The organism is Pedobacter jeongneungensis, from assembly GCF_000633455.1.
Taxonomy (GTDB): Bacteria; Bacteroidota; Bacteroidia; order Sphingobacteriales; family Sphingobacteriaceae; genus Pedobacter; species Pedobacter jeongneungensis_A.
The window spans coordinates 1-57,671 of sequence record NZ_AYMG01000028.1 but is presented as its reverse complement, the minus strand read 5'-3'; the positions used below and the strand labels follow the sequence as shown (position 1 = coordinate 57,671).

The following is a 57,671-nucleotide window of genomic DNA, read 5'->3' as shown; positions in this document are numbered from 1 at the left end:
AGGACCAGCCAAGCCCTGTCCGTTGTAAATACCGAAATCTAATACGATGTTTTTAAGTTTAGCGTTTTTCCAGCGTGGATTTAGGGTAAAGGTAAGCCCCAGGTCGCGTTCTGTTTTCATTAAAATCTGCGACATCCGGCCACGCTCTGGCGCTTCTCTTACCGAAGATGACAATTGAAGTTCATTCCCGAAAGGACGGCCTGAAAGGCCCATTGTAACGGCTAATATCTTCCATTTGTTTTCGTAATAACGTCCCCAGAAATCTCTTACCGCAACGCCCTGTTCAGTACCGTCAAACTGGAGCACAAAATAGGTTGATGGATCGCCGTCATCTGTTAACAGCATATAATCGGCCCTTAAACGGCCTCTTCTTAATCTAAACCGGTTGTTGGTAAACTCGCCAAAGTTTCCGCCCTGGTATTCTGCCTGTGCGCCGTTTGTCTGGGCCATTTGAAACTGAGGTTGCAGGTATCCGCTAAACGATAATGAACCATATTTTTTGGAGATAATAAGTAAATGGTTAACTGTTGTAGAGTCCATTACATCATTAATTGTTCTTTGCGCGTACCCTATTGAAGAAAGCGAGAAAAAAACAATGATCAGAAAATATACCCTTTTAAATCTGGTAGAATGGCGGTTCATGTTATCGATTTTTTGCAAAGGTAGTTTTATTAACAATTATTTAACACAAAAAAAGCCCCAACTTGCGTTGAGGCTTTAAATATTGTCAATAAACGGGTTGTTTATTTCGCTTGTATAGATTTTAGGTTCATTATCCTAAATCCATAAATAATTAAGTGTAAAACAGCGAAAGCTAAAGAGAAGTAATATAATCCAAAATCAGCTGTTGTTTTAGGATCTAACTCTGCAGCCTGTAATGATAAATGGTGATGTATTAGTGCAACTACAACTAAAAGTGCTGCTAAAATTAAACCAACATAAGATACCACTTTATTGCTTTTTATCAGGGTAATTACTTTATTATCCGAAAGCGCACTGTTTTTTATTCCGTAGAATAAGTAAACGTTTATACCAATGATCATCCAAACTAGTAAACGAACCCAGGTATCTAAAGGTAAAAATAACATCATACCTAAACATACTGCAACGCCCAGAAATGGAATTAAAGGAACCAAAGGCACTTTAAATGCTCTAGGTAAATCTGGCATGCGTTTTCTTAAGATTACGATACCGATACATACCAATATGAAAGCGAATAATGTTCCGATACTGGTCATCTCTCCAACAACGCGTGCAGGTACAAATGCAGCAAATAAACTCACGAAAACCATGAACAATAAATTGCTTTTTGATGGTGTACCGAATTTAGAGTGAACGCTAGAGAATACTTTTGGTAATAAACCATCTTTACTCATAGAGAAGAATACCCTCGATTGTCCCATTAACATTACCATAATTACAGAAGCATAACCACCTAAAATGGCTAAGATAATAGCTTTGTTTAACCAAGGATAAGCAGGAGTTACTATACCAGCGGCATTTCTTGCGCCCATGTTATCAATTGCAACGGCTACAGGAGCAATACCATCCTGACCACTGAAAAGATCATAATTGGCTACACCTGTCATTACGTGTGCAAATAAGATATATAATATGGTACAGATTACCAAAGAAACAAGAATACCAATTGGCATGTCTTTTTTGGGATTTTTAGCTTCCTGAGCTGCTGTAGAAACGGCGTCGAAACCGATATAAGCGAAGAATACAATTGCTGCTGCCCTGATTACTCCTCCCCATCCATTGGTGAAGAAATCTAAGTGACCTGGTTTATCAGCAGGAATAAAATAAGGTGTATAGTTAGCGGTGTTGATGTATTTCCAGCCTAAAATGATAAAGATAAATACGATTACAACTTTAACACCAACAATAATTCCATTGATAAAAGCAGATTCTTTAGTTCCTTTAATGAGGATTAACGACATTAAAACCACGATAAATACTGCTGGAAGATTAAACATACCTGAAACACTGGTACCATCTGCTAAAATTGCCGTATCGAATGGCGACATTACCATCTGCGCGGGGAGATGTATATCGAAATATCCGAGGAACTTGACCAGATACCTACTCCAGCTAATCGATACGGTTGCCGCACCTACTGCATATTCCAGTACTAAATCCCAGCCTATGATCCATGCCACAAACTCACCCATGGTAGCATAAGAATAAGTGTATGCACTACCCGCTACAGGTATCATCGATGCAAATTCTGCATAACATAAGCCCGCAAAAGCACATCCGATAGCTGCAATGATAAAGGAAATTGTGATTGCTGGACCTGCATTATTTGCAGCGGCCGAACCGGTGATAGAGAATAATCCGGCTCCAATGATGGCTCCAATCCCTAATGCAACCAAACTGGTAGGCCCTAAGGTTCGCTTAAGCGTCCCTTCTCCACTTTGTTGTGCTTCTTGTGTAAGTAAGTCAATAGACTTTCTAAAATTCATAAATAAAAGTTTAGTTAAAGTGTTTTATAGTTTTATGGTAATAATAAATTCAGCTCCAAACGTAATTAAAAATTACGGAAAATTAAAAGGGATTTTGGTTAAAAATCCCTTTAGTTGTTATTTTATCAATGTTTTTACAACTAACGACTTAAAGTATCAGTCGTATTTATTAAAGTATCTGTTTTTATATTGCCTGAAGCATCGGTTTTTTGTTCAATTCTGATTTCTTTCCTAACTTCTTGTTTGTGTTCGCCCGCAATTGCCTTAACTGCGATGTAAGGAGCAATAACCAGTGAAACAATAGACATTAATTTGATCAAAATGTTCATCGAAGGGCCCGATGTATCTTTAAAAGGATCGCCAACGGTATCTCCGGTAACAGAAGCCTTGTGTGGTTCTGATTTTTTGTAGTGCATTTCTCCGTTGATCATTACACCTTGTTCGAAAGATTTTTTGGCATTGTCCCATGCGCCACCGGCATTACTTTGGAAAATCCCCATCAAAACACCAGTAACGGTTACTCCTGCCAATAAACCACCCAAAACTTCTGGTCCAAAGGTAAAGCCTACAATAATAGGCGTAATTAAGGCGATTGCTCCCGGCATCATCATTTCGCGGATAGATGCTTTGGTAGAAATGGCCACACATTTTTCGTATTCCGGTTTGGCCTTATATTCCATTATACCCGGAATTTCTCTAAACTGGCGGCGAACTTCCTGCACCATGTCCATTGCAGCTTTACCAACAGCCTGAATACAAAGCGCTGAAAAGATAAAAGGGATCATTCCACCTACAAACAAGCCTGCCAAAACAGGTGCTTTATATATATCAATGGCGGTGATACCTGCTATTCCTACAAAAGCCGCAAATAAAGCCAGGGAAGTTAATGCCGCAGATGCAATGGCAAATCCCTTACCTGTAGCTGCAGTTGTATTACCAACCGCATCTAAATTATCAGTACGTTCGCGAACTTCAGGAGGTAGTTGACTCATTTCGGCAATACCTCCCGCATTATCGGCAATTGGTCCAAAAGCATCGATCGCCAATTGCATCGCTGTAGTTGCCATCATACCTGCTGCGGCTATAGCCACACCGTATAAACCTGCAAAGTGATAAGAAGCCATAATTCCTCCTGCCAAAACCAAAATTGGGATAACCGTCGATTTCATACCGACTGCCAAGCCTGCAATAATATTGGTGGCATGTCCGGTTGAGGATTGTTGAATAATAGAATTTACCGGTCCTTTGCCCATCGCAGTAAAATATTCGGTAACAATACTCATAATGGTACCCACCACTAAACCCACAATAATGGCGTAAAATACGTTGATGCTGGAGAACTCGTAACCGCGAAGATTAAGTGTTTCTGGTAACATCCATTTCACAATAAAAAATGAGGCTATAGCCGTAATCAAGATCGATGACCAGTTGCCCAGGTTCAACGCGTTCTGAACGTTCGATTTTTCATCTTTAATGGTAACGAACCAGGTTCCGATAATCGAAAATATAATGCCCAATCCGCAGATCACCATTGGAAGAAGGATAGGAGACATGCCTCCGAATTTATCCGTTACGGTAATTTCTTGTCCTAAAACCATTGTAGCCAATATAGTTGCCACATAAGAACCGAATAAATCGGCGCCCATACCGGCAACATCACCCACGTTATCGCCTACGTTATCGGCAATGGTTGCAGGATTACGTACATCATCTTCCGGAATTCCGGCTTCTACTTTACCCACTAAATCGGCACCAACATCGGCCGCCTTGGTGTATATACCCCCGCCAACACGTGCAAACAGCGCAATTGATTCTGCCCCTAAAGAGAATCCGGTTAAAACCTCAATTGCGGTTCTCATTTCTACGCTATTGGCATTGGTTACATGGAAAATCTGTAAAAACACGATAAATAAACCACCCAAACCTAAAACGGCTAGTCCGGCAACACCCAGTCCCATTACCGTACCACCAGTAAATGAAACTTTTAAAGCTTGTTTTAAACTTGTTCTGGCAGCTTGTGTGGTTCTTACGTTGGCTTTAGTAGCCGATTTCATGCCGATATAACCTGCTGTAGCAGAAAATACAGCTCCAATAATAAAGGATATGGAAATAATCCAGCTCGAATGCATCGGAACACCTTTAATTTCAGTAATTGTTCCAGAGTATGCCAATAATGCTGCTGTAAAAACTGCAAAAATGCTCAATACCCTCCATTCGGCTTTTAAAAAGGCCATAGCACCATCTGCTATATAGCCGGCAAGTTCCTGCATGTTTTTATCACCTGCATCCTGCTTATTTACCCAGGCGCTTTTAATCAACATGACTATAATCCCAACAAGGCCCAAAGCCGGGATACAGTAAATTAAATTGTTTTGTAAAAAATCCATAGTTAATAATTGGTCTTATATTTGGTTAGTTGTTTATTTAGTTCAATGGTTCATTAGTCATTAGTTCAATGGTTATTGCTGATTGGTTATTGATAATTGGTTATTTTGTCATTGGGTAAACTGGTTAATTGTTTAAATTGGTTAATGGACTTCAAAAGCCCGGCGCTAAATTCCATAACGCTAACCGCCAAACGCCGTGCACTATGCTCACCGCTCCAAACTCTTCGCCAGCAACGCTCTAGCAAGATAACAAAATATTCTTGTGGTTAAAATTTTACAACAGGTGTGAATAAAATTTTGTCATCATAAAATAATATCCTACAATTTCTTTTTTTTAAATAAATTAGCCCCAAACTAAACAGAACTAAAATGAAAATTCAAAAAGAAGGAGAACCTTCTAAAAGAAAATTAAGCCTTTTTGATGCTACAATGCTGGTAATGGGCTCAATGATCGGTAGCGGTATCTTTATCGTTAGTGCCGATATCATGCGGAATTTAGGCTCTGGTTACTGGTTGATTGTGGTTTGGGTAATTACCGGAGTAATGACCGTTGCGGCTGCAATTTCTTATGGAGAACTTTCTTCTATGTTTCCTAAAGCGGGTGGGCAATATACTTACCTCAAAGAGATCTTTGGTAAAATGATGGGATTTCTTTACGGTTGGGGGCTGTTTACAGTAATTCAAACGGGAACTATTGCTGCTGTTGCTGTTGCTTTTGGTAAATTTACAGCCTATTTAATACCCGCCTTAAATGATGCCGCGCCAATTTTTCAGAGTGGCGGTTATAAAATTACCTGGATACAGATTTTGGCAATCGGCGTTATCCTGCTCCTTACCTATATTAATACAAAAGGTGTTGAAAGTGGTAAAATTTTGCAAAATATTTTCACAGGATCTAAAATTATCGCTTTAATTGGCTTAATTATTTTAGGCTTTCTTTTGGTGAAAAACAATTTTTGGAACGATAATATGGGGCTTGGCTGGAAAGCTTTCAATAATCTCAAAACAGATTTTAGCGGGAATTTCCTGAAATCCGGGTGGGAATCCATTTCCGGAATAGCCGTAATGGGGGGTATTGCAGCTGCAATGGTAGGTTCGGTATTTTCGAGTGTAGCCTGGGAAAACGTAACTTTTGTTTCAGGAGAAATCGAAAATCCCAGGAAAAATGTAGTGCGTTCGATGGTTTTAGGCACCACAGCAGTAATGATCCTTTATTTATTGGTCAATTTTGTATATCTAAATACCTTAAATAGGGATAGTATTGCTTTTGCATTAAATGATAGGGTAGCTGTTGTAGCTTCAGAGCAGATTTTTGGAAGTGGAATAGGTAATATTATAATTGCCGTGTTGGTGATGATTTCTACTTTTGGTTGTGTTAATGGAATCGTATTGGCTGGTGCCAGGGTTTTTCAAAGCATGGCAGAAGATGGGATGTTTTTTAAAGCAGCGCTTAAAAACAATAAAAACGGAGTGCCAGAAAAATCACTGTGGATGCAGGGCATTTGGGCTTCTGCTTTATGTTTAAGTGGGCAGTATGGTAACCTTTTAGATATGATCTCTTTCGTTATTGTGCTTTTTTATATGATTACTGTTTTTGGCGTTATTTACTTAAGGATCAAACAGCCTGGTTTAGAAAGGCCTTACAAAACATGGTTATATCCAGTTACACCAATTATTTACTTGTTAATAGGGGCAGCCTTTTGCATTTTGCTGCTCATTTATAAACAACAGTATACCTGGCCTGGCCTTGTAATTGTTTTACTGGGGCTTCCTGTTTATTTTTTCATTAATAGAAAAGAACAGAAAGTTTAAGTTGACGTTAAAGTTAATCCTATACCTCGCAGGTTTTTAAAACCTGCGAGGTTTTTTTATGAACATAGATCTCAAATCTCATATCTAACCTCTCAAATCTTGTCTTTCAATTTTGGAAATCAGGGTTCTGCGTCAATCGGTTCCGGAAGCCCCGCTGTGCGCTTTATCCCGATGAAAAATCGGGACCGCTGCCATCGGGTTTAGTTTATTCAGGGTTGTGCAGGGAAAGGATAATCTAAACCCGACATGGCGGATACCAGCACCGTGGTTAAGGCCCGCAGGCGTATGAGCACGTGGCGGGACTAACGTTGCAATAAAACACAGGCTTTGCTTTTCTAAAAAGAAAATGGTGTTTTAAAACTTAATGTTCTGGATTATTTTTCCTAAACATCTCAAATCTCATATCTAACCTCTCAAATCTTGTATTTCAATTTTGGAAAGCCAGGTTCTGTTTCAATCGGTTCCGAAAGTCCCGCTGTGCGCTTTATCCCGATGAAAAATCGGGACCGCTGCCATTGGGTTTAGTTTACTCAGGGTTGTGCAGGGAAAGGATAATCTAAACCCGACATGGCGGATACCGGCACTGTGGTTAAGGCCTGCAGGCGTATGAGCACGTGGCGGGGCTAACATTGCAATAAAACACAGGCTTTGCTTTTCTAAAAGAAAATGGTGTTTTAAAACTTAATGTTCTGGATTATTTTTCCTAAACATCTCAAATCTCATGTCTAACCTTCTCAAATCTAATTTTTACATTTTAGAAAGCCAGGTTCTGTTTCAATCTGTTCCGAAAGTCCCGTCATCCGCTTTACTCTCCCGATAGAAAAAATCGGGATCGTGCCCGCTACTACCGGGTTTAGTTTGGTTGATTTTGTGCAGGGAACGGATTGATCTAAACCCTCAGATTTTTCAAAAGCAGGTTATATGTTATACTTATAGTGAACACATTGGATAAAAAACGTATCATTTTTTAGTCATAACTTAACAAAGTTGTATCTATTTATTTTTATAGTATAAAAATTTTATTAACAATTTATTAAACCTATGAAATTAGTTTTAATATGGCCTGAGCTAATTATAAGCTGATTTTTTTTCTTTTTAACTCAACGTTACTGCTTGTTAATGAATGGTATATAGCAGGATTGGCCTGATATTTGGTTTGGCAGCATGAGTAGTCAGACTACGATAATCAGATTTTTTTAACCTTTAAATTTTAAAACTATGGCTTTCAAAGCTAGATTAAATTTTTCGGGCAAGGAGTACGATGTACTTCATTGTGCCTATGCATTAAACCGCGATGTAGATGCTAAAGGAAGACCTTCTTCCGGAGTTTACGGCGGTACCATCGACATTGAGATCGAATCAACCGAAGACACCTCAATTATCGAGGCGATGGTAAACAACCAGTACAAACCCATTACAGGAACCCTGCTGATCAAAAAATCGGAGGAAGATGCCAAAATGAAAGAAGTTAACTTCGAAGACGGCTACATTGTTAAATATTCCGAAGGGATAAACATTGTGGGCGATCACCCGATGACGCTCAAGTTCCAGATTTCAGCCCGCAAGCTTAAATTAGGCAGCGCCGAGCACGTTAACGATTGGCCAAAAGCCTAAAGAGAGGTTTTAAGGCGTAAGGTTTAGGGTTTATGGCAATATAACCGCCATGCTCTTCGCTCCACGCCAACCGCTCAGCGCAATTCATTCTTTTCAAAAACATTAAACTTTACTACAATGGCATTCAAAACCCGTTTAAACTTAGGATCAAAAGAATTTGATGTACTACAGTGCAGCTTTTCATTAAATAGAGATGTTGACGCTAAAGGCCGTCCGTCATCAGGTGTTTATGGTGGTACCATCCACATCGAAATCGAATCAACTGAAGATACTTCCGTAATCGAATCAATGGTTAACAACCAGTACAAGCCACTTTCTGGAACATTGGTTTTCAAAAAAGGCGAAGAGGATTCAAAAATGAAAGAACTGTCTTTCGAAGATGGTTATATCATCCAATATAACGAGGGTATTGCCGTAAACGACAATACACCTATGACTTTAAGTTTTGTAGTATCTGCCCGTAAGCTAAAGCTGGGCAATGCAGAACACGAAAACGATTGGCCAAAAGCTTAGTTGTTATTTAAAGACGAACGTTAGATGATTTCTACACGTTCGTCTATTAAATCTTAAATCTCCCATAAAGTGTAATTTAATGTTCCTTTTTATTGAAGGAGGCAATTGGTGTGGGGTAGTACATGAAATAGGTAAGGGAGGTATTTTTTATATTAATTTTTATTGTAAATGAAAAAGATGTCTTTATCTTCTCGTTTTAAGTTGCCTGTTATTATTTGCGTCTTAATATTTATCTGTTGTTTAAGCTGTACTGAAGATCGTACAAAAAATAAAAAAGATAATGTTAGTATAATCGATAAAAAGAGTGCAGGTGTTTCTCAGTTATTTCTTGATTATACTGACTCGGTTACAAAGCTTCCTTCGGCCAAGCTGAATGAAGCTGGCATAACATCTTTAAACAGAGCATTTTCAGGTAAACTTCCGTTAGCCATTTATAATGGTAAACAATATAATAATGATAAAAATATTGTTGTACAATCTTATAAAAATAACGATACAAAAAGCATTATAAAATCAGGTGTAATATTACTGGTGCCAAAATTCATTACAGATTCTCTGCGCATTAGAGACTTTACGCGCCATTTTGGAAATATTAAGGAAGAAAAACAAATGATTGGCACCACAGAGCAGCCATTACCTGTACAGATAAATGTTGATGCCAATACCGCTATGAAATTAACTTTTAATCCTGGTGAAAAATTAGAACTCGCCCATGTGATTATGGTTGAGGTTTTAAAGTATAAATAATGATCAATGAATACGCTCGTAAAAATTAAGGAATATGATGCACATGGTGGACCTTCGAATGAGAAAATGGGAGGAGATGGTCATTCTCAGACCTCCACAACCACTGGTAGGTTTGTAATAAAAAGCATCGAAAAGCATGTAAGTTACGGCCGTTATGCCATATGGTCGGGCATTGCCTGGGGAACAGAAGTAAAAATAAGCGGAAATATTGTGATGATTAAACAGCTTGGAAGCTGGAAAAAATTAACCGATGTAAATGCGCAGTGGGGGCAGCATAAAAACGATCAGAAAAAAGTTACCGATGCCGTGCTTAACTATCAACGTAACCTTTATCCCAATTCCCCTATACCAACACAATGGCTGTTTAACGATTTTGGACATGTTTCGGTTAAGTATTTCAAAGACCTTAACAACGATCGGAAAATGAATGGAAAGGAATATGTAATGGGTGATTTTATCCATACCACACCTCCCGATGAAGCCGCAACAGCTAGTGGAAGGATCTTCCAGCTGGCAGAGTCGCATGGTTGCATCCATGTACGGCCCGGTGATATCGATACCATGATCGGCAACGGCTATTTAAAAAAAGGCAATACCATTGAGGTGCATTCCTACAATAAAAAAGCGATAGATGCTTCGCACAAAAGAAATGCAGCAGGTATGCAATTTGAGGTGCATTTCTATCCAGGACTTTATAAAATTGCCGTTTATAAAACAATGTAGCTTTACCATGCTACTGCTACAATTAATGAATACATTATGGAAAATAAACTTCTCGTAGAAATTAGTATAGAAGATACAGCAATTACACATTTTGCTTCCTTCAACCTTTTACAGTCTTTTAATCAGCACCATTATTTCGAGTTGCACTTTAATCACGATCAACTGGGGAATCCTGGTTTAATCAATCTAGATGACAGTCGCGATTTCGTCGGCAAAACCCTAACCGCTTCTTTTGGTCATTCGCCAGAAAATTTGCAGCATTTTGCAGGTCTGGTTACAAAAGTAGAACTCTCACAAAGCCATGGCTACCATGGAGTAGTTATTGTGAGTGGATATAGTCCTACGATATTAATCGATCGTGGACCCGATTTAGGATCATATTTAGATAAAGATCTGGATACCATTGTTAAGCTGGCTACAAAAGATACCCCGGTTAACGATTTGACTATTGTAACCAATGCTTCCAGAAAAGCGGCAATCGATTATCTTATTCAGTACCGTGAGAGTGATTTCGCATTCCTTAACCGCTTATCGGGCGAATACCACGAATGGTTTTATTATGATGGTAAACAGCTTAATTTCGGCAAGCCTGATAAGCAAAAAGAAATAGCCCTTTTTTATGGTCGTGATGTACATAATCTGCAGTATGCCATGGAAGTTTCGCCCATAAAATATAAACGTTTTGCCTACAACCCCAAGCAGGATGAGATGTTGCACAGCGAAAGTACGGGCAAAGCAGATGGAAATCCTGATCTGGCACATGCCATTAAGGCTTCAAATACCATGTACAGCAAAACCTTTAACCAACCTTCATTAATCAGGGTAGATAATGGCAGTGACATTAAAAGCCATGTAGAAAACGAGGAGAAAGCACATATCAGCGAACTCTTAAAAATAAACGCAGGTGGCGATAATGCCGCACTGAGCATTGGCAGCATTGCCGAAATCACCATGAGTGTAAGAAAGGAACTTGCTTTTGCAACCGAAAGCCTTGGTAAATTTTTGATTACCAATATCAATCATCAGATAGATGGAACGGGCAAGTACAGCAACACTTTCGAGGGTTTAGTGGCTACAACCGAGCGTATTATGGTTAGGAATTATGAAAAGCCACATTCGGATATGCAGCTGGCCGATGTGATTGATAATGATGATCCACAGGGGCAAGGTAGGATTAAGGTTAAATTTAAATGGGAATGCCAAACCAACGACCCCACTGAGTGGTTAAGGGTTGTTAGCCCCAATGCAGGTAGCGGCGATACCGGAAAAAACAGGGGTTTCCATGTCATCCCCGAAAAGGGCGATCAGGTGGTGATTGCTTTCGAAGAAGGTAATGTGGCCAGGCCGGTAGTAATGGGCAGTGTGTATCATGGCAAAAGTGGAGATAGCAGTGGATTTAAAAACAGTAATACCAAAGGGCTGACATCGAGGAAAGGAAGTTGTTTAAGTTTTGATGACCTGAACCATGCACTGAACCTGGGTACCAACGCGGCAAATTTTGTGAAGATTGAAAATGGACCTGGATTTATTACAGAACAGGCCGCTACCAAAATTACATTAAGTACGGGCGGCAAGGATGGAAGTAGCATTACCTTGAATAGTGATGGAACGATTGATATTATAGGTAAGGTGATCAATATTCAGGGAACCGAGGTGATTAATGCGAATGCGGGTAAAATGCCAGGTACAGCGGTTAATATTGGTCAGGTTGGGACAACTGGCGTAAACGTTGGTAGTAAAACTTATAATTTGGAATCGCAAGGAACAATTGTAGTGTGCTCGGATGCCACTATTTCTCAAACTTCAGGAGGTGTACAAACAATAACAGGTAGTCAAGTAGATATTAATTAATATGAGCAGATTTAAATTTTTTGATGAGGATATTGAAGAAAAGGAAACCCCGTACAATAAGTTGGAATATAAGGGAAGCCCTAATAATTTAAATTACACAATTGTACAAAAACAAAAAACAGTTGCAAACGCACAGGTGATTTCTGATACTGAAACTAAAATGCTTTGGCAGCTTGCAAATATGACAAGCAACAAAGATGGATATCAACTTTATCTCAATCAGGTTGAACATGATGTGTTAAAAACAAATAGCCAATTACAGGAATTGGTTGGCTTTGCTAAACTATTTAACTCCCCAACATCAAGGCTGAACTTAAGATTTAACAACATAGGCGAAATAACTGCTATACTAAACCAACTTGAAATATTAAGCATTTGGCAAAATATGAAGGAGAATGAATTGTTATCACTTGTTAATGCGAACAGTACTGAAAGTAGCCTTATCATCAAAGCCGGAGATAAAGATTTTTCTGATAGTCTGCCATTCATTAAGAATGGGATATTATATCAATTGTTGTTTCCCTCTTTTTATGGTATGTCAAACCAAAACAATCTGACTAAGCAACAGAGGTATTTTGGATCCAATATTTTTAATGAAAAAAGGATTAATCTTTCAGGAGAAAGAATAGTTAACGGAAACAATGCAGATGAATTAATTATTAATGAAAAATTTATAAACGAAAAGAGCGGCGATTATATTAAAGAAATATTAAAAATTTATAATACACAGTATAAGCCAATATTTACTGATGATCTGGCCTATAGCTATCAGGTAAAAATTGACTATAAATTATTTAAAAATTCTGGTGTAATAAAAAATATAAAGTGTGAGGTAGAAGAGCGACTAAATGATAATTTTTATTTTACATCACATTACCTCTTTTCATTAAAAACAGAATAATATGGCTAAGATATATGTACCCGATCAAACTTATTTAGTGTGTTCCGATGGCATGTCTAAGCAGCAGTTAAAAGTAGGAAGTCAATCTACTATAAAAATTGCAGGTGGGCGCCTAGCAGGAACAATAGATGATCGCATGGGAGGGAATTTTAATTGTGCTAAGATGGTTGTTGCGGGGGCAATAATCGGTGCAATAGTAGCAGGGCTTATTGCGGCTGCAACAGTGGCAACCGGCGGCGTAGCAGGGGCACTTATTATAGGGGCTATAGCTGCTGGAGGGGCAGCAGGTGGGGCTGCCTTAGGGTTGGGTGCAGGTTTCATGCCCTGTATTTGTGCGTTGTTAACTTCGGGCAGTGATTGGGCACCTGTTCACCCAAAAGTTTTAATCGAAAAGAAAAAAGCATTAATAGAAAGCTCTAAAGTTGGCTGTTTTTTTGGCGGTCAAGTAATGATATTTTATTCGGAAAAAGCCGCAGATGAAGCAATTGATCTGAAAAGAAAAAAAACGCTAACAGATGTTGGGCTTGTAATGGCTTCTGCTTTTGTTGCAGGGGGAGCCTTTCAGGGAATAGTAGGCGCTTTTAGTACAGGATCTACTATTTTAGCCACTTTTGGTAAGGTTGCACTAGCCGAATATGTTGGTTTAACTATACTTGGGGGCTCAGGAGCGTATGGTGCAGATTTTGTTTTAAGTAAGGGTAAAGATTATGCATATGAATATGCTGGTGTAAAAGAGCAGGTTGACGGCTATGAAACTGATATTACTGTCATAAATGAAAAAATTGCTAATCATGAGACATACAAAAGTGAAAAAGCCTTAGATCAGGGGACAAAAGTTGTTGATGCCGCTGGTAAAGGTCACGAGGTGAGCAAGCAAAACGTATCTGGATCTAATACTTATGTTGCTCAGGATTATGTCAGGCTAAATGATATAGAAGAATATGGAGAGACACGAACTTATTCCAGTGTTGATCCCAATGCCATTCAGGGAAATAATCCACAATCGGAGAGAAGTTATAATCAAAACACACATTTTTCTGATGAGACAGGAAGTTATTCCGATGGACAAATACAACATGTAACTACTAATAATCAATGGTCTAGGCTTTCAAGAAGTGAAGCTATGAAAGGTGTAGGACAGGGTGCTTCAAATACTTTTAAAGATTGGAAAGGATTTTTACTAGGCCTTATACCAGATTTGTATAAATATATTACCAATCCATTTGTAAAAGATGAAATTCAAGACTATATTAAAGCAATGATTAACGATGAAGCCAAAGCCAAAGCCGGAATAAATGTAATCGAAACAGATATATGAGTTGGTATAAATTTTACAGATTTCCTTTACTGGTAATAATAAGCTGGGTAATTTTTTTTTTATTTCTTTTCCTAAATCTTAAAAACGCAACTGTTATTTCTTTCGCTAAAAAAGATATTCACATTCAAAAAAAAAGCAGCGGGACTTATGGCAAATTTAGTTTTACATTAAATATATCGGACGTTAAAAAAAATAATTATTCACGGTCATTTAAGAACTTTTGCCTTTCAAATCTATTTCTCAATCTGAAAAAAGTTGAAGAAGCAGACTCAATATACCTTGCAGTATCAGCTGATCATTTTGGATTGATAAAGCACTACAAACGTCTTTATTATATAACAGATCATAGGCCAAATGCGTTAGAAAAAGTAGCTCAAATAATTTCTTTTACTGTTAATAACCAAACTTTATATCTTACCATACCCTTGATATTAACATTTGTTTTTTGTGCTGACGAGTTTAAAAAGAATTATAGGTATATAAATGACCTTCATAAAAAGTTGTCAAATGCTTCTTATATATTAATCGGAATATTTATTTTACTAATTGCTATTTATTAAACCGCTATGGAAAAAAAACAACCTTTAAGAGGTAATAAGCTGATCATATTTGGAGTCTTATTTACCGCATTCATGATGTTTGTTGGCTATAAGATTTTATTCAACCCTAATGATGAGATAAATATTACCGCGCTAAATCAAAAATTGAAATCAGGTAAAGGAACAGATCAGTTTGATAAAGGGCTTGAGTATTATGATCAAAAAAAATATGCGGAAGCCAGCAAATATTTTGAGGCATCGATAGAAAATGGTTTTCCGGTAGCACATGCTTTATTAGGGGAATGTAAATTGCATCTCAACGACTTGAAATCTGCCCAATATCATCTTCTACAAGCTTTAAATGTAGAAAATGGTGAAAATGAACTGGTTGGGTATTATTCAGGGGTAGAATTCAATTTAGGTGTGGTTTATGATCTGCAGAAAGATACCAAAAATGCGATAATACATTTACAGAAGGCTAAACAATTAGGAAACAAGGATGCAGACACATACCTCTCTAAAATGAGATAAAAGTAGTTCAAAATAAATCTTTCAAAATTTAACCAGCTTTAGTTGCTAGCCACTAAATGTATGCCCAATCTCACATCTCATGTCTAATATCTCAAATCTCACCTCTCCAATCTTACGTCTCAAACAAAAACCGTATTTTTGCAGCAAATGGGAACACTAGTAGATTCAGGTATAAAAGGTTATAAGAATTACGGAACACATCTGCGCGAAAAGTATAAGGGGCAGCGTGTGTTTAAGGTAATTGTGGATGGTGGTTTTACCTGCCCTAACCGCGATGGCAGTAAAGGATTTGGCGGATGCACCTATTGTAATGTAGATTCTTTTACGCCGGAGCCTTCGCGTAAAAACCCGAATATTAAAGATCAGCTCGAAGAGGGCATGTTAAGGGCGAAAACATCTTACAAAGCTGATAAGTACATTGTATATTTTCAGCCCAATACCAATACCTATGCGCCGGTACATTATTTAAAGATGATGTACGATGAAGCTTTATCTGTCAATACCGAAGATATTGTTGGTTTTGCGGTGGGTACACGGCCTGATTGTATTGATGCCGAAAAAGTAGCTTTGTTGGAAAGTTATACCGACCGTTTTGATGTGGATTTAGAAATGGGCATGGAATCTATTTATGATGAAACCCTCGATCAGATTAACAGGGGCTGCAGTCATGGCGAGTTTGTTGCTGCAGTAGAACTCTTAAAAGATAGTAAGCTCGATCTTTGTGTGCACACCATTTTTGGCTTCCCCTGGGAAACCCGTGAGCAGATGCGTGGCTATATTCATGAAATTAACCGTTTTCCACAGATTAAGTTTGTGAAATTTCACCACTTACATGTGGTTGAAGGATCTATTATGGGTGCAAAATATAAAAAAGAGCCCTTTAAACTTTTTTCTTTAGAAGAGTATACTGATTTACTGTGCGAATTGATTCCTCTTTTACGTCCGGATATTGTAATACAGCGACTTTTTGGGATTTCGGACTGGGATTTACTAATTGCACCCAATTGGGGGCTAAATAAATCGGCAATTCAGACCTATATGGATAAAGAAATAGAAAAAAGAGGGGTGATTCAGGGTTCTGAGTATTTTTCATAGAAAAATTAAATTTTATTATAAATTTTAGAAAAACCAGTGAAATTTCACTGGTTTTTCTGTTTTTATATATTTTTTTAGCTAATTTATTATAAATTTTAGGTAAAATGGTATAAAATGTATTTAACGGGGTGTTTTGTTTTTATTAAAAACTTGCATTAAAATCGGCTGTTTTTTTTGTTATTTTTATTTTTGAGGTTAATTTTTGTGTTGTTTTATAAAAATTACTGTTTTTTGTTAAAATATTCCAATTTAATAGTGTAAAAAATACATTATGTCGTATTTTTATAAAAATAAATAACCAAAAATCCCATTATTTAAATAATACTAACAAATTAAACTAAAAACTATGAGTAAATTCTCCTTTAAACAGTTTGCGCCTTTCGCGATCTTGATGATCGTCGCGATTTTCGCTCTATTTATTCCACTTCTACCGAATTTTGACGAAGGCAAATACAGTGCACCTGATATTGCGTTTATTTTAATCGCAGCAGCACTTGTATTTTTAATGACTCCAGGCCTTGCATTCTTTTATGGCGGTATGGTTCACCGTAAAAATGTATTATCTACCATGATTAAAAGTGTGGTAGCTGCAGGAGTAATTACCGTTTTATGGACAGTTGTTGGTTTTAGTTTAGCTTTTGGCGATACCATTGGCGGTTTTATCGGAAATCCATCAACATTTTTGTTCTTTAAAGGTGTAAATTCTGGTGCGCCACACCTTCAGGGCGGTGCAGACTTAACTATTCCGCTTTCTTTATTTGCAGTGTTCCAGTTAATGTTTGCCATTATTACCCCAGGTTTAGTGGTAGGTGCGGTTGCAGAACGTATCCGTTTTACATCTTATATCTTATTTATTGTGTTGTTTGCCATTTTCGTTTATTCGCCTTTGGCACACTGGACCTGGCATCCACAAGGTTTCTTGTTTAAAATGGGTGTATTGGACTTTGCCGGTGGTACCGTAGTTCACATTTCTGCAGGTATGGCCGCTTTAGCTGGTGCATTGGTTTTAAAACGCAGAAAATCTCACTTAGAGCATAAAGAAGTTCCACCTGCAAATATTCCTTACGTATTAATCGGTACAGGTTTATTATGGTTCGGTTGGTTCGGTTTTAACGCAGGTTCTGCATTAAGCGCCGGCAGTTTAGCTGTTTCTGCATTTTTAACTACAAATACTGCTGCGGGTGCTGCTGGTTTATCGTGGATGTTCTTTGATGTAGCAAGAGGTAAAAAACCTTCGGTTTTAGGTTTCTGTATAGGTGCTGTGGTTGGTTTAGTAGCCATTACTCCAGGTGCTGGTTTTGTAAGCATTTCATCAAGTATATTTATCGGTGCTATCGCTGCGGTTATTTCTAACCTTGTGGTTTCATGGAAACAAAAAACCAGTTTAGATGATACTTTAGATGTTTTCCCTTGTCACGGTGTAGGCGGTATCGTTGGGATGTTGTTAACAGGTGTTTTTGCTACAAAAACAGTAAATGCGGCTGGTGCTGATGGATTATTTTATGGTAACCCTGCTTTCTTCGTTACGCAGTTAAAAGGTGCTTTAATTGTAATCATCTTCAGTTTTGTGGTATCATTCGTTATTTTCAAATTCGTAAATCTTATCAATCCGATCAGGGTTTCTGAAGAAGAAGAAGAATTAGGATTAGATGCTTCTCAACACGATGAGAAATACTCGCAAGGTACCTTGTTGGTTGAAGAAAGAGCGATCTATATCGAAAGAAACAGTCCCTTAACAGAACCAATTTCTTAAGGATTTTATAATATCTAAACTCAAATCAAGCTCAAACATGAAGAAACTTTTAACTGCTATTTTCGCAATGGCCAGCGCAAGCTGCGCCCTGGCGCAAGAGACCACCACATCACCACTTGAAATTTCAGGGTCGGTTGATACGTATTTTAAATATGATTTCGCAAAGAATCCATTGAATGGGAAAACATCTTTTGTAACTGATCACAATTCGGTTTCATTGGGCATGATTGATATTGCTTTGAAGAAAAAAACAGGTAAAGCTTCATTTGTTGGAGAGTTGTCTTTTGGTCCGAGGGGACAATCGCAGTCTATTCCTGATGCTGCGGCTAACAATTCGTCATTCAATATCCAGAATTTATACGTTAACTACGATTTTACTGATAAATTTTCGATGACGGCTGGTTACATGGGTACATTTATAGGTTATGAAGTAATTTCTCCTGTTGGTAACTTCAACTATTCTACTTCTTACTTATTTACAAATGGTCCATTCCAGAATGCAGGTATTAAAGCAACCTACAAATTCAGCGATAAAGTAAGTTTAATGGCTGGTTTATTTAACGATTGGAACCTTTACAGTGCAACACGCGGTGTTTCGGCAATTGGAGGTCAGTTAATGGTAGCGCCGGTTGAAGGCTGGACAGCTTATATCAATGCTTTGTCGGGTGCTGGTTACGGTGGCTATGGTACCATTATAGATTTAACTACTTCTTATCAGATTACAAAGGAATTTAAATTGGGTTTAAATGCTGCTAATTATGATATTAAAGATAGTTCAGTACAGGGGAGTTATGCAGGTGCTGCACTATATCCTCAGTATGCAGTAGCTGATGCCGTTACCATAGGTTTAAGAGGTGAGTATTTTAAAGCTAAAGCTTACGGTACTACCGCCGCTACTTCTACTACAGCGCTAACACTTACTGCCAATGTTAAATCAGGTGGTTTAACTTTTATTCCTGAGGTAAGATTAGATCATAACAGTGATAAGCCTTTCTTTAATAAAAGTGGTGCAATTGCGCCAAACGCTGGTCAGTTTTCTTTAGCCGCAGTTTACGCTTTTTAAGGAATAAATTTTCAAATATTAAGCCGTCCTAATGTAAAATCGGGACGGCTTTTTAGTACCTTTAAATATTCGGTTCGTACATTAATCCATTCTAATGAAATACATTATTCTAATTTTTTTAGTCGCTTTTTCAATTGATCTTTCTGCCCAGCAAAAACAGTTTTCCAAAGATGATAACGGTAAATTTATTTACTATAAAGTGGTAGATTCTCAATCGTTGAGTAAAGATACCTTGTTGCAAAGGGCAAAATCTTTTGTTAATGTGGCCTATAAAAAATCGATGAAGGCAGAAAGCATTACTGATACTTCTATTTTGGCAAAAGGAACTATGGTAATCGACAAAACCATTTTAGTTGCCGGGCATCCAAGTGGCGAAGTGAGCTATAATTTTGTATTTGAAGCACGTAATGGAAAATACAGGTTTTGGTTAACCGATCTGTTGTATATTCCATATCAGCGCGATCGTTATGGGAATTTTGTTGCCACAACTAAAATAGGCACGCCACTAGAGCTTGCTCCTGGTAAACTTAATGCAGGTGCATGGAAAGATGTTGTAAACAGCACCTATAATAAAATAGAGAAGTTTGGTAATGAATTTAAAAAGTATTTAGCTACTGATAAGGCAGAAAAAGCCAAAAAGAAAACAGAAACCATTTCTACTAAAAAGTGGTAGTAGCGTTAAGTTAAAACTTGCCAAATAATTCTTCAACCTTTTGATAACGGAACTTAAAAATCTCGTTGATTTTATTGTTTACGATTACTGCATTTGCGATGCTGCCAATCGGTCCCCAGCCGATGCTGTAGTGTAAGGTATCATGCATTAAAACTCCGCCATCTATTTTTTCGAAATGGTGCTGGTGGTGCCAAAAGGCAAAAGGGCCGAAACGCTGTTCATCTATAAAATATTCTTTATCCTTAACATGCGTAATTTCGGTTACCCAACTTAACTTAATTCCAAAAAGAGGGGAGACCTTGTAAGTAATAATTAAACCAGGATACATTTTGGTATTGGCCATATTTGGCGAGGTAACATCAAAGGTCATGTCTTTTGGAGTAATTTCTGCCAGGTTTAAGGGCGAAGAGAAAAAGTCCCATGCAGTATCTAAATCTATTGGAAGTTTCTGCGTAAATTCTAATCTGTAAGTTTTCATTACTTGTTTTAAAAAGACAACAGTAAAGATGCGTTTTTGTTGCGGATTTAACTGCAAAGTTTGCAAAGGGAAACGCAAAGATCGCAGCGTTGGTCGCTATAGATTCGTCATTCCCGTGCAGGTAAGAATCCATTAAGGAGAAAACAAAAAAAATATTGTCATGCTGAGGGATAATTTATTTTATAAAAATCAATACCAGGGACAGATTTTTTTGACAAATGCTAGTCTGCAAGAGGTCGTCATTGCAAGAAAGGCTTTTTCAGCTGACGAAGCAATGACGACCGCATTAATGGGGCTGTCAATGGTAGTCTGTCAAAGAACAGGTTATTTTTATTTTTGACTAAAAAAGGTCTTCGACAGGCTCAGACTGACAACAACTGATGTTTAGCTAAATGATATTGGCAATGATGGCATTAGGCTTAGTACCTCTGAGTTCCGGACTAACTCCATCATCCCTCTTACATCCCACATTTTCCATCCTAATGCACCATCTTATCCGCACAGGTAGAGCTGGCAAATGCTTCTGGCTTGGCCTTGAAAATAAAGCCCATACTTAAAATATAACCCATGGCATCATTTAGCGCTTTGTTTGATTTAAAGGATGGACTGGTGTTGATGTCGGCATGTACTTCAAGTGCTACATCATAAATATCAAGTAAATCGCAGATAGAATAAGCTGTTTCGATCGATTTTTGCACTTCCATCAACATTCTTTCCTTAATGCTTACCTGTTGTGTGCTTTTCTCCTGGTGGATGTACATAAAACCACCATGATGTTCTCTTAACAATACAATTACGGTTGCAAAATCCGTTGTTGCGCCTTTTACCTGGGAATCGGTTCCGATACAAACTTTAAGTTTAAAACCGTTTTCGGTTTCTCTGATAATCGCTTTTTCTACTTCTTCGAGGATTGAAGACTGAATAACTTCGCCACTAAATTTTTTCCACGTCATACATTATGTTTTTTGAGGTTAATTCCAAAGGAATCCCCTTTGGGACAAATGGTAATCAGGTTTTTATAAAAATAAGTGCTATAAATTAAATATGTGTTAAGTGTAGATTGTTTATTTGCTAACAAAAAGTTAGTTATCAACAAGTTAGTGATAATATTTCAGATCGGTCTTTAAATTATTGAAACAAATCATTTATAGGGTCGTTAAATATGAGTACATTCATTAAAAATTCTTAATTATGAGAGCAGAACTAATTCAAGAACTTCAATTATTACAAAATAGCAGGGCCAATAAATTTGCGGATGAACTGGCTGACAGGATTTTATCATCAGTTGATGCCGTTAATGAAAAAGTGCAGTCATCAATGTCTAAACGCGGCAATATGCTGATGTTGTTAGATAAGACGTTAAATTTTTCTACCCTACGCAAACTCAGAAACAGGTTTTTTAAACCTTAACCAGGAGCCTGGTTTTTGCCCTGAAGAGAAATGATTACCTTTATGGCGGAATGATAGAAAATGCTTTAAAAAAATTAAATATTTCTGCACTTAACGAGATGCAGGAAGCTTCTTTACATGCAGTTAAAACCGGTAAAGATGTAATATTGATTGCGCCAACGGGTTCAGGGAAAACGTTGGCCTTTTTATTGCCTTTACTTTCCAATTTAAAAAGCGGAGTTAAGGGCGTTCAGGCTTTGGTTTTGGTGCCTTCGAGAGAACTTGCCCTGCAAATTGAGCAGGTTTTTAAACAAATGGGTACTTCTTTTAAAGTAAACTGCTGTTATGGAGGTCATGCCGTTAGGATAGAGAAAAATAACCTTGCCCATCCACCCGCAGTTTTGATCGGTACGCCAGGTAGGATCGCTTATCATTTGGAACATCAGAATTTTGACGAATCTTTTATCGAAACTTTGGTTTTGGATGAATTTGATAAGTCGCTGGAGTTCGGTTTTGAAAATGATATGTCTTATATCATCGGCTCACTTCTTTCCTTAAAGCAACGGATATTAACTTCGGCAACTAAAATGGATGAGATTCCTGGTTTTGTGAAAATCAAGATGCCGGTTGAAGTCGATTTTTCAAAGAATGTAGAAGCCAAGCCAGATTTAAAGCTCAAAAAAATAACTACCCCGGCTGATGAAAAGCTGGATTATCTTTTCAGGCTATTAAGTAAAATAGGCGATAAAAATACATTGGTTTTCTGTAATCACAGGGAAACTGTTGACCGCATTAGCGATCTGCTTTTTGAAAATGGCTTAGGGCATGATGTTTTTCATGGCGGTATGGAGCAGTTCGACCGAGAAAAGGCTTTGTTAAAATTTAGAAACGGCAGTCACAGGATTTTAATTACAACCGATCTTGCTGCCCGCGGCCTTGATATCCCCGAGGTAGAGCATATTGTGCATTATCAATTGCCTTATACCGAAGATGCTTATATTCATCGCAATGGCAGAACCGCACGTATGCATGCCAAAGGAACGGCTTATGCCATTTTAACTACTGAAGAAAATTATAAATATTTACCTGATGACATTGAAGAAGAAGTTCTATCAGACAAGTATAAACTGCCCGAAGCAAGCGATTGGGTAACTTTATACCTGGCCCATGGCAAAAAAGATAAAATTAATAAGATTGATATCGTGGGTTTATTTTTGCAAAAGGGTAATTTGGCAAAAGAAGATCTTGGATTGATCGAAGTTAAAGATACCACCAGTTATGTGGCCGTTAAAAGAAGCAAAGTAGAAAAACTGTTAAAAGATTTAAGCGGCGAAAAAATTAAAGGGAAAAAACTTAAATTAGAAATTGCGAGTTAGAGAGAAGTCTGGAGTCCGCAGTCGGAAGTCTGGATAGCCAAATTAAAAGTTTTAAGCATTTTGCAACATTAAACATTCCAACTTTTAAACACTCACTCATTTAATCATCCCATCATTAAAATAAGCATGAGCAACAACGATATATTAAAAAAATTAAGAGTAGCCTTATCATTAAAAACAGAAGATATTATCACCATTTGCGACCTTGTTGGCTTTAAGGTAACCAAAGCAGAACTGGGCGATATTTTCAGGAATGAAGATCATGAGAATTTTAAACCTTGTGGCGATCAGATCCTGCGTAATTTTTTAAATGGTCTGGTAATTTATAAAAGAGGTCCGAGGGATGAGAAAAAGCAATAATTTATGCTTTTTATTATTTTTTATACTGATTACTTTCTCCTTTAACGCTCTCGCTCAGTCTCAGTTTAAAATAAGCGGCAAAGTAATCGATTCTTTAAAAAAGCCCATTGAGGGTGTAAGTATCCGATTGATTACTGATAAAGATACCCTTCGTGCAAATGCGGATTCGAAGGGCAATTTTACATTTCTAAAAGTAAGCCACAACAAATTCTACCTTAGCATTACGGCATTGGGTTATAAACCTTATGCATCACTTTACGAAATTGAATCTTCGAAAAAAGGCTCCGATCTGGATCCCATTATGCTCAGGGCCGAAAGCATCAAGTTGGAAGATGTAGAAGTGAAAGTAAAAGTGGATCCCATTAAAATCAAAAAAGATACCATCGAATACAATGCCGGCGCCTATACCATAAGGGAAAATGATAAAGTAGAAGATCTGCTTAAGCAATTGCAGGGCATTGAGGTTGATGATAAAGGCGCTGTTACGGCAATGGGGAAAAAAATGACCAAGCTGCGGGTTAACGGTGAAGATTTTTTTACCAGTAATGTAGAAGATTACATCAGGCAGTTGCCGGCAGATATTATTGCCAAACTTCAGGTAATAGATGATTATGGTGATGAAGCTAATTTTACCGGCATCAAAACCGGCACACCACAAAAAATGCTGAATTTGGTTACTAAACCTGGTATGGATAAGGGTGTTTTTGGTGGGATGAACATGAGCTCGGCTACTAATAACGCGCATAATTTAGGTGTTAATGGCAGTATTTGGAAAAAAACAAAACAGATCGGTTTTGGCGGTCGCTATGGTATTACCAACAATGAATTTACCCAAATGAATAACGGAGGTTTAAATGGTAACATCAGGGATAAAATTTCGAAAGAATTTAGCGTTAACGGGAGTTATAATTTTAGTAACGGTACTAACAAATCCATTCAGAGCAATTACCTCGAAACCTTTAACCCACAGGGAACCATTTATGATTTAAGGGAAAGTGCGAGTAAATCGAATTCTTTAAACAATAATATTAACCTCGGTTTAAACGGTGCTACAAAAAAGAACTATTTCAATGCCTCACTGGCTGGCTCTTTAGCAGATACCCGAAATGATGCTTTTTCTACCTCTAATAAAACCGGATATATTAAGCAGGACCTGAGCTCTAATTCAGGTTCACGTAACAGCAATCCAAATCTTAACGGCAGCATTAACTGGTCGAGGCGTTTGGCCAATAACAAACGCTCACTTTCCATGGGCTTTAATTTTGGAACCAACGGTGGAAATACCAACAGTACGATTAATGATATTATCCGTTACTACAACGAAACCACTAATGTACTGGTTAAAGATTCGTTATTAAATCGTTTGGTAGAAAATAATACTTCAAGCTCTAATTTTGGCGGGAACATTCAGTTTTCAAATTCCTTAAAAAAAGCGAAGGATAGTACCGGCTACAGTTTTATCAATTTTTCCTACCGTTTTTCGGTCAGCAGGAGCCAGAACTTGCAAACCACCACAGTTACCAATCCGTTTGGGAACCGTTTTGTAGTGGATTCGCTGGGGCAGGATTATGTTTCCAATTTTATCAATCAGAACATCAGTGTCGGTTACAATACCAATAGCAACAAGATCAGTTATAATTTTGGGCTTAATTTTTCGCCGAGCATCATTATCGGTAAATATCAGAATACCGGACAGGAACTTAAAAATTATCAGTTGAATTTTTCGCCATCGGCTAATTTAAGTTACCAGATTAAAGACAATGGAAATCTAAGCTTTGGGTACAATGGTTACACCAACTCACCCGATTTTAACAAACTGCAACCGGTTAGGAACAATAACGATGTACAGAATCTGATTATTGGTAACCCTGATCTGAAAGCAACATCGAGCCACACGGCCGATCTGAGTTATAACAAATTCGGACTAAAATCTGGATTGAGTATTATGGCTGGTTTATCAGGTACTTTTGCCATTAACAGTGTGGTAAGTAATACGGTTTTTCTCAGGGATACGTTGAACAGTTTAAAACAACAAACTACCTACGAAAATGTGAATGGTATTTATAATGTGGGCGGAAATTATTCTTTCAACAAAAGGATGCTTGACAACAAATTGTCCTTATCTATAAATGGAAATATAGCTTACAGCCACAATGTTTTTTATACCGATAATATATTAAATAGGAGTAGCGGCATTAATGTTTCGAATGCATTCAGGTTTAACCTCAACGAGAAAAAATATTCTTTTAATACCAGCGCATCCTATAGTTTCAGCTCTAATACTTATTCTGTAATGAACCAGAACATTAAAAATGTGCAGGTTTTGGCTTTAAGCGGAAGTGCCAGCTGGATTCCCAGCAAGCGATTTCGGGTAAATGCATCGGCCTCTAAAAGTTTAAATTTTGGTTATAGTTTATATGCCGGAAACCCTTTATTGGTGAATATGGGATTAAATACTTCCTTTCTTAAAGGTAATAAACTGCTTTTCTCTGTCCAGGCGAACGATCTGTTTAACCAGGGGGCACTTTTTAGTACCAGCATTACCAATAACTCCATCTCTGAGAACAGAACGAGGTTTATCAGCCGCTTTGTACAGGCTACCCTGAGTTATAACCTAAGCCAGTTTGGGAATAGAAAAAGCAAAACGAATGGTAACTTTAATGGCGACGAATAAAATAAGTAAGCCTAAATTATTTAGTTTAGCACTTCGCCCGCTTACCTATTAAATATCCGATGAAAAGTAAATTCTTGATTTTTATTTTGCTGATTTCTACAGGCAGTTTGTTTGCTCAGGCTCAGAAAACAGATTCTTTAAACAATAAACCTAAAAAAGAAAACTTTGCCGATGATTGGGCGGCCCTTACTAAATACCAGAAAGAGAACGAGCTTTTGCCGCCCCCAAACCGAAAAGAAAAGCGGGTGGTATTTTTAGGGAGTTCGATTTTCGAATTCTGGAAGCAAAAAGATCCTGAATATTTTAACAATAATGCTTACCTGGATAGGGGCATAAGCGGACAAATTTCGCCGCAGTTACTGATCCGTTTCAGACAGGATGTGATTAACCTTAAACCAAAAGTAGTGATTATTTTGGCGGGAAGTAATGATATTTCGGGCAATACAGGGCACGTAACGAACGAAAAGATTATGAACAACATTAAATCAATGGCAGAACTGGCCCGAGTACACCACATTAAAGTAATACTGTGTAAGTATTTACCTGTTTACCAATACCCATGGAACAAAAACATTGAACCTGCTGAGATTATTGTTTCTTTAAATGAAATGATTGCTACTTATGCAAAGGAGAAAAATTATACCGTTTTAGATTACTGGACACCATTGGTTGATGAACGTAAGGGGCAACGGCCCGAATTAACGGTTGATGGTGTTCATCCCAACCTGGCTGGCTACAAAATAATGGAGGGCGTAACCGATGTTGCCATTAAAAAAGCACTGAAAAACAGGCGCTAGACGGTCATTGGTTCATTAGCCATTGGTTCATTGGTTGGCGTGGTGCAGAAGTACTCAGTGAATAAAAAATCATTATTAATGCCTTTCGACTCCGCTACCATTGACAGCTTTAGAAAGGTCGTCATTGCGAGGAGGAACGACGAAGCAATCTTTCCTGCTAGCGATCCTTGTTAGAAAGATTGCTTCGTCGGCTGAAAAAGCCCTCTCGCAATGACGAATTTGGCGGCCTATCATTGCGCTAAGATTCTTCTGTCATTTATATTGATTTTTATAAAATAAATTATCCCTCAGGGTGACAAACGCGTGGGTATTCCGTGTTTTCTGTGAATCTGTGGCTGAAAGTTCATTGGTTCATTAGCCATTCGTTCATTGGTTGGCGTGGCGCAGAAGTACTCAGTGAATAAAAAATCATTATTAATGCCTTTCGACTCCGCTACCATTAACAGATTTAGAAAGGTCGTCAGCCAATAGTTCATTGGTTAGAATGCTGCAAAAAGAATCTGTGTTTTCTATGAAAAGAAACGTTGTCATCTCGACCGAAGCAACGCGGAGTGGAGAGATCTGCCTCGATAAATTTAGCTTGACTAAGTAATTCGTGGTTCTCGCTTCGCTCGGATAGCGGGATCTATTTTTATTTTGTGAATTTTCAATAATATTTGAAAGTTTAATAAATTTAATTTAGCTTTACATCGTGAAAGGGAAATGAGATAGAAAGATTTACAAAATGCCTTAAAAGAGGCTTATTTTTTTAGTCTATATTTTCATTTTTTACTGAAAGTTGTATAATTGAAAAATCTTTGTTATGGATTACAATATACTTGGATATGGCATTTTTATAACGGTTATCGTATTCATCATTGTGGTGGTAGGGAAGATCTGTTACCGGAACGGAAATATCTTTGTTGCCGAACTTATTCCCGATCATTTGGACCTCTGTCAACAGATTAATAAATCCCTTTTGGTTTCTTATTACCTGGTAAACATTGGCTATTGTGCCATGACTTTGGTAGGCTGGGAAACGATCCGCTCGTCGCAACAGTTGGTAGAAGTAATGGCAATAAAAGTGGCCACCATTGTGTGCATCCTGTCTGTTCTTCATTATTTAAATATCTATTTGCTTACCAATACCATACATAAATTAATAAAATAACAACCTAAACTTTTCATTATGGAAACGACAAAAATTTTAATCGGCTATGCAGTTTATTTACCAATTGCACTTTTTCTGACTTTTTATGTTTCAAAAACGCTGTTTAAAAACAGTAAGATATATATGCTGGATATTTTTAAAGGAAGGGAGGAAATCGCGAATGCCACCAATAAACTTTTCGAAACAGGCTTTTACCTGCTTAATATCGGTTTCGCATTGTTGATTATGAAAATTACAATAAGTGCAAACGATTACCGCAGTTTAGTTGAGGCACTAAGTTCTAAAATAGGTGGTTTTGCCATTTACTTAGGGATTATGCTGTTCATCAACCTGTATTTCTTTTTCAGAGGAAAACGCAAAGCGAAAGAAAACCAAAGACCAGCACCATTTCAACCATCTATATAATAGTTTAGATAAGGGGTGTATTATAAATATAGTTTTGTCATCCTGAGCCTGTCGAAGGAGCCAGTTAATTAATTGCAAGGCGTATCGACGGGCTCAACGTGACAGGTAACAGAATCTTTTCAAAATAACGTCTCTCAAACAAAAAAGTCCCGATTTTTATCGGGACTTTTTATTAATCTAGTTTTTTATACCGGATGCGTTTCGGTGTAACATCACCCAAACGTTTTTTGCGGTTTTCCTCATAATCTGAGTAGTTACCTTCAAAGAAATAAACTTCAGAGTTGCCTTCGAAAGCAAGGATGTGCGTACAGATCCTATCTAAGAACCACCTGTCGTGACTGATTACCACCGCGCAACCGCCAAAGTTTTCTAAAGCCTCTTCCAATGCACGTAATGTATTTACATCGATATCGTTGGTAGGCTCATCCAGTAACAATACGTTTGCACCTTTTTTCAACGTGATCGCCAGGTGTACACGGTTACGCTCTCCGCCAGATAAAATGCCTACTTTTTTCTGCTGATCGCCGCCATTGAAGTTGAATTTCGATACATAAGCACGTCCGTTAACCGCTTTAGTACCCAATTGTATATTGTCTAAACCATCGGTAATATTTTCGTACACCGTTTTATCGGCATCCAGGTCATTGTGCATCTGATCCACATAACCCAGCTCTACAGTTTCACCAACACGGAAAGTACCTGCATCTGCCTCTTCCTGTCCGGTAATTAAACGGAATAAAGTGGTTTTACCTGCACCATTGGGGCCGATGATACCCACAATACCTGCCGGAGGTAATGAAAAGTTTAAATTATCGAATAATATTTTGTCGCCATAAGCTTTGGTTACATTCGTTGCTTCGATGACAACATTACCCAAACGAGGACCTGCGGGAATAAATAGTTCTAATTTATCTTCCCTTTCTCTGCCATCTTCTGAGGCTAATTTATCATAGTTGGCTAAACGTGCTTTAGATTTTGCGTGACGTGCTTTTGGGGCCATGCGTACCCATTCTAACTCACGCTCCAAAGTTTTCTGGCGTTTGCTCTCGGTTTTCTCTTCCTGAGATAAACGTTTTGCTTTTTGATCTAACCAACTGCTGTAATTTCCTTTCCATGGAATACCTTCGCCACGGTCTAACTCTAAAATCCATCCCGCAACATTATCCAGGAAATACCTATCGTGGGTAACAGCAATAACGGTTCCTTCGTAATTTTGTAAAAACTGCTCTAACCAATCGATACTTTCGGCATCCAAGTGGTTGGTAGGTTCATCCAGTAACAATACATCAGGATGTTGAAGCAATAAACGGCACATGGCTACACGGCGGCGCTCACCACCTGATAATACTCCGATTTTAGTTTCAGGATCAGGACAACGTAAGGCATCCATCGCTCTTTCTAATTTCGAATCGATTTCCCAGGCACCTAACGCATCAATTTTATCCTGAAGTTCGCCCTGTCTGGCCATTAACTTATCCATCTTATCAGCATCAGAATAGTTTTCTTCTAAGCCAAAAGCTTCATTCACTTCTTCGTACTCTTTTAAAATGGCGGTTACTTCGGCAACACCTTCTTCCACAACTTCGCGTACGGTTTTTTCAGGATCCAGGATCGGCTCCTGTGCTAAATAACCAACAGAGTAACCCGGTGAAAAAACCACCTCGCCTTGATAAGATTTATCTAAACCGGCAATAATTTTTAAAAGGGACGACTTACCAGAACCGTTTAAACCGATTACCCCGATTTTAGCACCGTAAAAGAATGAAAGGTAAATATTTTTTAAAACCTGTTTTTGTGGCGGGTAAATTTTATTTACACCTGCCATTGAAAAGATTATTTTTTCGTCAGACATTATAAGATATGTGATTTAATTAGTTTAATGTTTTTCTATAAGATGGATAAGGTAGGATATACCGAATTGTTTACAAAGATAAAAACAACGGGGCCATAACAAAATGGTTTGTTTACCTTATTTATTCCTACTGCTAACATTCTCAAGCTTAAACTAAACTGGTCTTAGCTTAAAGCTAAGACCAAAATTCATATCAGTCTAATGTGTCATGACAGACAATTATATTATTTATCTGCCTGTTTATTGATGATCATGCCCAGGTAATCTTCTGCATGGTCCGTATTCATTTCGACCCACAATGGCAGGTGATCGCTCATTTGATATGTTTTGAAATCATTAAATTCTTTATCGGTTATAACCGGAGCGCTGATATGTTTTGCTATCCGATCTTTGTAAGTATCAAAATTATTGAAAACCGTTTTGTAGAAGTCAAAAATTCCTGCATTCTTAAAGGTGATGTCGTTGAATTTATTATAGTATAAGATCTGATCGTAAATTTTATCCTGCTTTACATTACTACCCGGAAGTTTATTCTTGAGTATCGCATCAGGAATCTTAAATGAGGAGGATGTTGCTGCCTTGTAGGTATCACTTAATGTATCCTCAATATTGAAATCGCCAAGTACGAACAGGTTATTTGAACGTTCTTTCTCTATATAATTCTTTTTCAGAAACCCGGTCAAGTTTTCAATTTCTGTTACCCTTCTTTTGTATTCATCTGAAGTTTTTGAGGCTTTTCCATAGTAGATATGAACCGTACAGATATCGAATTTTAGCCATCCTGACTGAAAACGTATCATATAAGGTGCCCTTGCAAATGCATTTTTATAGTTTTCGCCCGGAAGAATAATTTGTCCGGCTACGTTCTTAAACGAAACGGTGCGTTTATCATAAAGAAAGGCCATTCTTTCGCGGTTACCCGAAACGCCATCGGTTACCAAACTTATGAAGCTTCCCCAGTCGTTGCCCAGTATTTTGCAAATGTTGTTAAAATCTGTCAAATCATCGCGCACTTCCTGGATGGCGATCAAATCGAACCGGGAAATAACCTCTGCAATATAGTATAGCGACTCACGCATTCTGCCATTATACTTGGTATTGCCAAACTCTCTGATATTCCAGGTTCCAAGTATGAGGTTTCCTGTCAATTTTTTTTCAGGGATTCCATCTTTGGATGATAACGACTTTCTTAGGTCGACAATATTTTTAATTACCGAATCGCGGTCTGTTTTGTCCTCAATAAAAAGCGTTTGCTCTTTTCTGGGATTTAGATAAAAATAATTCATAACGATGTTTGGTTTTTTAGATTGGTTACACTAAAGTTAACCATCTTAACATTCGTTATGTAGCGTGAAACCACCCTAATTTTTGTAATTTTAATTAGTCTTTTGTGTGGCTTTTATTGCTGGTTATCGCGTTCTGTTCAATAATTCTATATATGATGGTGCATAAATCAATCATCATAATCGATTTATGCATTTTTCACTTGCGCCTTAGTGATAGTATTTAAGGAATTAATTTCTTTGCACTTAGTTTTTTAAATAAGTCAAAAAACGATTCCTCGGTGTCTTGAAAAACAGTGAACCCTAGTTTTCTACTTTTCGACATATCGGTCATCACTTCAATTGGTCGCCCCAAATCAAGGTCGGTATGCCAGGCTGATGCCAAACGGCTCAAGTCTGTTTCTTTTAAGTGATATTTCTCCGCAATCTGTTTCCAGATATCAGAATCGTTAGCCATTTCTAGCTCCAAAGGTTGTATTTTATTATTATATCCTTCAGCTTCTATATCGAAATAAGCTGCTATACATTTCCATAACCTGCTCCAGCGGAACACATCTCCGTTAACCACATTGAAAGCTTCGTTACGGGCTACATCTGTGGTAGAAGCCCAGATCAGGTGTTCGGCCAATACCCTGGCGTCGGTAACATCAGAGAGGCCATTCCATTGTGCAGCTGAGCCCGGCCATTTAAACGGACGACCTGTTTCCTTGCAGATGGAGGCATACACGGCCAGTGTAGTTCCTAAGTTCATGGCATTACCAACTGCTTTACCAATAACAGTATGTGGCCTGTGGATGCTCCAGGTAAAACCGTCGCGTGCTGCTGCGGCATATACTTCGTCTTCCTGTGCATAATAAAAATTCTCAAGATCTAGCCTGGGGTGTTCTTCTCTTAGAGGTGTTTCAGGTAAAAAACCTTCTTTGGCATAGGCATCAAATGGACCGAGATAGTGTTTTAATCCGGTTACCAATGCAACATGCTCAACCGATCCTTTTTCTGATAGCACATCTAAAAGATTACGAACCATCAAACTGTTTACCCTGATGTTTTCAGCTTCGGTATCGTTGCGCATCCAGGTGGTGATATAAACATGGGTAGGAGCGATACTGCCTAAGGCTGATTTAAGGCTGGTAATATCTAAAAGATCTGCCGCAACGGGGTTAAGCTGCCCAATTTCTGTATTTGGTGTCCGGGCCAGACCATAGGTTTCCCAGCCTTTTGAAATCAGGCTTTCGGCCAGGTTACTTCCGGTTATACCACTTGCGCCAACCACTAATGCTATTTTACTCATGATGTTATAATTTTAAGCAAAATTAGTCCTGTTAAGGTAATCCATACTTGACCTGGATCAGATAATGAACTTGATCTGGATCAAGAAATCAACAATGAGTGTTCTTACAATGAAAAATTTATCTTTGCCTACAGTAAAGATTATTTCGCCCATGATTAATGTACTTTTCAAACATATTGAGGAAAAAGTTGCGCTTACAGATAAGGACCGGGCGGAAATACAAACCTTTTTTTCGCCTAAAAAATTAAGGAGGCGTCAGTATTTGCTGCAAGCAGGCGATGTTTGCCAGCACCTTACCTTTGTGTGCAAAGGGCTCCTTCGCACTTATAATGTAGATGACAAAGGTGACGAACATATGAGTATTTTTGGATGGGAAGGCTGGTGGTTATCTGATTTCAATAGCTTTTTATCAGGTGAGCCTGCCCTGTTTAATATTGATGCGATAGAAGATTCGGAACTCTTTATGATTTCGCGGGCCGATTATGATGCTTTAACAATAGCTGTTCCTATCATGGACCGATATTTCCGCATACTTTATCAAAATAGTTTAGTTACTAAAGAGCGGAGATTGATGAGTTCCATTACGCATAGTGCCGAAGAAAAGTATCTCTTACTGGCTGAATCGAATCCGCAGATCATTGAACGTATACCCCAGCATCTCATTGCATCATATCTCGGAATTGCACCCGAAACGCTTAGCCGTATTAAAAGGAATCTGGCTTTCAGAAAATAAAGAAATCCTGCTATCGGTTTTTCTAAACATTAAACTGACGGAGATGATGGTCGGTATGTTTATAAACCAGCTGGCCAACCTGCTCATGGCTTAGTTTACCAAAAAAGGAATGTACAATTTCATGCTTTGGAGGATTTGCATATTCATTCAACAAGGCAACCCATTTTTTTCTTTCGCTTTCTATATCACCGCTTTTTTCTTTGACTTTAAGCTGGTTAAGGGTGGGCGTTTTCTGTTTGATTGGACTTTCATCCTGTGTAAATTCTTTGAGTGCCATTTTCCCGAACAGCCTGCCTAAAAATACACGTTGATATTTATTTTTGCCCAACATCATTTCTTCGTATATTCTACAGTGTTTCAACATCTGGTAGAGGTTCATTTTTCCCCATAAAGCAACACTGTTTTTATTAAGGGTCTCAATCCGGTCAATCAATTGTATCCGAACAGTTTCATCAAATATTGTTTTCATGGCTTTGTTTTATTTTCTTATCAAAGCTATAGAACCAGATCTGCATGTATGGGGTATAAAACAGCCAATTATAGGGCATTCTGAGCCAGATTAATAAACTGATAATAATAAATTAATGTGGGTTTTTCGAAATTATTCATGCGGAACCGAATGATTCCGCATGAATTTACGATTAGATAGAAGGCAGTTAAGTTTAGCTTGTTTTATCATTAGTTTTTAGAAAAGTACTCCCAGCCAGAAGCAGTAGCACGGGTACAAGTCATGGCTTGTGTACCATTTTCGCTCGAAAGATATTTTCCATTGTTGCCCTTAAAAGCAATTTTGCCATCCGCTGCAACCACCCAGTCGAATTTTTCCCAATCGCTGATGGTGGCACGGCTACACGTAACAGCCTGTGTGCCGTTTTCTGATGATACATATTTACCCATACTTCTTAAAGCCACTTTACCGCCGCCGGCATCTATAACGGTAAAGCGTTCAGTAGATGTGGCTGTGGTGGTGTTACAGGTCATAGCAGCCGTACCGTTTTGTCCACTCACATATTTGTTGTTGAAACCTTTTAGCGAAATTACCGTACCGTAAGGAATACTCGATCCGCCATTATTTACGCGGGCAATTATGGCCTCATTAATGGCGCTAAGTAACGAATTACCCCCTGTAGCATCCGCGTTCAGGTCCCAGATCATGATTCCACCGGTACGGTCGTATGCCAGGTTCGTTTTACTTTTGATGGTAGGAATGCCGTTGTAGCCAATATTACCAAAGGTATCTGAATTTGGACTTCCGCCCTGAGCAAGAATATCTTTATAATCAAGGTATGAAGAAGATGAGCGGCCATAAAAAGGTACACCTAAAGTAGTTTTAGCCGCAGAAAGTCCTCTGCCTTGCCAATAATTGATGGAGTTTACCGCATAATTATAGGTAGAGTGGTTAGCACCGCCACCATCATAAGCCATCAGGTTAAGGAAATCAACCGCAGTAAAAACGGCGTTCTGGATACTTCCGCCATTCTCAGAAACTACCGCTGCGGTAAGCAGTTTTCCGTTGTTATGCAATGCTGTACTTAACTGTTGCATCAGGAGTGTATAGTTATTGGCCGAGCTTCCGTTATCTGGATACTCCCAGTCAATATCCACCCCATCCAGGTTATACTGACTTACGAAACTGATCATATTATTAGTGAAATTGGTTCGGTAGGTTGAATTCGCAGCCAGGCTTTCAAAAGCACTATCATTCCCATTATTCCATCCGCCAACGGCTATAAGCACTTTTACACCTGCGGCATGCCCGGAGCTAACCAGGCTTTGCAATTTGGAAGGGTTTTCTACAGGTTGCAATCCACCAGTTGAATTTGGCAGTACGAAAGCATAGTTTACATGGGTAAGTTTGCTAAACTGAATCTGGTTAACAGCTCCGGCCCACGAAGGCATATAACCCACCACCCTGAAGGAGGTACCCGCAATAAGCGAGCTAACGGCCATTTCCTTTTTTTTGCCTTCAAATAGATCGGTTTCCTGTTCAGGATTCATTTCCGATTTTTTACAGGAATAAAGAACAGTAAGGGCCAGCAATGTGCCAAGCCATGTTTTTGTTGCATTTCTCATCAGTTTTTTAATTAATTGGTTAGTGATTTATTTAGGTTATTTATCTGATCATTATTGTGATAAGTCTTGTTTAGGATATGACCAAAGCATAGTTCTACAGCTCACCATACAAAGTATTGATGCCCAATAACCTAATTCCGATACCTTATCTATACTAATGTAAAATTATTACACGGCTTGTGTGGTTTTAATATTACGTAATTGTAGCTTATCTTTATTGTAAAGCAGTTCTAACGATTGAAATAGTTTAGGGGAGTTTGATAGATGAGTTTGGAGTCGATAACATATTAAACAATTAATCGATCAAGCCATAGGGCATCGAGTTGCGGGGGAAGGGGTGGATCAGTTAACCGATTCGGACAATTAACCAAAAATTAACCATTCTAATCCTGTTTTAATGTAATTATCATTATTTGCTCATAATGTGAATCAGAACATATAGCTAATTACTAAAGTTTTACTTTTACCAAAGCGGATTAATTCTTAGTAGAAACCGTAAACATTATTTAAAGCAAAAGCCTTTCAGGATTGAAAGGCTTTTGCTTTTTAATGATATGAAGGGAGCGGCTTAGAAACCTAACCCAAGTGTAAAACCTCTAACCGCTGTGCTTATGGTTGCTCCTGCAGTAGCTGCACCTGTAGTTAAATTTACACTATATAATTTCTGCACACCACCAACGGTAAATATGCCATAGGCAAGTCCGCTGGTGCCACCAATATCGAAACCACTGTTTGCTTCAATATTTATCCCTAATGGGCCTACATCAACCAAAGTTCCGGCATTCGGTGGATCTTGTTTATATAAACGGTCTGTTGTAGAATCCACGTCGAACAATATGGTTGTAGTTGCACCGGTAAAATTGTTTGTATATGCAGCACCAGAAATTGTTGCTGTACCCAGCGAAATAGGTGTGTCTACAACCAGGGTAGCATCCGTTGGCACTATCCTGAAATTTTGCCCGTTGTTCCCCACTATTCTAATCCTGTCTGCCACTGGATTAAAATCAAATCCGATTTGAGTAGCTGTTAATAAAGTAGCTAAAGGTCCGGCTCCAACCATTGTAGCAGCACCCGAAGAAGCATTAATGGTGTAAATCCTGCTGGTACTTCCAATTGCATAAAGCTGTCCGTTTACAGGGCGCATATCGATACCTAAAATGTTTTCACCAGATTGTGTACCTGTAATTGCTTTTACCACGAAGGTTGGCATTGCAGCAGCTGGATTAAAAATCAACAATTCATTATTGTTTGATACAGCATAAGCAACAGGTTCGGTAGGGATAGCAAGCCCGGTAATCTGTTGATCTACATTACTGATTTTTGAAGCTCTGCCCGAATTTAAATCAATGGCATATAAACCAGATTTACCGCCAACAGTTAGTGCGGCTAATGCTGCTGTACCATCAGGGTTAATATCGAAGCCGCCAATATCTTCTGCATCAAAACCCAGACTTCCAACTTCAACCAGTTTTCCGTCATTTGGTGGATCTTGTTTATGCAGTTTATCATTTGCAATATCAATATCAAAAAGTGCAGTGGTACTTGCCCCGGCTTTATTTTGAGTATAGGCAACCGATGCTACTTTAGCATTCGTTATGCCATTAATAGTACCATCTGTGGTAGCTACAGTTCCTGTTTCAGGGTTTAAACGCAGGTTTTGGCCTGATGAAGTAACCAGGCGAATGCGATCTACAGTGGGGTTAAAATCAAAACCTACAGAAGTTCCGCTGATTGCAGGCGTAAATGGAGCCGTAGAAATAGACCTTGCTGTTCCTGTTTTCGGATCAATTACATATAAACGGCTAGTGCTGCCTACGCCATAAAGTTGACCAGTAGCAGGACGGAAATCGATCCCTAAAATGGTTTCTCCGGTCTGCAGGCCCGAAATGCTTACCTGTGAGGTTACCGAATTCGGGTTTTTCGCATTGATCAATAATAATTTGCTATCTGCAGTAAGTGCATAGAAATTAACATCAGGCCCGGGTGTAAGGACTTCTTGTTCCGGATCGTTATTTCTGTCTTTCTTACATGCAGAAAATAGAATAGGGGTCATAATAGCCAATAAGGCCACTATGATTAAGTGTTTAGTTTTAATCATGATTTTAATGTTTAATTAAGAAAATTGTGGATTTAGGCGCTGAGGCTTATTTGGGTGGGTATTCTAATGCTTGTAGGGTACAATTAAGGAGCTTATAATCACCGGCAAACCATTTAGTTTTAGCACTGACTATGCTTAGAAAATCAATGTTTGTTAAGCCATGGATGATGAAATCTTCCAATTTGATTTTTTCTTCTGCCTGTCCCTCATTTTCGTTGGCATCAGATTTTTCTGATTTGCTGCTGTTTTCTTTTACCGTTTCCTGAGGAGACTTCTGATTTGCAATGGCAGATACTGCTATTCTTCCCGCAAAAGCGATGATTAGAATAAATACGAGTAGAAGCCTTTGGTAAAGAGACGCCATGTGCCTGATCTGATTTATTGGACCTATCGGCATATACGATAAAAAAACTTTCTTAGATTTTACCGGAATAACTAATGATAATTTTTAAGAGCGTACGACATGTATTTAAATATTTTTCACTCCTGATAAAAGATACTTATATGGTTTTATCAAGATTTTATGCAACCTTGGTGCTGATCATAATCTATTGTTTTAAAGTAGTATAGCAGTGTTTTAGTAGGTTTTTTTTAGAAAAAAATATTAATCGAGAATTCAGATATTTTAATGATAATTGTGGTATGGAACCAGACAATAAAACTATAACATCGATTTTCTACTTAATCTACAGCAGCGTAGAAAGTGAGGTGTTTGATGCTGACATGATAAAAATTTTGCTGAACCAAAGCAGAGACTTTAATAAACAAAATGATATTACAGGTATCTTATTATATGTAAAAGGTCAGCAGATAACTAAAAGCAAAGGCAGGTTTATGCAATTACTCGAAGGTGATGAAAGAATTGTACGTAAGCTTTATAAAAAGATAATGAATGATACCCGACACGAGTCGGTTGTTTTGCTACAGATTGGCAAGTATGATAAATGTATTTTCAGCGATTGGAGCATGGGCTTCGAAGATTCAGACGATGATACCTTTGAATCGATATCCGGGCATTTTAATTTAAATGATATCATTGAATACTGTAACAAGTCAGCTCCGTCTGATGTTCCGTTACAGTTTTTGCGAAGTTTTTATAACGAAGCCTAGTGTTATTTTGACTTAATCAAATTTCATCTTCATCATTCGTTTGTTCGACCATTGAGGAGTTAAGATAATTAAGGTTTCTCCAGCATAAATCATTATACCTTAATGTACTTAATTTCTTAATGATAAAGAACCTTTAGGCCTTATTATTCTACCATTAAGGAGTTGAGATAATTAAGGCCTCTCTGCAAGAAATTCAATTCCATCATCCATTTTAAATTTTCCATCTCAATGGAACAACTATAACAGCGTTTTTATAAAACAAAAACAACTTATCAATAGTTATTTTCGTATTGATAATATGGTATTCTACAATGGATATCCATTGTTATTGATAATTGTCTGGTTAAATTGTTAAATGATGTCACGTTCTTTTTGTTTTTCTGTCAAAACTTGTAAATTGCCTTAACAAAAAGCAACAAATTGTCAGTTGATCGAATCGAAAAAATCCTTACAATAAACCGACAAAATGATATTTGAAAGGGAGATTATATAAAAAATCCCCTTTTAAAACCTATAAAACAGTTATTACGTAGATAGATATATATTTATCAATACGATATTCATACCGTATTTTTTAGGTTGGGGGATATGTTTACTGCCTTTTATCCACCCATATGGCGCAATTGTTGATAAAATAAACAAAATGGTACAGTCGCTTTTTATAATTTATTTTATAGTTTAGGGACGTAGCTGTTAAGAAAGGTATTATGGAAGCAAAATTTTCACCACAGGTTAAAGATGTAATCTCTTTTAGTAGGGAGGAAGCGCTCCGCTTAGGGCATGATTACATCGGAACCGAGCATTTATTATTGGGCCTCATTCGCGAAGGCGATGGTATGGCTATAAAAATTTTACGATCGTTAGGGGTTGATACCGGTAAATTGCGCCGCTCAATTGAAGATGCCGTGCGCGGTACTTCGAGTGTTACAGTAAACTTAGGCAATATTCCATTAACAAAACAGGCAGAAAAAGTTTTAAAAATCACTTATTTAGAAGCTAAAATATTTAAAAGCGATTTAATTGGCACCGAACATTTACTGTTATCGGTTTTGAGAGATGATGATAACATCGCCTCGCAGATCTTATTACAGTATGGCGTTACTTATGATGTTTTTAAACAGGAGGTTGAAGTGAATAAAAATGGTTTCAGAGATGATATCTCAAATAGCGCTTCTACAGGAGGCGATGACGATTATCGCGAAGAAGAAAGCTTTAGTACACCTAAAAAGGTTTCGGATATAAAATCTAAAACTCCGGTTTTAGATAACTTCGGTCGTGACTTAACCAAGGCAGCAGAAGAAGGTCGTTTAGACCCAATTGTAGGCCGCGAGAAAGAAATTGAGCGTGTATCGCAGATTTTATCCCGCAGGAAAAAGAATAACCCGATTTTGATCGGAGAGCCAGGTGTTGGTAAATCGGCAATTGCTGAAGGTTTGGCCTTACGCATTGTACAACGTAAAGTTTCGCGTGTGCTTTTTGGCAAACGTGTAGTTACGTTAGATCTGGCATCGCTGGTGGCCGGTACAAAATACCGTGGTCAGTTCGAAGAACGTATGAAAGCCGTGATGAACGAGCTTGAAAAATCTACAGACGTAATTTTGTTCATTGATGAGATCCATACCATTGTTGGTGCTGGTGGCGCATCAGGTTCATTAGATGCCTCAAACATGTTCAAGCCTGCTTTGGCAAGGGGCGAAATTCAATGTATTGGTGCTACAACTTTAGATGAATACCGTCAGTACATTGAGAAAGATGGCGCTTTAGACCGTCGTTTTCAAAAAGTGATGGTTGAGCCTGCAACACCGGATGAAACTGTTGAGATTTTAACCCGTATTAAAGATAAATATGAAGAACACCACGGTGTAACTTATACAGACGAAGCTATTTTAGCCTGCGTTACTTTAACTTCGCGTTACATTTCTGACCGTTTCCTGCCAGATAAAGCGATTGATGCTTTAGATGAGGCAGGTTCACGTGTTCACTTAACCAACATCCACGTTCCACAGAACATTATTGATATCGAGGCGAAAATCGAAGACATCAAACTAGAGAAAAACAAAGTTGTACGTAGCCAGAAATATGAAGAAGCTGCAAAACTCCGCGATACAGAGAAAAATTTAATTGAAGAATTAGATAAAGCCAAAGCAGAGTGGGAAGCTGAAACCAAAACAAAACGTTACGAAGTATCAGAAGATAATGTAGCAGAAGTGGTTTCAATGATGACTGGTATCCCGGTACAACGTGTTGGACAAACAGACAGTGCAAAACTGTTGAATATGTACGATAAAGTGGCCGAGAAAATTATTGGTCAGGATGATGCGATCAAAAAATTAACCAAAGCTATCCAACGTACAAGAGCTGGATTAAAAGATCCTAAAAAACCAATCGGTTCATTTATTTTCTTAGGTCCAACCGGCGTAGGTAAAACTGAATTGGCGAAAGAGCTTGCCCGTTTCATGTTCGATAGCGACGATTCGTTGATCCAGATCGATATGAGTGAGTATATGGAGAAATTTGCGGTATCACGTTTAGTGGGAGCGCCTCCAGGATACGTAGGTTACGAAGAAGGTGGCCAGTTAACTGAAAAAGTTAGAAGAAAGCCTTATGCCGTAATCTTATTGGATGAGATTGAAAAAGCTCACCCTGATGTATTTAATATTTTACTACAGGTATTGGATGAAGGACAGTTAACCGATAGTTTAGGCCGCAAAGTTGATTTTAGAAATACAATCATCATCATGACTTCAAACATTGGTGCCCGTCAGCTAAAAGATTTTGGTCAGGGTGTTGGTTTCTCTACTGCAGCGAAAACAAATCAGGCCGATTCTCACAGCCGTGGTGTAATCGAAAGTGCTCTAAAACGTGCTTTTGCGCCTGAGTTCTTAAACCGTGTTGATGATGTAGTGGTATTTAACAGCCTAGGTAAAGAAGAGATCTTTAGGATTATCGATATCGAGTTAAAAGCATTATTCGGTCGCGTTCATACTCTTGGTTATGAAATCGCATTAACTGAAAACGCTAAAGAATACATTGCAGATAAAGGTTTCGATAGTAATTTTGGTGCACGCCCTTTAAAAAGAGCGATCCAGAAATATTTAGAAGATCCAATTGCTGAAGAGATCCTTAAAGGTGAATTAACCGAAGGAGATGTTTTAGAAATTGATTACGATAAAACTACCGAGCTGATTTCGATCAACCACAAAAAAGGCGAGAAGAAAAAAGAAGAGCCGAAACAGGAAGAAGATTCTTCTAGTAAATAAATAAGAAACTCCCGATGAAAATCGGGAGTTTTTTTTGTTTTAGAGATTAATTAAGGGGCATTAAAATTTATAGTTGTTTTTGGAGTACGAAAAAGATGGATGGAAATTATTTTTTTTAAATAAAATCATTGTACCTTTCATCAAACTATTCCCTATTAATGAAATTTATTGCCTTCCCATTAGCATGCATAGCGCTATGCTGTGCTTTATCCTGTAAAAAAGGAACTGACGCTACACCAACAATAACTGATCCCCTGGTACTTTCTACTGCAACCAATATTAATAACGACGTTTTACTGAAACTGGTAAACGATACCCGTTTAGCAGGTTGCAATTGTGGTACAACTGTGATGCCTCCTGTAGGGGTTTTAACCTGGAGTATCAACTTAGGTTCTGCAGCCATTAGCCATAGTAAATATATGGCGTCTATAACAACACTTACCCATAATTCTGCCAATGGCGAAACCGCAGGTGCACGTGTAAAAGCTACTGGTTACAACTGGACATCAGTTGGAGAGAATGTAGCCTTTGGACAAACTACCGAAGCACAGGTTTTTAACGATTGGATTAAGAGTGAAGAGCATTGCAAAAATATCATGACGGCCTCTTTTAAAGAGATGGGCGCAGCCAAAACGGATAAATATTGGGTGCAGGTTTTTGCAGCGAAATAAAACCTGTAGAATCATTAGCTTATTAAGCTTCGAATTGTCACGTTGAGCTTGTCGAAACGCTAAACTGTAATTTAATTAGCCCTTCGACAGGTTCAGGATGACAAATCCTAAAATCAGGCGTCATTCCCACGCAGGTGGGAATCTTAATGCGCTTTAAGATTCCCGCATTCGCGAGAATGACGAAGATGCTAAACCTTAAATCAACTCCATTAACGCTTTATAATACTTCTCATAATTTTGAGGTTCTGTATTTAAGAACAAAAATGGTTCTATCAGCTCCAGCTCCATTAATAAGAATTCTCCATTTACAAAAGTACCATCAACCCTTGCGTATAAACAGTTTTTGGCGAACAAGGTAACGTATTGCTGTGCTGTTGCAATCAGTTCTTTACCTGGTTGTTGCGGATGAACGGTTCCGCCATGTGCCGGCTGAACCCTAAAATCGCCAGGTTTGGCCTGTTTAATCAACGAATGGCTGTAAACGCCGTTAAAGAAAATGAAAGACCATTCCCCACTTTCAAGTATTTCTGGTAAAAACGGTTGAACAATAAAGTCTTCGTTTTGGATGAGCTGATCTAGTTTTTGATTTACTTCTTCAACATTATCAGCAGTTACCTTAAAAGTATTTTTTGCACCTCCGCTAATGCATGGCTTTACAATTAATTTATGGGTATTAAATTTTTTAAAGAAATCCTTAAGGTTTATTTTCTCCTGGTTCTGTATAAAAAAGCTGGGTGTAATTTTTAAACTGGTAGCTTCAATTTCGCGGAGATATAGTTTATTCGAATTCCACTTCACCACGTCAATTGGGTTAAGTAGCTTCACCTTTTTAGCTTCTAAAAGATTGAGCCAGGCATAAAAATCTTCAATCAGGTCAAAATAATCCCATGGTGATTTTAAGATGGCATGCGAATAATCTTCCCAATTTACATTTTGATCGTTCCAGATTACTTTTTCAATATTTAACCCCTTTCCAGCTAAGAAATCTAAAAGTTTATCGTCTTCACTTTCAACGGTTGTGGTATCGTAAGCGCCTTTATCAAGGTAGGTTATTAATGCAATATTCATAAGGCTAAAACTAAGTTTAATCGAGCTGGATTACAAATTAACAAAGTCGGATTACAAATCCGAAGGTCAAAAAGTCCCGTTTACAAATCGGAACCAACTAAAATAAAACTAAAACAGACTTACTTGGTTACTGGGAATTTTGAACAAAGTGTGGTCTAAAATAATATCCTTTACATTTAAACCGTTTAAACGGCAGTGCAGCCTGAAGTTATCCCTGATCATTTGAGAAATATTGCCATCGCCACGCATTCGGTTTCCAAAACGGCTATCGTTTACATTGCCACCATGGCAACTCTGAATCATGTGCCAAACTTTATCAAAACGATCTGGAAAGTTTTTTCGCAGCCAATCTTCAAATATCTGTCCAATGGCTCCGTTTAACCGCACTACAGTATAACCCGCTTTAATGGCACCGGCATTGGCTACCGCTTTTAAAATTTTCGGAATTTCATGATCGCTTAAACCGGGTACAAGCGGCGCGACCATTACACCCATTGGTATTCCGGCTTTGCTCAACTCCTCCACAACTTTCAAACGTTGTTTGGCCGTGGTCGTACGCGGTTCCATTACCTGTCGTAAATCTTCATTTAAACTATTGATAGAAACATAAACCATACAAAGGTTTAATTTGGCCATTTCCTGTAAAATATCCTGATCGCGGAGAATTAATGAATTTTTAGTAATCATGCCGATGGGCTGCTTGTAAGCCAGGGCGATTTCCAGTAATTGGCGGGTGAGTTTAAATTTTCTTTCAGCAGGTTGGTAACAATCGGTATTGCCCGAGAGTGAAATGGTGGTGGCATCCCAGCCTTTTTTCTCTAAAAACTTTTTAAAAAGTTCCGGAGCATCCTTTTTTACAATTATTTTCCGTTCAAATTCTATCCCGGCGCTATAACCCCAATACTGGTGCGAGTTGCGGGCGTAACAATAAGTACAGCCATGTTCGCAGCCCTGATAAGGATTAAGGGAGTAGGCCATGCCCACATCCGGGCTATCAACCTTGTTTACGATGGTTTTCGAATTTTCGAAAATGAAAGCAGTTTTGCGGTCGCTTTCTTCCCAATCATCAATCCCTTCCTGATGTTCTTTTACATAAACATCCTTTAAAAATTTGTTGTGTGGATTAACCTGGGCGCCCCGTCCTTTAAAATACTGTTTTTCTTCTTCGCCAATCATAGGTTAAAATTACTAATATTTTTAGTAATTTTAAAAGCTAAGAAAAGTTACTTTTCAACAATTTTAGTTTAAAAATGCCATCTTCCATGTTCCGTCTTCCATCAACCATCATTCCTTTTTTGGAAGCGGTACATAATCCATCGGCACCATATCAGCCACTTTTTCATATGCCCAATACCCTTCGAAAAGGAGCGAGCGGGAATCGTAAATGCCGCCATTTTCGTAAAAACGAACACCTTCGCCGGTTAAATTGGCAACCGAAATTTCATTTTCAGGAACATCTAAAGGCCTGAAGATCCAGAAACCCGTTTTAGAATAGGCCATTGATTCTTTTTCTTTAGTGTATTGGATCAGTAGAGCATCGGTATAACTGATGTACTTTAAATTCTGATTAAAATAATGTACCAAAGTATCTGTCAGTACGTCTGCTCTCGAAAATTTATCGATAGTTTTTGGCATTTCCTGTTGTTTTGTCCAAAAAGCGAGTAAAGCAGTATCTATTTTACCTTTAGTTTGTCTGATGCCCGTTTTTTCGGGTACAGCTTTAATCTTTTCTAAATTGGTATTGATTACATACTGCGGATAACGGTTAGGATTAGGAATTTTGATCATTTTATTGATGATATAACCCTCTTCCTGTGTTTTATTGGCATAAAGTGAGCGAAAAAAGTGTTGCGAAGAGCCATAATAGGCTATTTCACGCGCAGCAATATATTTTTTCTTTTTAGCTGCGGAAGCTTTTAGCTCTTCAAAAAAGGGGTGACCAGAATAATAAATAATGTGTGTACGCGAATTGTATTCGAAATGATCGAGCATATATTTAAGGCGATAACCTAAAGCTTTGTTTTCTACCACTAAAAATTCTGTTGTAGAAACCGTGAGTGTACTTTTGGTTACGTCGTAATCAACATTTAAAACCTGTGGATTTAAAATTTTGCACTGTGTTGCATTGGGCGTTTTGCCGATAAAAAATTCTTTAAACTGATTAATGTATTTCTGCCGGTTAGGATCGGCCCTGATCACCACTTCATCAAGCTGGGCAACATTTTCTTTTAAAACCAACTCCACTTGTACCGATTTATCAGAAATGATTACGCTTTTGGAGTAGGGGAGGTAGCCAACCAGCTGAACAAGGATATCGTAACTGCCGGGTTTCAGGTTGGTGAGTTTAAAGCGGCCATCATTATCGGCTACCGTTGCAATTTTATAACCACTTAAATAGATGCTTGCACCGGGTAATCCATCTTTTTGGTCCCGAACCAGACCACTAATAGAGAAGGTGTTTTGAGCGTTGACATTAGTACCCAGAATGATTAGCATAAGGGCTACTAAAAGGCTTTTAATCATAGAGACGAATGTAATTAAAAGGCTTAATATTTATTAAAAACGCAAAAGATTTTTAACAAATTTAACATTTGATGGCAAACGTTATTTTGTGCTTCGATTTATCGTCATTGCGAGAAGGCTTTTTCAGCCGACGAAGCAATCTTTCTAGCAAGAATCACTAGCAGGAAAGATTGCTTCGTCGTTCCTCCTCGCAATGACGACCTCTCTACAGGGCTCTGTCAATGGTAGTACAGCGAAGGATATTTGAAGAAAATTAATTAAAAAGTAAAGCTCTCTTTCGATTTGGAAACGGATGGTCTGTTTTCCATGGACAAAGTAGCCCCGCCATCGCTTGTAGTCCTCGTTACGCTACGCTTCACTGTGGGCTACGCGCTCTGTCTGGTTTATTTAACAAGGGCATGTGCTCCATAGTTCTAAAATCCTCAACAGTATTATGGACTGCCCCCAAAAAGTTGGACATTTTAAAAGGAGCACTGTATTTGCTTTTCAAAAAAAATACTTGATCTCAGTTGTCTGTATAATTTTCTCTTTACCCGTATTAATGGTTATTTACTTTTTCCCTTCTAAACTAACCGGGGGTAAATAATCCATCGGAACACTATCCGCAATTTTTTCCCAGGCCCAATACCCCGAATAAATCATAGAACGTGGATTGTAAATGGAGCCGTTTTCGTAAAAATATACGGGAACTACCTGCAGGCTGATGGTAGAAATCTGATAATCGGGCATATCTAAAGGTCTGGCAATGGATAAACCTATCCGGTTGGCATATGCAGGATCTTCTCTTTCTTTGGTGTAAACCACATAAAGCTTATCCGTAAAGTTAACGCTTTTTATACTTTGGTTCTCCACATGCACCAGGGTATCCTGTAAAATAGGGGCGCGGCTTAAAATAGATATGCCACCGGGCAGGTTTTTCTTTTTTATCCAATAACTTAAAGAATCGCCCACGGTAATGGTTAAAGGCCTGGTTAAACCAGTTTGTGCTTTTGTTAAGCGTTTAATATTGGCATTAATGGCACTGTCGGATGGTTTATCAGGGTTTTCTTTTGTGATCAATTTATTAATGATAAAACCTTCTTCGGTTGCACGTTGATTAAAAATCGACTTAAAAAAGTGTTGTGAAGAACCTAAATAAGCCGTAAGCCGCTTCTGCTCCCAGATTTTCTTTCTCCGTACCGATCCTTTTAAATCTTCATAATAAGGAAAACCTTCATAATAAATGATCCTCGTTTTACTATCGTACTCGAAATTATTCAGCAGGTATTTAATGCGGTAACCGAGTGCCTTGTTTTCGACAATCAGGAATTCAGTGGTTTTTACAGTGAGCTTGAACGCCTCTTTATCATAATCAATAATCAATACGTTTGGATTGATCAATTTACATTGTTCCGAATTAGGTGTGGTGCCGATAAAGTAACCCTTAAACATTTCAATATAATGCGCCCTGTTCGGATCGGGTTTAATGGTTACATCGGCTAATTGAGTGATGCTTTCTTCTAAAGTGAGGTCAAGTTTTACCGCTTTATCCGAAATCACTACATTTTTATTTAAGGCTTTATAGCCAATTAGCTGTACCAAAATGTCGTAGTTACCTGGTTTTAAGGGGAGTGTATATTTGCCATTATTATCCGTAACAGTGGCAATTTTATAACCGCTTACATAAACACCGGTGCCAGGTAATGCTTCGCCACGTTTATCTTTAACCGTACCTGAAAGTATATAACTTTGCTGTGCGAGACAAAATTTACCAGTGAATAATAAAAATACGATTAATAAGGATTTCATGATGTAAATATAAACTAATTTGTTAGTTTATGTAAAATGCAAAAGAAATATTACTTAACAGTAATTCCGTGGTCTGTGTCTTCACAGACCCCTAATTCAATAAAACCCAAAATGGCCTGTGGGGACACAGACCAGGGGGCATTAGGATGATAAATTAACCCAATAATTCCCGTTCCGTGGTCTGTGTCCTCACAGACTACTAATTTCAATAAAACTCGAAATGGCCCGTGGGGGCACAGACCAGGGAGGGTAGCTAAGCCAGCAATTCCTTTGCATTTTCAATCGCCGATGCGCCCGGGTTTTTCCCGCTTAACATTTCGGCAATTACACCAATGCGTTCTTCCTGTTTAAGTTTGCGGATTCCGGTAGTGGTTTTACCTTTATCTTCATTTTTATGCACAAAATAATGAGATGTACCTTTGGCAGCAATCTGTGGTAAATGGGTTATCGAAATAACCTGCATGTTTTCGCCCAGTTCGGAAATTACCTCGCCAACTTTTAAGGCAGTTTCGCCCGAAATTCCGGTATCAATCTCGTCGAAAATAATCGTTGGTAAGGAGGTGTGTTTAGCCAATAAAGCTTTTATGGCGAGCATTAACCGTGATAATTCACCTCCTGAAGCCACTTTGTTTACAGGGGCAGGGGCCTGACCAGCATTTGCTGTAAAAAGTAGGTTAATTTCGTCTAACCCATCTCTATACAGCTCAGGTAATACTTTTTGATCCAGCACCAGTTTGGCATTAAGCATACCTACTTTTTTCAGTGTAGAACTGGTTTGCTCTTCTACCACCTTGATTGCTTTTTTACGGTTGACACTTAATTGATCGGCTTGTTTATGTAATTCTTTTTTAAGCTGATCGATTTCTTGCTGTAATTTTTCAATGTGCTCATCAGAAGATAATAGCTTATTCAGGTTTTCTTCCAATTGTTTTTGAAGGGCTAACAGTTCGGTATTATTGGTAAGTCTGTGTTTTTGTTGCAGGGTATAAAACAGATCCAGCCTTTGATTTACAATTTCTAAGCGCTCGGTACTGTGTAAAGTATTTTCTTCTATTGAAGAAACTTCGTCGGAAATATCTTTTATCTCAATAATCGATGAGCGCAAACGTTCATAAAGCATATTAATTGCAGGATCGAATTTTTCAACACCCTGTAATTGTAATGATGCTTCTTTTAAAATCTGCAGGGCAGATGGCTCGCTCTCATTAATTAATCCTGAAGCAGTTAGTAGGGCCCGTTTAATGGTTTCGGCATGTGTTAAGCGCTCCAATTCTTGCTCCAGCTCTTCCTGCTCGCCTTCCTGTAATTTTGCCTGTTCGAGTTCGTTAAACAGAAATTGTTCGTAATCTTGTTTATTACGGGCTTCGTCGGCTTCGCTGATTAGTTTTTTTAATAGTGAAGTATCTTGTTTAAGTTTTTTAAACCCGCTACGGTAATTAAGTAGGAGCGGCTGATGGTTGGCCAATGAATCTACAATCAATAATTGAAAATCGGCATCATTAATTTCCTGTGTGGCATGTTGCGAATGGATATCGATCAGTTTTTCGCCAATTTGTTTAAGGATAGATAGGTTAACAGGAGTATCGTTAATAAACGATCTGGTTTTGCCATCTATAGAGATTTCTCTCCGTAAAAGACCTTCTTTTGAAAAGTCGAGATCATTTTCTTCAAAAAGTTCTCTCAGGTTTTCATCTGCAAGTGCAAAACTACCTTCAATAACACATTTTTTATCCTGGTTAAAAAAGTATTTGCTTTCTGCCCGCTGACCTAAAATTAATGATAATGCACCCAGTATGATGGATTTACCGGCACCGGTTTCACCTGTGATGATGTTTAAGCCTTTATCAAATTCGATATCAAGACTATCAATTAATGCGTAATTACGGATAGAAAGTTTTTGTAGCATACTAAGCAAAAATATTAAAATTTATTCAACAGGCCAGTACAAAACAAAAACAGCGAAGAATAATCTCCGCTGTTTCATAATCTGTTTGGTTGTGTGTAGTTTTATTTTATCGAAATGCTGATTGCATTGTTATTGGCAATGGTTAGGTTGCCATTTTTTACAAAGCTTTTTACCGCGAGTTGATCTGCATTTTTAAAATCAGCTTTTTTGTATGTTACCACTGCATTCTCAATTTTCAATGTTTTAACAGGATCTGAAAAATCTTTATTGTTGTAAATCATAACAGCAGGACTGATTTGTGAACTTTTGTTACCACCTTCAACTTTTTCTTTTTTCTCTTTCTTCTCCATTTTCTCTTTCAGCTCTTTTACCTCAATGTCGAATTTTTCTTTCAGCTTTTTATATTCTTCAGTCTGTTTTACTTTGTTGTTATTATCGTAATAAAAAATAGCACCGTCCGGACCGGTAAGCATATGTCTGTTTCCTTTAAATATCGAATCAGACTGCAATCGTGTTAAACCTGATAAATGAGCCATATCTCCCGATTTCAAAGCTTGTATCCTGATGTTATCCAATTGTGCTCTAAACTCTGGAGTATTGAATTTTGCAGCCATATCTTCACCCATCTTTTTCCATTTTGCCTGCGCCTCTGGTGAACCGAATTCTTTGGCCATGTCTTCACCCATTTTTTTCCACTTCGCCTGTGCCTCTGGTGAGTTCATTTTCTTGTTCATTTCTTCACCAAATTTTTTCCATTTGGCTTGTGCCTCTGGGGAGTTGTATTGCTTGGCTACATCCTCACCAAACTTTTTCCATTTGGCTTGCGCCTCTGGTGAGTTATATTGTTTGGCCATGTCTTCACCAAATTTTTTCCATTTGGCCTGGGCTTCTGGTGAATTATACTCTTTGAAAATTTTATTGCGAACCAACGAATCGTTAAACCTGAATTTGAATGAACTATCGGCATGGATGCGATAGATGCCCTTATCAGCAAAAAGCTCGTCCCTGTAAAAATCTTTTCTTAAGCTATCAGGCATTTCTTTTACTGAGTTATATTCTGTTTTCTTGCCATTTGCATCAATGGTTACAATTTTTATCTTACGTTTTTTTGTGGTATCGGTACAGATCAGGTGGCTTATGGTTCCGTTAGCAGACCGTACGCTCAAAATCTCCTGTTTAGGTTGTTTTTTACTTTCTTTTTTCTTTTCGGTTGGATTGATCCAGGCTATAGAAAACAAGCAGGCTACACCCAGGGTTAGGGCTGCCATTTGCTGTTTGGCGTTTAAATAATTTGTTTTCATGTTGGTTATTCTTTTAATGCGTTGATATAAATTTTGGGTCTTACCTGTTGCAGCTAGTGCATAGGCCGGACTGTTTTTATCTTTGAGGAGCTCGAGTTTAAGCAGGGCATGGGCATAGTTCAACGGTTTTCCGGTAATTTTCAAAACCAGGTCATCACAGGCGTGTTCGCGCTCTATGTGTATAAACCTACCAGCCATCCAAACAAATGGATTGTAGAACAATAAGGTTTCGATTGCCGTTTTAATCAGGTTGAGTAAGAAATCGTTCCTTCTGATGTGCGATAGTTCATGGATTAAGATGGCTTCTACCTGATCGTTATCTAATTGATTAACCAGCGCCAAAGGAAATAATACTACAGGTTTTAAATAACCGATAACCAAAGGTACATTAACAATAGACGACAAATGAAATTTAATGGCTTTCTTGATTTTAAGATGGGCTGTTACCTGTTCGAAAATGGCTTTCCAGCTATCAGGAATGGCACTTAAACTTTCCTTTTTCAATTTAGAAAGCTGACCATAACCTTTAACAATCACAAATAACTGAAGGACAATGCCAATCGCATAAAAAGCTACCACAATAGGGAAATACTGTTCTGCTTTGCTGCTAAAGCTTGGTGGCAGGTTATTAAAATATTGGTAAACCTGTATATTTTGAAGATTGATGGCAGGCGCCTGGCTACTCAAGCCTTGTATTAACTGATTAATGAAATTATAGGCAAAGCCAATAAACATTAAAATGATGGCACCAAAAGCAAGGTTGTGCTTATATTTTGCTGCCAGCTTTGGTATGCTTAGCATGATGATAAACAGGATGCCATAAATAATAGCACTTTGCCAAAGTGAATTTAAAATGCTCCATCCAAATGCTTTGATAAACTGTTGTAATAAAGTTTCCATAACGGTGGTTTTAATTTTTTATGCCGGGATAAACCGAAAATGTTAATGTTTATTAGGGACCCAAACCCTACACTTTTCAACCTTCAACTTAACCTTACTTAAGGCTATCTAAATATTTTTTGATTTCATCAATTTCATCCGCACTGGCACTGTGATTACCTAAAGCCTGCATCACCAATCTTGCCGCCGATCCGTTAAATACATTGTCGATCATTTTGGTTACCAATTGTTTTTCAGTTTTATCCTGGCTAACCAATGCTTTGTATATATGCGTTTTTTGGTTCGTATCTCTTTCTACCATTCCTTTTTCGTGCAAAATTTGCATTAGCTTTAGGGTAGTGGTATAACCAGAGTCTTTTTTATTCAATGCCTCATGCACTTCTCTTACCGTGGCGTTACCTTTTTGCCAAAGCACCTGAAGGATTTCCATTTCACCTTCTGTTGGTTTGATGTTGTGATTGCTCATATGTTACAGGTTGTACGAATTATTTCGTAATCAAATGTACGAAGATATTCGTAATAACAAAATATTTTAACAAATTTTTAACTTTATTGGTTAATTGTTGAAACTGGTTAATCAGTTAACTGCGCACAAAGTTAAAAAAGCTTGTTTGGAGATAAGACGCAGCGGAGGGTAGAATGTTGCATGCCTGTTAGACTTTAGAAAGAAAAACCCCACCTATGAAAAACTACCTCAAGTTATTAAACCTGATTGATGTGGATACCGGCCCGTGTTTAAGGCCTGAAGGTGTATGAACAAAAGCAGGGCTAACCTTAATTGAAATACTGAACATGCTTTTCTAAAAAATGTCTGCAAGCAAAAATGAGCTAGTTTAGCGTATGGCGTTAGGCGTATTGCGGGTCGATTAACCGATTTAAACTATTAACCAGTTAACCCAAAAAAACTAATTCTTCTTCAGTCCTTCATACTTACCAATATTGGCCGGATCGATTTCTGCCAGCATGTTGTAGGCTTTCATGCGCTCCTGTCCATTTAATTTAGAAAGGACGTTTGTTATTTCTTCTGCCTTAGAAGCGAAATAAACATTCGGAAAAATAGAACCTAGTTTTTGTTTGTCCATTTGCTGAAGAGCAGGTAGGGCAGCCACAATCTGGGTTAAACCTTTATCATTATCCGTAAGCTGATCCAATCCGTTTAGGTGGTAGCTATAAATGAAATTGCGTAATTCGCTAAATATAGGGTTCAGTACATTTTCGTTAAACCAAAAACGGTTGCGTAAACCATCAGCAGCTTTCCAGCCTGTATTGCCCGATGCCTGTGCTAAATTGATAATGTTCTGTGCTTTTTTATAAAAAGGTGTCCCGCCCATTTTGCTAAAACTGTCTTTATCCATCCCGATGATGGTGTAAGCATAGTAGGTGAGGAGGGCACTGATATTAGAAATGTAATTCTGATCAGAAAAATCAATGGTAGAACCATCAAGATAGCTGAAATCAAAATTTTTATCACTCATGTTTAGCAGTGTACTGTTGTAAGAACTGTTAAAAACCGGACGACTACTTTGAATCTGTGCCTCGGCAGTATAACCAGAGCCACCATCCCACGAGTTGATGGTAATGACAAAACTGCACTCAATACGTTCCTGTGGTTTATAACTTTCGTTACTGAATTTATTGTTGTTTAAAAAATCGCGGATTGTTTTTTGTAAGGCGTCTAAAGTTGGTTTACTGATGTTCGAAACCTGTGGGGCCAGTAAAGTTACCCTTGCGTTTAACTCCTGCGCGTGTACTTTACCGAAACTAACCAATAACAATATCCAAAAAATCTTTTTTATCATTTCGCAATTTTTAAAATGGCAGTACAAATATCTTTAGCCACGTCGGTTTTCGATTTCATCTCGAATACAGTCCGTTCTAAAGCTTTGTTAAAAATAGTAATTTTATTGGTATCTGATTTAAAACCTGCACCCTTATCATTTAAAGAATTTAAAACGACAAGATCAAGGTTTTTCTTCTCCAGTTTGCCTTTTGCATAATTCTCTTCATCATTGGTTTCTAAAGCAAAGCCAACCAGAATTTGATTCGCCTTTTTTTCTCTGCCCAATGAGGCAAGAATATCGGTGGTTTTTTCCAGTTCTAAAACCAGGTCGCTATCTTGTTTTTTGATTTTTTGTGTGGCCACTTGTTTCGGGCGATAATCGGCTACGGCTGCGCACATCACCGTGATATCGCTTTCAGGGAAAACTAAAGTACAGGCATCGAACATCTCCCGGGCACTCACCACATCAATTCTTTTTAAACTTTGAGTAACTTTTTGCGCAGTTGGTCCGGCAATTAAAGTAACATCGGCACCCAGCTTAGCTAATTCATCAGCAATGGCGAAACCCATTTTGCCTGACGAATGGTTACCAATAAAACGGACAGGATCGATAGCTTCGTAAGTAGGACCAGCGGTAACCATTACTTTTTTGCCAAATAATGGAGATGATTTCTTAATGGCATTGTCCAGAAAAGAAACAATTTCTTCAGGTTCAGCCATTCGGCCTTCGCCCCAAAGCCCGCTCGCAAGTTCGCCATTGGCAGGAGCAATAACCGTATTTCCGAAACTAATAATCCGTTCAATATTACTTTGAGTAGTTTCGTGTTTCCACATATCCAGGTCCATTGCAGGTGCAACATACACCGGGCATTTGGCCGAAAGATAAACCGCTGTTAATAAATTATCACAGATTCCCGTTGCCAGTTTGGCCAAAGTATTGGCACTTACCGGAGCGATGATGATGAGATCGGCCCAGAGACCTAATTCAACATGATTGCTCCAAACACCCGTTTCTTCTTCGAAATATTGTGTATAAACAGGGTTTTTAGAAAGCGTAGCAAGGGTTAGTGGTGTAATGAAATTAGCACCATCAGGGGTAAGAATAACCTTTACGTTTGCACCAGCTTTAACGAGCAGTCGAACCAAAAAAGCCGACTTATATGCCGCAATGCTACCGCAAACGCCAAGGATTATATTTTTATTTTTTAGCATAATGCGCAGAGTAGATAAGGCATGGAGCATAGAGCGTAGTGCTAAACGCTTTGCCCTAAACGCTATGCGCTATGCCATTTACTTTTGTTCTTTAGCAGGATTTCTGTGATAAATTTTCTCATTCAAAAATTCATCAATAGCAACCAAAACAGGCTTAGGCATACGCTCGTAGTGCTTGCTGATTTCAATCTGCTCACGATTTTCGAAAATTTCTTCCAAATTGTCGTTGCTAGAAGCAAATTCTGCCAATTTACCGTGTAACTCCTCTTTAACGTTGTTCGAGATCTGATTTGCCCTTTTAGCAATCACCACTAATGATTCGTATAAATTATCAGTAGTTTTATCTAAATCGTGTACGTTTCTGGTTACTGTAGTATTTGGTACAGCAGGTTTGTTAGTATTCATGTATTACTTGTTTTTAATATTCGTATTATCTGCATTCGTTGGCTTTGCAGAAGCAGTATCTTTTAATTTACCGGTTCTGATAAGCATTTGCTTGTATTTTTCCTGATCGGCAGCATATAATGCCAGTTCTTGTTTGGTAGCTACAATACCCGCTTCAACATCATCCTTAAGTCCTTTTGCATCTTTCGTAAATTTGCTGCCTGGGTGGTTTTCAGTAAACTCGGTATATAAAGCAAGTGCTTCATTATAACGGTCTTCCTGACGGATAACATAACTGTTTTTCGCGTATAAATATTGTGCCCTGATCATCAGGAAGTCCATTTCCTCTGCATATTTAATATCCGGGAAATCTCTTTGCGCATTTTTTAAAGCAATAACAGCAGCCCTGTAATTATCAACATTACTTGGACCGGTAGTTAAGTACATTTTGGCATTTTCAAAGGCTTTGTCTTCTAATTTGCCCCTTAAAGTAGCAATATATTTACCCGCTGCAGCAGCACGATCGCTGGTAGGATATAAGTTGATGAATAATTGCAATGCATCAATCGCTTTATAAGTATTTTCCTGATCTAAAGAGAAAGCCGGAGATTCTAAATAGAAACAGTAAGCACCCATATACCTCGCTTCTTCTGCGTTTTTACTCGCAGGGTAGGTATCTGCAAAGCTTTTAAACTGATATCTCGCAGTGGTGTAATCACTTAATCTATATAGTGTATAAGCATAATAGTAATTCAGATCCTCAGCTTCTGCACGACCACGGTATTTTTGAGAAAGATCTTCAAAAAGCACCAAAGCTTTACTGTAATCGCGTTTATTATACAAACGAAGCGCCTCCTGGTATTTTTTTGCAACGTCATTACTCGCTCTCAATTTCTCGAAACGACTTTTACAACCCGCAATACCCAGAGCGGCAACAAATACTAAAATAATTAAGTGTTTAACTTTAAACATTCTGCAAAGATAATTAATAATACGATAACATCAATAAAAACAATTCGCCGCTAAGCTATGCAAAGCAATTCAGTACAATATAACAGTTAACAAATTTTAACATATATATACGGTACACTTATATACTATATAAGTATGTCTGTTTTTTAACAAAGCAGTTTAGGTGTTACCATGTAAGTTTGCTCCCGCTATCCGCTTCAAAGCCTCGGTTCGTTCCTCACTTTCGTGTTTTCGCTGCTATCGGGTTTAGGTGGGCAGGTGCTTCTGCAGTTTGAAAGGCCTGGGCACAGGAGAACTTCGGTAAGTCTAGCTATTTTTTCAGCAAAGCAGTTATTGTGCTACTATCTAAGTTTGTTCCCGCTTTTCATTCCAAGTCCTCGCTTCGCTTTGGGCTTTCCATTTCATCCGATAGCTATCGGATCGGGTTTAGGTGGGCAGGTATTTCGGAAGTTTTAACGGTTATTGTGCCTAAACCTATCCCGTTTTTGAAACCTGATAGGTTTGGTAAACCCGCGCTAAACACCTGTTCTTTCAAAAAGTTTTAAGCAAAGCAAAACTTTTTCTGCTTGTAAACCATGCGTTTACGTTAAACGCTATGGTATTCTATGAAAAACCTTTGGAAGCAATGATATTTTTCCTACTTTTGCATCCCGCTTCGGAGGAAGGGTTTTAGTTGAAAGGATGGCTTAGAGAGATGGAGGGCATGATTTATTTTAAAATAAATATTGTTAAAGAGAAAAAGATTGCTACCTTTGCAGCCCGGTTCGGAAGAACGGAAAGCTGGTTAACGCCAGCATATTGAAATAGAGGAAAAGAAGAAAAAGAGAATGAAAAAATAAAATTTATTTT

The 57,671-nt window shown here is 38.1% G+C and carries 47 protein-coding genes (1 of these 47 running past the window's edge); 24 read left to right on the top strand and 23 right to left on the bottom strand.

Annotation, left to right across the window (positions count from 1 at the left end; genetic code table 11):
• The 3 genes from U859_RS0123180 to U859_RS0123170 all read right to left on the bottom strand — a co-directional run.
• Window positions 1-642, bottom strand: the 5' end (the start) of a protein-coding gene (locus U859_RS0123180; RefSeq protein ID WP_025145663.1) for a hypothetical protein. It extends 687 nt beyond the left edge of the window; only the first 642 of its 1,329 coding nucleotides appear in the window; it begins with the start codon at window positions 640-642; the stop codon falls past the left edge of the window.
• Between the two features lie 101 nt (window positions 643-743).
• Complete coding sequence (locus U859_RS0123175; RefSeq protein ID WP_025145662.1) at window positions 744-2,468, bottom strand: amino acid permease; 1,725 nt, start codon at window positions 2,466-2,468, stop codon at window positions 744-746.
• 140 nt (window positions 2,469-2,608) lie between these two features.
• The gene (locus U859_RS0123170; RefSeq protein WP_025145661.1) at window positions 2,609-4,855 is read right to left on the bottom strand and encodes a sodium-translocating pyrophosphatase; all 2,247 of its coding nucleotides are present in this window, start codon (window positions 4,853-4,855) and stop codon (window positions 2,609-2,611) included.
• Window positions 4,856-5,224: 369 nt separating this feature from the next.
• Between U859_RS0123170 and U859_RS0123165 the strand changes: the two genes are divergently transcribed.
• The 13 genes from U859_RS0123165 to U859_RS0123100 all read left to right on the top strand — a co-directional run bounded on the left by U859_RS0123165 (window position 5,225) and on the right by U859_RS0123100 (window position 19,988).
• Window positions 5,225-6,667 carry an APC family permease gene (locus tag U859_RS0123165; RefSeq protein WP_025145660.1) on the top strand — a complete coding sequence of 481 codons (1,443 nt, stop codon included), beginning with the start codon at window positions 5,225-5,227 and terminating at the stop codon, window positions 6,665-6,667.
• A gap of 1,218 nt (window positions 6,668-7,885) precedes the next feature.
• Window positions 7,886-8,281: a type VI secretion system tube protein TssD gene (tssD, locus tag U859_RS0123160; RefSeq protein ID WP_025141870.1), complete on the top strand. Its 396-nt coding sequence runs from the start codon at window positions 7,886-7,888 to the stop codon at window positions 8,279-8,281.
• A gap of 117 nt (window positions 8,282-8,398) precedes the next feature.
• Window positions 8,399-8,794, top strand: a complete 396-nt coding sequence (gene tssD, locus U859_RS0123155) for a type VI secretion system tube protein TssD (protein WP_025145659.1) — start codon at window positions 8,399-8,401, stop codon at window positions 8,792-8,794.
• Between the two features lie 168 nt (window positions 8,795-8,962).
• Window positions 8,963-9,541 (top strand): hypothetical protein, encoded by a 579-nt coding sequence (locus U859_RS0123150; RefSeq protein WP_025145658.1) that lies wholly within the window; start codon window positions 8,963-8,965, stop codon window positions 9,539-9,541.
• Between the two features lie 6 nt (window positions 9,542-9,547).
• The gene (locus U859_RS0123145; RefSeq protein ID WP_025145657.1) at window positions 9,548-10,264 is read left to right on the top strand and encodes a hypothetical protein; all 717 of its coding nucleotides are present in this window, start codon (window positions 9,548-9,550) and stop codon (window positions 10,262-10,264) included.
• Between the two features lie 36 nt (window positions 10,265-10,300).
• Window positions 10,301-12,115: a type VI secretion system Vgr family protein gene (locus tag U859_RS0123140; protein ID WP_025145656.1), complete on the top strand. Its 1,815-nt coding sequence runs from the start codon at window positions 10,301-10,303 to the stop codon at window positions 12,113-12,115.
• Between the two features lies 1 nt (window position 12,116).
• Entirely contained in the window at window positions 12,117-13,016 is a 900-nt protein-coding gene (locus U859_RS0123135) for a hypothetical protein (RefSeq protein ID WP_025145655.1), read from the top strand.
• Between the two features lies 1 nt (window position 13,017).
• Window positions 13,018-14,334, top strand: a complete 1,317-nt coding sequence (locus U859_RS0123130; protein WP_025145654.1) for a PAAR-like protein — start codon at window positions 13,018-13,020, stop codon at window positions 14,332-14,334.
• 566 nt (window positions 14,335-14,900) lie between these two features.
• Window positions 14,901-15,404, top strand: a complete 504-nt coding sequence (locus tag U859_RS0123120; RefSeq protein WP_025145652.1) for a tetratricopeptide repeat protein — start codon at window positions 14,901-14,903, stop codon at window positions 15,402-15,404.
• Window positions 15,405-15,551: 147 nt separating this feature from the next.
• Window positions 15,552-16,499 carry a TIGR01212 family radical SAM protein gene (locus tag U859_RS0123115; RefSeq protein ID WP_025145651.1) on the top strand — a complete coding sequence of 316 codons (948 nt, stop codon included), beginning with the start codon at window positions 15,552-15,554 and terminating at the stop codon, window positions 16,497-16,499.
• Window positions 16,500-16,845: 346 nt separating this feature from the next.
• Complete coding sequence (locus tag U859_RS0123110; RefSeq protein ID WP_025145650.1) at window positions 16,846-18,252, top strand: ammonium transporter; 1,407 nt, start codon at window positions 16,846-16,848, stop codon at window positions 18,250-18,252.
• 37 nt (window positions 18,253-18,289) lie between these two features.
• On the top strand, window positions 18,290-19,315 hold the full coding sequence (locus U859_RS0123105; protein ID WP_025145649.1) for a porin: 1,026 nt from the start codon (window positions 18,290-18,292) through the stop codon (window positions 19,313-19,315).
• Between the two features lie 94 nt (window positions 19,316-19,409).
• Window positions 19,410-19,988, top strand: a complete 579-nt coding sequence (locus U859_RS0123100; protein ID WP_025145648.1) for a DUF4468 domain-containing protein — start codon at window positions 19,410-19,412, stop codon at window positions 19,986-19,988.
• Between the two features lie 10 nt (window positions 19,989-19,998).
• Here U859_RS0123100 and U859_RS0123095 read toward each other — a convergent pair whose 3' ends face one another.
• Complete coding sequence (locus U859_RS0123095) at window positions 19,999-20,466, bottom strand: SRPBCC family protein (RefSeq protein WP_025145647.1); 468 nt, start codon at window positions 20,464-20,466, stop codon at window positions 19,999-20,001.
• Window positions 20,467-20,945: 479 nt separating this feature from the next.
• Window positions 20,946-21,419, bottom strand: a complete 474-nt coding sequence (locus U859_RS0123080; protein WP_025145645.1) for a ribonuclease H-like YkuK family protein — start codon at window positions 21,417-21,419, stop codon at window positions 20,946-20,948.
• A 238-nt stretch (window positions 21,420-21,657) separates the two neighbouring features.
• On the opposite strand from U859_RS0123080, the gene U859_RS0123075 reads away from it, so the two are divergent.
• The 7 genes from U859_RS0123075 to U859_RS0123045 all read left to right on the top strand — a co-directional run bounded on the left by U859_RS0123075 (window position 21,658) and on the right by U859_RS0123045 (window position 28,617).
• On the top strand, window positions 21,658-21,876 hold the full coding sequence (locus U859_RS0123075) for a hypothetical protein (RefSeq protein WP_025145644.1): 219 nt from the start codon (window positions 21,658-21,660) through the stop codon (window positions 21,874-21,876).
• Window positions 21,877-21,926: 50 nt separating this feature from the next.
• A complete protein-coding gene (locus tag U859_RS0123070) occupies window positions 21,927-23,231 on the top strand; it encodes a DEAD/DEAH box helicase (RefSeq protein ID WP_025145643.1) in 1,305 nt (434 codons plus the stop codon).
• A gap of 126 nt (window positions 23,232-23,357) precedes the next feature.
• Window positions 23,358-23,591, top strand: a complete 234-nt coding sequence (locus U859_RS0123065) for a DUF1456 family protein (protein WP_029274124.1) — start codon at window positions 23,358-23,360, stop codon at window positions 23,589-23,591.
• The gene (locus tag U859_RS0123060) at window positions 23,575-26,265 is read left to right on the top strand and encodes an outer membrane beta-barrel protein (protein ID WP_025145641.1); all 2,691 of its coding nucleotides are present in this window, start codon (window positions 23,575-23,577) and stop codon (window positions 26,263-26,265) included. The genes U859_RS0123065 and U859_RS0123060 overlap by 17 nt, the downstream gene beginning before the upstream one ends.
• A 59-nt stretch (window positions 26,266-26,324) precedes the next feature.
• Window positions 26,325-27,062 carry a GDSL-type esterase/lipase family protein gene (locus tag U859_RS0123055; protein ID WP_025145640.1) on the top strand — a complete coding sequence of 246 codons (738 nt, stop codon included), beginning with the start codon at window positions 26,325-26,327 and terminating at the stop codon, window positions 27,060-27,062.
• Window positions 27,063-27,864: 802 nt separating this feature from the next.
• A complete protein-coding gene (locus U859_RS0123050) occupies window positions 27,865-28,212 on the top strand; it encodes a hypothetical protein (RefSeq protein WP_025145639.1) in 348 nt (115 codons plus the stop codon).
• Between the two features lie 18 nt (window positions 28,213-28,230).
• Window positions 28,231-28,617 (top strand): hypothetical protein, encoded by a 387-nt coding sequence (locus U859_RS0123045; RefSeq protein ID WP_025145638.1) that lies wholly within the window; start codon window positions 28,231-28,233, stop codon window positions 28,615-28,617.
• 172 nt (window positions 28,618-28,789) lie between these two features.
• Here U859_RS0123045 and ettA read toward each other — a convergent pair whose 3' ends face one another.
• The 3 genes from ettA to U859_RS0123030 all read right to left on the bottom strand — a co-directional run bounded on the left by ettA (window position 28,790) and on the right by U859_RS0123030 (window position 33,043).
• Window positions 28,790-30,469: an energy-dependent translational throttle protein EttA gene (gene ettA, locus U859_RS0123040; protein WP_025145637.1), complete on the bottom strand. Its 1,680-nt coding sequence runs from the start codon at window positions 30,467-30,469 to the stop codon at window positions 28,790-28,792.
• 224 nt (window positions 30,470-30,693) lie between these two features.
• Entirely contained in the window at window positions 30,694-31,755 is a 1,062-nt protein-coding gene (locus U859_RS0123035) for an endonuclease/exonuclease/phosphatase family protein (protein ID WP_025145636.1), read from the bottom strand.
• Between the two features lie 220 nt (window positions 31,756-31,975).
• Window positions 31,976-33,043, bottom strand: coding sequence for an SDR family oxidoreductase (locus U859_RS0123030; protein ID WP_025145635.1), 1,068 nt, complete (start codon window positions 33,041-33,043; stop codon window positions 31,976-31,978).
• A gap of 109 nt (window positions 33,044-33,152) precedes the next feature.
• On the opposite strand from U859_RS0123030, the gene U859_RS0123020 reads away from it, so the two are divergent.
• Entirely contained in the window at window positions 33,153-33,776 is a 624-nt protein-coding gene (locus U859_RS0123020; RefSeq protein ID WP_240183087.1) for a Crp/Fnr family transcriptional regulator, read from the top strand.
• A gap of 22 nt (window positions 33,777-33,798) precedes the next feature.
• Here the strand turns inward: U859_RS0123020 and U859_RS0123015 are convergent, their stop codons facing one another.
• The 4 genes from U859_RS0123015 to U859_RS0122995 all read right to left on the bottom strand — a co-directional run bounded on the left by U859_RS0123015 (window position 33,799) and on the right by U859_RS0122995 (window position 38,311).
• Complete coding sequence (locus U859_RS0123015) at window positions 33,799-34,245, bottom strand: DUF1569 domain-containing protein (RefSeq protein ID WP_025145633.1); 447 nt, start codon at window positions 34,243-34,245, stop codon at window positions 33,799-33,801.
• A gap of 209 nt (window positions 34,246-34,454) precedes the next feature.
• The gene (locus U859_RS30615; protein ID WP_025145632.1) at window positions 34,455-35,849 is read right to left on the bottom strand and encodes a glycosyl hydrolase family 18 protein; all 1,395 of its coding nucleotides are present in this window, start codon (window positions 35,847-35,849) and stop codon (window positions 34,455-34,457) included.
• 568 nt (window positions 35,850-36,417) lie between these two features.
• A complete protein-coding gene (locus U859_RS0123000; RefSeq protein WP_029986087.1) occupies window positions 36,418-37,947 on the bottom strand; it encodes a DUF4394 domain-containing protein in 1,530 nt (509 codons plus the stop codon).
• Window positions 37,948-37,993: 46 nt separating this feature from the next.
• Window positions 37,994-38,311: a hypothetical protein gene (locus U859_RS0122995; protein WP_162800020.1), complete on the bottom strand. Its 318-nt coding sequence runs from the start codon at window positions 38,309-38,311 to the stop codon at window positions 37,994-37,996.
• 278 nt (window positions 38,312-38,589) lie between these two features.
• Here U859_RS0122995 and U859_RS0122990 point away from each other — a divergent pair, with 278 nt between their 5' ends.
• The 3 genes from U859_RS0122990 (at window position 38,590) to U859_RS0122980 (ending at window position 42,988) form a co-directional block, all read left to right on the top strand.
• Window positions 38,590-39,057: a BLUF domain-containing protein gene (locus U859_RS0122990; RefSeq protein ID WP_025145629.1), complete on the top strand. Its 468-nt coding sequence runs from the start codon at window positions 38,590-38,592 to the stop codon at window positions 39,055-39,057.
• Window positions 39,058-39,764: 707 nt separating this feature from the next.
• On the top strand, window positions 39,765-42,317 hold the full coding sequence (locus tag U859_RS0122985) for an ATP-dependent Clp protease ATP-binding subunit (protein WP_025145628.1): 2,553 nt from the start codon (window positions 39,765-39,767) through the stop codon (window positions 42,315-42,317).
• Between the two features lie 158 nt (window positions 42,318-42,475).
• Complete coding sequence (locus U859_RS0122980; RefSeq protein WP_025145627.1) at window positions 42,476-42,988, top strand: CAP domain-containing protein; 513 nt, start codon at window positions 42,476-42,478, stop codon at window positions 42,986-42,988.
• A gap of 195 nt (window positions 42,989-43,183) precedes the next feature.
• Here the strand turns inward: U859_RS0122980 and U859_RS0122975 are convergent, their stop codons facing one another.
• From U859_RS0122975 to U859_RS0122925, 11 genes are all read right to left on the bottom strand, one after another.
• The gene (locus U859_RS0122975; RefSeq protein ID WP_025145626.1) at window positions 43,184-44,056 is read right to left on the bottom strand and encodes a RimK family alpha-L-glutamate ligase; all 873 of its coding nucleotides are present in this window, start codon (window positions 44,054-44,056) and stop codon (window positions 43,184-43,186) included.
• 108 nt (window positions 44,057-44,164) lie between these two features.
• Window positions 44,165-45,232 carry a PA0069 family radical SAM protein gene (locus U859_RS0122970; RefSeq protein ID WP_025145625.1) on the bottom strand — a complete coding sequence of 356 codons (1,068 nt, stop codon included), beginning with the start codon at window positions 45,230-45,232 and terminating at the stop codon, window positions 44,165-44,167.
• A 108-nt stretch (window positions 45,233-45,340) separates the two neighbouring features.
• A complete protein-coding gene (locus U859_RS0122965) occupies window positions 45,341-46,579 on the bottom strand; it encodes a carboxypeptidase-like regulatory domain-containing protein (protein WP_025145624.1) in 1,239 nt (412 codons plus the stop codon).
• A 549-nt stretch (window positions 46,580-47,128) separates the two neighbouring features.
• Window positions 47,129-48,367, bottom strand: coding sequence for a carboxypeptidase-like regulatory domain-containing protein (locus tag U859_RS0122960; RefSeq protein WP_025145623.1), 1,239 nt, complete (start codon window positions 48,365-48,367; stop codon window positions 47,129-47,131).
• A gap of 253 nt (window positions 48,368-48,620) precedes the next feature.
• Window positions 48,621-50,273 carry a DNA repair protein RecN gene (recN, locus tag U859_RS0122955; protein WP_025145622.1) on the bottom strand — a complete coding sequence of 551 codons (1,653 nt, stop codon included), beginning with the start codon at window positions 50,271-50,273 and terminating at the stop codon, window positions 48,621-48,623.
• Window positions 50,274-50,374: 101 nt separating this feature from the next.
• Window positions 50,375-52,474 (bottom strand): M56 family metallopeptidase, encoded by a 2,100-nt coding sequence (locus tag U859_RS30610; protein ID WP_025145621.1) that lies wholly within the window; start codon window positions 52,472-52,474, stop codon window positions 50,375-50,377.
• Window positions 52,475-52,568: 94 nt separating this feature from the next.
• Window positions 52,569-52,940 (bottom strand): BlaI/MecI/CopY family transcriptional regulator, encoded by a 372-nt coding sequence (locus U859_RS0122945; protein WP_025145620.1) that lies wholly within the window; start codon window positions 52,938-52,940, stop codon window positions 52,569-52,571.
• Window positions 52,941-53,379: 439 nt separating this feature from the next.
• Window positions 53,380-54,273, bottom strand: a complete 894-nt coding sequence (locus tag U859_RS0122940; RefSeq protein WP_025145619.1) for a DUF4835 family protein — start codon at window positions 54,271-54,273, stop codon at window positions 53,380-53,382.
• Entirely contained in the window at window positions 54,270-55,466 is a 1,197-nt protein-coding gene (gene coaBC / locus U859_RS0122935) for a bifunctional phosphopantothenoylcysteine decarboxylase/phosphopantothenate--cysteine ligase CoaBC (protein WP_025145618.1), read from the bottom strand. Before coaBC ends, U859_RS0122940 begins: the two co-directional genes overlap by 4 nt.
• Before the next feature lie 78 nt (window positions 55,467-55,544).
• Complete coding sequence (locus tag U859_RS0122930; protein WP_025145617.1) at window positions 55,545-55,871, bottom strand: DNA-directed RNA polymerase subunit omega; 327 nt, start codon at window positions 55,869-55,871, stop codon at window positions 55,545-55,547.
• A 3-nt stretch (window positions 55,872-55,874) separates the two neighbouring features.
• Window positions 55,875-56,822: an outer membrane protein assembly factor BamD gene (locus U859_RS0122925; protein ID WP_025145616.1), complete on the bottom strand. Its 948-nt coding sequence runs from the start codon at window positions 56,820-56,822 to the stop codon at window positions 55,875-55,877.
• Window positions 56,823-57,671 lie beyond the last annotated feature (849 nt).

Excerpts from the sequence above, each read along its gene's own strand:
- U859_RS0123175 (WP_025145662.1), bottom strand. The coding sequence starts at position 2,468 with ATGAATTTTAGAAAGTCTATTGACTTACTTACACAAGAAGCACAACAA.
- U859_RS0123170 (WP_025145661.1), bottom strand. The coding sequence starts at position 4,855 with ATGGATTTTTTACAAAACAATTTAATTTACTGTATCCCGGCTTTGGGC.
- U859_RS0123165 (WP_025145660.1), top strand. The coding sequence starts at position 5,225 with ATGAAAATTCAAAAAGAAGGAGAACCTTCTAAAAGAAAATTAAGCCTT.
- tssD (WP_025141870.1), top strand. The coding sequence starts at position 7,886 with ATGGCTTTCAAAGCTAGATTAAATTTTTCGGGCAAGGAGTACGATGTA.
- tssD (WP_025145659.1), top strand. The coding sequence starts at position 8,399 with ATGGCATTCAAAACCCGTTTAAACTTAGGATCAAAAGAATTTGATGTA.
- U859_RS0123150 (WP_025145658.1), top strand. The coding sequence starts at position 8,963 with ATGAAAAAGATGTCTTTATCTTCTCGTTTTAAGTTGCCTGTTATTATT.
- U859_RS0123145 (WP_025145657.1), top strand. The coding sequence starts at position 9,548 with ATGAATACGCTCGTAAAAATTAAGGAATATGATGCACATGGTGGACCT.
- U859_RS0123140 (WP_025145656.1), top strand. The coding sequence starts at position 10,301 with ATGGAAAATAAACTTCTCGTAGAAATTAGTATAGAAGATACAGCAATT.
- U859_RS0123135 (WP_025145655.1), top strand. The coding sequence starts at position 12,117 with ATGAGCAGATTTAAATTTTTTGATGAGGATATTGAAGAAAAGGAAACC.
- U859_RS0123130 (WP_025145654.1), top strand. The coding sequence starts at position 13,018 with ATGGCTAAGATATATGTACCCGATCAAACTTATTTAGTGTGTTCCGAT.
- U859_RS0123120 (WP_025145652.1), top strand. The coding sequence starts at position 14,901 with ATGGAAAAAAAACAACCTTTAAGAGGTAATAAGCTGATCATATTTGGA.
- U859_RS0123115 (WP_025145651.1), top strand. The coding sequence starts at position 15,552 with ATGGGAACACTAGTAGATTCAGGTATAAAAGGTTATAAGAATTACGGA.
- U859_RS0123110 (WP_025145650.1), top strand. The coding sequence starts at position 16,846 with ATGAGTAAATTCTCCTTTAAACAGTTTGCGCCTTTCGCGATCTTGATG.
- U859_RS0123105 (WP_025145649.1), top strand. The coding sequence starts at position 18,290 with ATGAAGAAACTTTTAACTGCTATTTTCGCAATGGCCAGCGCAAGCTGC.
- U859_RS0123100 (WP_025145648.1), top strand. The coding sequence starts at position 19,410 with ATGAAATACATTATTCTAATTTTTTTAGTCGCTTTTTCAATTGATCTT.
- U859_RS0123095 (WP_025145647.1), bottom strand. The coding sequence starts at position 20,466 with ATGAAAACTTACAGATTAGAATTTACGCAGAAACTTCCAATAGATTTA.
- U859_RS0123080 (WP_025145645.1), bottom strand. The coding sequence starts at position 21,419 with ATGACGTGGAAAAAATTTAGTGGCGAAGTTATTCAGTCTTCAATCCTC.
- U859_RS0123075 (WP_025145644.1), top strand. The coding sequence starts at position 21,658 with ATGAGAGCAGAACTAATTCAAGAACTTCAATTATTACAAAATAGCAGG.
- U859_RS0123070 (WP_025145643.1), top strand. The coding sequence starts at position 21,927 with ATGATAGAAAATGCTTTAAAAAAATTAAATATTTCTGCACTTAACGAG.
- U859_RS0123065 (WP_029274124.1), top strand. The coding sequence starts at position 23,358 with ATGAGCAACAACGATATATTAAAAAAATTAAGAGTAGCCTTATCATTA.
- U859_RS0123060 (WP_025145641.1), top strand. The coding sequence starts at position 23,575 with ATGAGAAAAAGCAATAATTTATGCTTTTTATTATTTTTTATACTGATT.
- U859_RS0123055 (WP_025145640.1), top strand. The coding sequence starts at position 26,325 with ATGAAAAGTAAATTCTTGATTTTTATTTTGCTGATTTCTACAGGCAGT.
- U859_RS0123050 (WP_025145639.1), top strand. The coding sequence starts at position 27,865 with ATGGATTACAATATACTTGGATATGGCATTTTTATAACGGTTATCGTA.
- U859_RS0123045 (WP_025145638.1), top strand. The coding sequence starts at position 28,231 with ATGGAAACGACAAAAATTTTAATCGGCTATGCAGTTTATTTACCAATT.
- ettA (WP_025145637.1), bottom strand. The coding sequence starts at position 30,469 with ATGTCTGACGAAAAAATAATCTTTTCAATGGCAGGTGTAAATAAAATT.
- U859_RS0123035 (WP_025145636.1), bottom strand. The coding sequence starts at position 31,755 with ATGAATTATTTTTATCTAAATCCCAGAAAAGAGCAAACGCTTTTTATT.
- U859_RS0123030 (WP_025145635.1), bottom strand. The coding sequence starts at position 33,043 with ATGAGTAAAATAGCATTAGTGGTTGGCGCAAGTGGTATAACCGGAAGT.
- U859_RS0123020 (WP_240183087.1), top strand. The coding sequence starts at position 33,153 with ATGAAAAATTTATCTTTGCCTACAGTAAAGATTATTTCGCCCATGATT.
- U859_RS0123015 (WP_025145633.1), bottom strand. The coding sequence starts at position 34,245 with ATGAAAACAATATTTGATGAAACTGTTCGGATACAATTGATTGACCGG.
- U859_RS30615 (WP_025145632.1), bottom strand. The coding sequence starts at position 35,849 with ATGAGAAATGCAACAAAAACATGGCTTGGCACATTGCTGGCCCTTACT.
- U859_RS0123000 (WP_029986087.1), bottom strand. The coding sequence starts at position 37,947 with ATGATTAAAACTAAACACTTAATCATAGTGGCCTTATTGGCTATTATG.
- U859_RS0122995 (WP_162800020.1), bottom strand. The coding sequence starts at position 38,311 with ATGGCGTCTCTTTACCAAAGGCTTCTACTCGTATTTATTCTAATCATC.
- U859_RS0122990 (WP_025145629.1), top strand. The coding sequence starts at position 38,590 with ATGGAACCAGACAATAAAACTATAACATCGATTTTCTACTTAATCTAC.
- U859_RS0122985 (WP_025145628.1), top strand. The coding sequence starts at position 39,765 with ATGGAAGCAAAATTTTCACCACAGGTTAAAGATGTAATCTCTTTTAGT.
- U859_RS0122980 (WP_025145627.1), top strand. The coding sequence starts at position 42,476 with ATGAAATTTATTGCCTTCCCATTAGCATGCATAGCGCTATGCTGTGCT.
- U859_RS0122975 (WP_025145626.1), bottom strand. The coding sequence starts at position 44,056 with ATGAATATTGCATTAATAACCTACCTTGATAAAGGCGCTTACGATACC.
- U859_RS0122970 (WP_025145625.1), bottom strand. The coding sequence starts at position 45,232 with ATGATTGGCGAAGAAGAAAAACAGTATTTTAAAGGACGGGGCGCCCAG.
- U859_RS0122965 (WP_025145624.1), bottom strand. The coding sequence starts at position 46,579 with ATGATTAAAAGCCTTTTAGTAGCCCTTATGCTAATCATTCTGGGTACT.
- U859_RS0122960 (WP_025145623.1), bottom strand. The coding sequence starts at position 48,367 with ATGAAATCCTTATTAATCGTATTTTTATTATTCACTGGTAAATTTTGT.
- recN (WP_025145622.1), bottom strand. The coding sequence starts at position 50,273 with ATGCTACAAAAACTTTCTATCCGTAATTACGCATTAATTGATAGTCTT.
- U859_RS30610 (WP_025145621.1), bottom strand. The coding sequence starts at position 52,474 with ATGGAAACTTTATTACAACAGTTTATCAAAGCATTTGGATGGAGCATT.
- U859_RS0122945 (WP_025145620.1), bottom strand. The coding sequence starts at position 52,940 with ATGAGCAATCACAACATCAAACCAACAGAAGGTGAAATGGAAATCCTT.
- U859_RS0122940 (WP_025145619.1), bottom strand. The coding sequence starts at position 54,273 with ATGATAAAAAAGATTTTTTGGATATTGTTATTGGTTAGTTTCGGTAAA.
- coaBC (WP_025145618.1), bottom strand. The coding sequence starts at position 55,466 with ATGCTAAAAAATAAAAATATAATCCTTGGCGTTTGCGGTAGCATTGCG.
- U859_RS0122930 (WP_025145617.1), bottom strand. The coding sequence starts at position 55,871 with ATGAATACTAACAAACCTGCTGTACCAAATACTACAGTAACCAGAAAC.
- U859_RS0122925 (WP_025145616.1), bottom strand. The coding sequence starts at position 56,822 with ATGTTTAAAGTTAAACACTTAATTATTTTAGTATTTGTTGCCGCTCTG.